The sequence below is a fragment of the Mariniflexile sp. genome, assembly GCF_052728615.1.
This window is the reverse complement of the sequence record NZ_JBFVFE010000005.1, coordinates 57,672-115,342: the sequence shown is the minus strand read 5'-3', so window position 1 is coordinate 115,342 and position 57,671 is coordinate 57,672. Positions and strand designations below refer to the sequence as shown.

Here is a 57,671-nt window from a genome sequence, read left to right as displayed (position 1 = left end):
ACTTTGTGTACAAATCATTACCAGAGCAATGACTGCCAATTTAAACTTCATCTTCATATTAAATAGTTTTAGTTATTAATTAGTTTGTTTATTGTGTTTGTTGATTATCTATTAATGCTATTTTTTTTGTTATTACGCCGCTTGTAGTGGTATCTGCAACGCCTTTAAAACCTGGTTGCTTACCGCCTATACTTATTGTTAATGCTCCTGGTTCTAATAAAGTATTCCCATCGGCACCTATTAAAGCATATTGTTTTGGGCTTATGCTATAGGTTAATATTTTTGTCTCGCCAGCATTCAAATGAATTCTTTCAAAACCTACCAAAGTTCGTGTGGCCACATCAACCTTTCCTACGTGCGACACATATAGCTGAACGACCTCGTCTCCTGCAAGTGCTCCCGTATTTTTAACCTCAACACTTATTTTAATATCATTGTTAATGGCTACTGCATCAGGGATATTCAAATTAGTATAGGTAAAATTGGTATAGCTTAAACCATGGCCAAAAGGAAAAAGCGGATCCCCTTTAAAGTATTTATAGGTTCTGTTTTCCATGTTATAGTTTTTAAAATCCGGTAAATCCTTTACCGATTTATAAAAGGTTATGGGGAGTCGTCCTGCTGGGTTATAATCGCCGAACAACACATCGGCAATGGCATTTCCTCCAAATTCGCCCGGATACCATGCTTCTAGGATGGCAGGGATATTATCGGCAGCCCAATTAACGGCCAGCGCACTTCCGTTCATTAAAACCAAAATGGTTGGCTTACCAAGAGCCTGGATTTTTTTCATTAACTCCATTTGGGTTTTTGGAAGGGTAATGTCTGAACGGTCTCCTTTATCAAAACCTTCTAACAATACGGGCATTTCTTCGCCTTCAATATCTGGAGACAATCCTAAGCATAGCACTACAACCTCCGATTTTTTTGCAGCCTCTAAAGCTGGAGTTATTAAATCTTGATCCATTTTCGCCCAAACAAATTGCGCTTGTGGATCGGAGTGGTAGTTAAAGTATTCAATTTTAATGTCATGGGACTTTCCTGCTTTTAAGTCCATATCGAAATATTTGGTTTTCGGCTCATGGTCGTCAGTAAATTCAAACTTAAGTTCGTTATCAAAATAAAATTTGACAGCGTTACTGGCCCTAAACCCTATTCTGTATATTCCGCTCTCATTTGGCACCAATTGTCCCGTCCATTTCACTGAAAATGTATCGGTTTTTAAATTTTTTATAGGTCTATCAATGGTCCAAATAAAATCTACAACACCATCATTTCTTGTAAATTCTGGCGTTCCTTCCCAATTTCTATTTTTAAAATATGCTCCCTTTAATCCATTATTATTACCATTTTTAAGCACGGAAGCTGGTATGGTGTTTAAAGTGGGCCAACCCATGGCAATATCACTTCCTAATGCATAATTTATAGTGGCATTGGGTAATTTATCTGTGATTGCTTTTAAAGGCGTGTTATAATTATTGGGCGTACCATGATAGTTACCCAATAGTGCCGGTTTAGAATCCGCATTCGGACCAATAATAGCAATAGACTTTATGTTTTTACTTAAAGGAAGCGTATGGTTTTCATTTTTCAACAACACCATTGATTCCCTGGCGATTTTTTTAGACAAATCGTAGTGCTCTTGACTTGCTACCACATCATAAGGTATTTTTGACCATTTTACATCCGCTTCTGGGTCGAACATGCCTAGTTTAAAACGCGCCGTCATCAATCTGGTGAGTGCCAAATCAATTTTTTCTTCATCAATCATTTTTTTAAGAACGGCCTCCTTTAAATATGGGTCGTAACAGTCTCCACAATTCAAATCTGTTCCTCTGGAAACCGCTAAGGCACTGGCCTCTTCCGGTGTTTTTACAAGTTCGTGTTTTCCGGGTTCCCAAAAATCATTGATCGCCCAACAATCGGAAACCACATAGCCATCAAAACCCCAATCGTCGCGAAGAATTTTATGTAACAACAAATTGCTTCCGCAGCAAGCTTCATCCCTAAAACGATTGTACGCACACATTACGGAGTGTACCTTTGCCTCTTTTACGGCCGCCTCAAAAGCTGGCAAATAGGTTTCGTATAAGTCTTTATTGGATGTTTGGTAATTGTCCTTGTGCCTTGATTTTTCTGGGCCACTATGCACAGCAAAGTGTTTTGCCGTGGCCACTACTTTTAAATATTTAGGATCGTTTCCTTGAAGCCCTTTTATATAATTAACGCCTATTCTACTGGTTAAATAGGGGTCTTCGCCATAGGTTTCCTGCCCTCTGCCCCAGCGTGGATCCCTAAAAATGTTGATGTTGGGTGTCCAAAACGTTAAGCCTTGGTAAATGCCTCTTTTACCTTCAGAAATAAATTTATGGTGTTTTGCCCTTGCTTCGTCTGATACTGCCGTGCCCATTTCAAAAATTAAAGGGGCGTTCCAAGTAGCACCCATACCAATGCCTTGTGGAAAAACAGTGGCTTCGCCTGCTCTGGCAACCCCATGCAAACTTTCGTTCCACCAATTGTATTCAGGAACGCCCAACCGTTCAATGGCTGGCGCATCATAACGCATTTGCGATACTTTTTCTTGCAGCGTCATTTGGCTTATTAAATCTTGAACCCGTTCTTCAACCGGCAAAGAAGTATCTTGGAATTTAAATGCGTAAGTTTTAATTTCCTTCTCGTTTGTTTTACATGAAGCAACCATGATAAGAATTATGGCAAGTATCAAACCTGATTTTGAAAACCTAATTAAAGATTGTGTTCTAATGTTTTTATTAAAATTCATTCAATGGCGTTTTTATAGTTGGGAAATCTTATATGATATGGTACATTACTAAGAGCAAAAAATACATTAACCCTATAATCAACATTTCTTTACATACTTTAATGAGGGAAGTTTTTTGGATCATTGCTAAGAATTATAAAATTAATAGACCAAATGTAGTTAGTGAAAAAAGCAAATAATAAGACTTATAAAGCAACTAATAGAAGAATTGTTGCAATTAGCTATGAGATATACAATATGCGACATAAGAAGCATAGGATGCTACATTTGTTGTAGTAATGAAAATTTGAAACGTAGTGAATTAGTTTTGAAAACTTTGCAACATGTGAAATAGGAGGAAATGATTTGTATTACAAAACCACTCATTTTAAAGAATTTGACCCCTCCGCCTAAAGGCACCTCCCCTTGAAGAAAGGGGAGGAATTAGGGTCAGATAAAAAAGTTGGGGAGTAAACTTATTCTTAAAATGAATGAATAATCTTGATTGAATTTTGATAAACAACCTTTCAATAAGAGATTTCGAAAATCCCTTTGTTTTCGGGGCATTGTTGAAATAGAATAATTCTCCTATAGTCGAATTATTTCCAGTTCAACAAGCCTTGAATCATCATCATTAATTTAAATTTCCTCCCCATAAAATGAATGTAACCCAGGAATTATTTCCGGTTAATAAGCAAACTGAAAATTAGGAACAGGTTTCCTCCTTGAAAAAAGGGGAGGGATTGACCCCTCCGCATAAAGGCCCCTCCGCTTGAAAAAAGGGAAGGAATTAAACTAGATAGATTTATTAAGTTTTTTTGAGTCCTTTAAGAATTCGATTCAACTTCAGTAGGCAAAACACCAAAATGCGCCTTGAAACATTTCGTAAAATAGGAAGGCGAAGAAAACCCTACTTTATAACAAACCTCACTTACATTGGCACTGCCGGTTTCCAGTAATTGCTTGGCGCGTTGTAATCGTATTTTTCTTAAAAACTCATTGACCGTTTGCCCTGTTAGGGTTTTTATTTTTCTGTAAAGCTGACTTCTGCTTAAGTTTAATTCCTCAGCTAACAATTCTACACTTAAATCTGAATCGCTCATGTTTTTGTTAATAAAACTCAACACTTTTTGAATGAATTCTTTATCAATAGATATTGCATTCTTATTTTCTTCAGCACCACTTATTGCCCCAAAATATTTGTCAAAAATTAATTTCCTACTAGTAATTAATTGCGATACACGAAGTTTTAACAATCGCATATCAAACGGTTTTACCATATAGGCGTCTGCACCGTATCCAATACCTTCAATTCGGTCATCTATTCTTGTTTTAGCAGTAAGCATCAATAAAGGAATATGGCTGGTTCTTATATCGGTTTTAATTATTTTACAAAACTCGAAACCGTCCATTTCTGGCATAATCACATCGGTGATAATAGCATCCGGTAATGCTTCCCTAGATATCTCTAAACCTTCTTTTCCATTATTTGCTACTAAAATTTTATAATCTTTTTTAAGTTCATCACGCAAATAATTCCGAAGCTCTGTGTTATCCTCAACGATTAAGACGGTATAAGGTTTGGAAGTTTTCTCATCTGTGGAAATATCTTCTTTTGCTGATTCCGTATTAACCCTTGGAACAAATCGTTCTTTTAAAGAAATTGCAGAAGTTACTTCCGTAAGAAGTTCCTGTTCAGAAAAATGGATTTTCCCTGCCGGCAATAAAATTCTAAACGTGGTGCCCTCTCCCAATTTGCTTTCAACTTCAATTTTTCCTTTATGCAATTGAACAAAATTCTGGACTACTTCAAGCCCAATACCTGTGCCTCCATAATAAGTTTTATTCAAATTTTCTACTTGATAAAAACGTTCGAATATTCTTTTTGTTTGTTCTTTTTCCAAACCGGGACCTGTATCGGAAATTATAATTTCGATCACTTTAATGGGCTCTGTTTCACTAACCAATGGTAGCACAAATAAATCGTCCCTAGACAAGAGGTCAATGTTTATGGCACCACCATCCGGCGTTACTTTCATGGCATTGGAAAGTATGTTGAAAATAATTTTTTCCAACATACTTTCGTCTGCCCAAAGCGGAATATTGGGCACATCGGCATCTACCGCAAGATGTATGTTTCTATTATAGGCTTCTTCTTTAAAATAACCAATAATATCTTTAGTGAAGCTAACAGCATTTAATTCTTGAGCCCGTATTCGCATTTTGTTTAGCTCCAGCTTCCTAAAATCCATTAATTCATTGATGAGCCTATAAAGTCTATCAGTGTTTTTGTAAATGACATTGTGTTTTTCCTTAACCCTTATGGGAAGGTTCAATTTATCATCACTCATAATATCCTGTAAAGGATTGATCATCAACGTTAAAGGGGTTCTAAATTCATGGGAAATATTGGTAAAGAACTGAAGTTTCTTTTCATTTAATTCATCTTCCTGAATTCTTTGATTTCTTTCATTTCTTAGCAACTCCTTTTCTTTAATTCGGCCGAGGACTATTTTATTAAGCATATAAGCCGCACCAAAAAACAGCAACGTATATATTAGTAAAGCCCAATTTGTTTTCCACCAGGGTGGCAGAATCGTTATTTTTAATTCCAATGGTGTTTCATTCCAAACGCCATCATTATTGGCCGCCTTTAATTTAAAAATATAGTTACCTCTATCTAAATTAGTATAGGTGGCGCTTCTTAAATTGCCAACATAATTCCACGATTTTTCCAATCCTTCCAGATAATAGGCATACTGATTTTTCTCTGGCCTTGTGTAGCTTACCCCAGAATACTCAATGGTAAATACAGATTGTGTGTGGTTAAGTTTTATTTCGTCTGTTTCGGCCAATACTTGCTTTAAAGGAGAATTTTCTTTACCAGGCAAAACTTCTTTATTGAATAATTTGAGTCCTGTAAAATATAATGAAGGCAATCTTTTATTTGTGGTAATTTCTTCTGGATTAAAAAAATCAACGCCTTTATAGTTGCCAAAATATAAGATGCCTTGTTGGTCCTTTAAAACAGCGTTGAAGTTAAATTCATTCGATAAAAGTCCGTCGTTGGATGTAAAGTTTGTTACCTCATTATTTTTTATATCTAATTTTGAAAGTCCGGAATTCCCACTTACCCATAAATTTCCATCTTTACTTTCAATGATACTGGACACACTTTCTTCTGTAAAATTGTAAAGTTCATTATACCATTCAAATTTATTCTTATTGGTATAACGGCACAATCCAGAGCCTCTGGTTCCAATCCAAATAGACCCATCGATGCCTTCATACAATGACAGAATATGATTTGCACTTGTTTTATTTCTATAGCCATTCGCCATTTTATCTGAAATGGATTCGACTATAAGATCATTAGTTCCATTTTTTTTGATTCTAAACAAACCTTCGGTCGTGCCAACCCAGATATCATTCTTGGAATCAACCAACACTTTTCTAACGTCATCCCCAATTATTTCTTTTTTGGGAAATGGAGACATCTTCTGATTTGTGAATTTTTCGGTTTTAGGGTTGTATGATAAAACCCCACTATGAAACGTTCCTATCCAAATGATGCCATCTGAATCTTCATCAAAACTCAATATACTATTAGAGTTGATATTAGGGGTATTCGAAGAATTATAATTAATAAACTTATTAGACCCATTTTTCAATAAAAACAACCCATTGTTCCAACTGCCTGCCCAAATATTTTTTTTGCTATCTATAAAAACGGTTTGAATATCTAAACTTGTTAAGCCAGAGTAACTGTTGCTATCTGTTTTATTAATATGTTCAAACTTGTTGGTTTGAGAATCATAAATATCGATACCTCCCCCATCCATACTAATCCAAAATTTACCATTGGCGTCTTGCTCAATAGCTGTAACGGAACCAAATTGAAGTGAATTGGAATTGCTTGGCAAACTTTCCAAACCATTAAACTTATCGTATAATTTATCATAAACCGCCACGCCACTATTATAATAACCCATCCATATTCTTTCGTTATTATCCACAAACAACGACCAAATGGAATTTGATCTTATGCCGTTTCTATCGGTTTTATCGAGTAAATAATTCTTGATTAAAGTGCCATTTTGATTCAGATGGATCAATCCATCATTTTCGGTACCAATCATTAGAGTGCCGTCGGGGATTTGAACCATTGATAAAATTCGTTTAGTGGTAATTTTGTAATGATTAAAACCCAGGGAATCGTCCTTCCCTGTACTTAAAATGGATGCTTTATACAGACCATTGGCGAGCGTACCCACCCAAATATTATTTGAATTATCCAATAAAATGGATTGAATGGGGTCGTCAATTGAAGTTATACCATTGCTTGAAGAAAAGAAACATTTTTTTAGCGTATTAGTGGTGCTGTCATATTCACGAAGCCCTATACTGGTGCCTGCATAAATTTTTCCTTTGTCACTAATTTGGAGGCTGTTAATATTTACATTACTTGTTTCCCTGTTAAAACCTTCAATGGGTATTTCCTCAATTTTTTGACTCTTGTTATTAAGTTTATAGAATCCGTTTTCAAAAGTACCAATGTAAATATTTCCAGATTCATCCGAAACCAAACTACTGACTGCTATAGAAAAGTTTCCATTATTTTCTGCTTGGCTAATTGGGATTCTTTTAAATTTATCAAACTTTCTATCGTACAGATTAAGGCCATCTTCAGTTCCAACCCATAACCTGTTTTTAGCATCTAGATAAGTGCAATAAATTAAATTACTGCTTAAAGATATTGAATCGTTTAAAATGTGTTTATGGGAAACAAAATCAATCCCATCAAATTTGTATAATCCGGCACCGTTAGTACCAATCCAAATAAACCCGTAACTATCTTGTGTAATACCAGATACGGCTACTTTAGAAATACCCTCTTTAATATTAACAAAATTGTATTCCTTTAGGTTTCCTTGTGCCCATAATTGTAAACTTGCCAGGAAATAAAAAATAAAAAATCTGTGAATGTGATTATTTAAAACCATAACGGTATAAAACTTTTATTTTGGACTAAAGTTACTGTTTTTTGTTATTATCTATCAATTTTGAAACCTTTTAAAGCCGTGTTGTTGGCTATTTATGCACGCTACCATCTATGCAAATAATACTTTAATGAAGTAAATAGCATAACCGGACGAATTTTAAAAAACAGGTTTTTTCCAGTTTAAATTTGTTGAAAATATTCATCTGATTTTTCATCACAAGTTAAGTTTAAAGTGTGCTATTTATATTGATAAAATTTGCTATAAAATTACACACATAATGAAAATAGAATTGTAACAAATCAAGCATTTTGTATCACAAATGGTGTAAAAAATTTTCCTTCTACTGTATTATCATCTCTTAATTATTTTTTAGTTTTAAAACCAGATAAAATCCATGTAATTAAATGAAAATATAAATATGGGACCAATTAGAAATATAAACTTATGTATCTTAGATTTTCCATAAAATTAACGACTCCCCAATTTCTTTTCCTCCATACTATCATCAATAATTGCTTTACTCTTAACCTGCACACTACCATTATACCCACACAAAAACCATACAAAAACTCTTTGAGCGGTTATTTTTAGTAATTTAGTAACTTAACAACACTTATTTTGCTTTTGAAATTAGAAAACCCATTTTATTCATTTATATTTTTTATAATGTCTTTTTTCTTGATAGCTCAAGAACGCCCTACTATTGAAATATTTAGACCGATTGATTATGGTGCAGAAACTCAAAATTGGTCTATTTCGCAATCTAAAAACAAATTCATATATGTTGCTAACAATAAAGGCTTGCTAGAATTTAATGGTGCTGAATGGCAATTGTACAATTCACCAAATGAAACTATTATTAGATCTGTTAATGTTATTGATGAGTTAATATATACAGGATGTTATAGAGAATTTGGTTTTTGGAAGCGAAACGAATTTGGGCTGCTGGTTTATACCTCATTATCAAAGAAGCTCAAAATTAAATTTTTAGACGATGAAGAGTTTTGGAATATTATTAGGATAGATAATTATATTTTATTTCAATCGTTAAACAGAATCTATGTTTATAATCAAGACAGTAAGTCCTATACTTTTATAGAATCTAAAACAGGTATCTCCAAAATGTTTGAAGTAAATAAAACCATTTATTATCAAAAAAATAGAGATGGAATATACAAGATTGAGAACGGTGCATCAAAATTGGTTTCAGATAATCAAATTTTAAAAAATAATCTTCTCGTCAATATCTTTGATTTTCATGGGAAACTATTAATGGAAACGGAAGATTCAGGTTTTTTTGTGCTAGAAAACAATACACTAGCTAAATGGAACGTGCCCGCAAATCAAGTTCTATTAAAAGAAAATGTTTACCGAAGCATCCAATTAAAAGATAAAAACTTTATTCTGGGCACGCGCTCAAATGGGGTTTTGAATGTAACACAAGAGGGTGTTATTGATTATAAGATCAATACCATTAACGGATTGAGCAATAACACAATTCATTTTATTTATGAAGATGTAGAACATAACATTTGGCTCGCTTTAAATAACGGAATTAATTGCATAAACGTTGATTCTCCTTTTAATATTTTTAATGATGCCAAAGGAAAAATAGGCAGCGTTAATGCGTCTGCGGTATTTAACAATAATTTGTACCTAGGCAGTAACCAAGGGCTATTTGTTAAGCCTTTAAATGAAGAAACAGCCTTTAAATTTATTGAAGGCACGCAAGGCGCCGTATGGAGTTTGAATGACATTGATAATCAACTTTTTTGTGGCCATGACTCAGGGACATTTGTTGTTAACAATGGGGCTGTTACAAAAATTGCAGATATACAAGGAACATGGAATGTTTTACCTATAAACAATAACCTACTGCTTCAAGGTAACTACGATGGTTTATATGTTTTGGAAAAATTAAATGGAACATGGCGTTTAAAGAATAAAATTGAAGGCTTCAATCTGTCCAGCAGGTTTTTTGAAATTGCGAACAACAACAAAATATTGGTTAGCCATGAATACAGAGGTGTTTATAAAATTAAAGTTGATAAAGAATTAACCAAAACGTTGGAAATTATAAAAGACGCAACCATTGAAAATGAATTAAACACAAGTATTATAAAATATAATGACCAAATCTTATTTACATGCAATCAAGGTGTTTACAAATACAATGAGGCTAAAAACCTGTTCTTTAAAGATTCTATTTTAAGTAAATTGATTTTAAAGGATGATTATACTTCAGGACGCTTATTATTTAACAAAAGCACCAATACACTATTTAGCTTTTCCAAGAAAAATTTAAATTATATGAAACCGGAAAAATTAACTGGGGCACCAATAGTAAACCGGATATCATTTTCAAAAACGCTTCCAAGAGGGCAAACAGGTTATGAAAACATTACCAATATAAAGGACAATAAATACCTAATTGGAACCTCTTCAGGTTACGTTATTGTAGATTTGGACAAGATAGAAAAAAAGGTGTATACGGTAAACATTAGTTCCATTTCCATTAACGACCTAAAGTCTACCACCCACGTAAATAAAGATGTGGAAGGCACATTTAAAAATCAAGAAAACAATATAGAGTTCAGGTATAACGTGGCAGAATTCGATAAATATTTTGATACGGAATACCAATATCAGTTAGAAACAATGTACCCCGAATGGAGCAATTGGGATCCTAGCCCGGTTATTTCTTTTAAAAATTTACAATATGGGAACTATACCCTGAATGTTCGGGCTAAAGTTGGAAATACGCTAACTAAAAATGTGGCATCTTACAAATTCAGTATTGAAAGGCCGTGGCATCTTTCAAACTTAATGATTTTATTTTATGGCCTACTGCTGTTGTTTTTTTCATTATTTATGCACCATGTGTATAAGCGCCATTATAGAAAGCAACGTGAAAAATTATTGGAACGGACCATGCACGAGCTAGAGTTGAAGGAACTAGAGAATAAACAACAACTGATGCGCTTTAACAATGACAAGCTCAGACAGGATATTGATAACAAAAACAGAGAGTTGGGCATATCTACCATGAGCTTAATCAAAAAGAATGAGTTCCTCAATAATATTAAAAAAGAACTGAACAAAGTTGAAGACCCTAAACAGTTAAAACACGTAATTAAGATTATTGATCGAAATATAAATAATTCAGACGATTGGCATCTATTTGAAGAAGCGTTCAATAATGCCGATAAGGATTTCTTAAAAAAGATTAAACACGAACACCCATCCTTAACCCATAATGATTTAAGGTTATGCGCTTACCTTAGGCTAAACCTATCCTCAAAGGAAATAGCACCGTTGCTTAATATTTCTGCAAGAAGCGTTGAGGTAAAACGCTATCGACTGCGAAAAAAAATGGACTTGCCCCACGAATCGAGCTTAACAGACTATATTTTAGAAATATAATCCATAACAGGCATTTATTTTACCTATACATTGCCACAACATAGGCTATTTTTTTACGCCTTTCCCAAAGGTAAAAAATGTGCAGAGTCCGTTCAAACACCTTTGTTTGTTGCTGTCTGGCCCTCCCACATAGCCTTCGTGTTCCGCCCTATTGTTCCGTGGGCAGGTACCTTTCGATATTTTCTGCTTTCTGCCCTTCTTTTGGCAACGCTCATTTACCATCACTTCTTAAAGCTCGGCCCTTTCCGATGCGGTCGTGTAACGGATACTATGGCCTCGGCCGGCTTCTCACGGCAATTGTTATCATGTTCCATACTTTGTTTAAACATGTCCGTGAGACCTCCCGTGGTAAGGCCAAGAACCTTCGTTCCATAGCCCGTCCCGAACATCGGGATGCCCGCACAATTTACACCGCAACGCCCATGTAGCTTTTGGACTTCGTTTTGTTGTGCAAACTCGTCCACGTTGCAAATGCCTGATTGTATTCGTGTTCCTCGGGCCGGAACTTTGCCGCTGGCTTCCTTCATCCCGATAGATTCTATCGGGACACCTCGCAATGGGCACCCTTGCCCTAAGCTAATGGCAGGTAACCACAGACCTCCATAACGGACTTGCACCGTCTGGTTATTTGCCATGCACGGCACACCATAAAAAAACCACTCCAATAGAAGTGGTTTTAGTCCGTAAAAATAAGCTTTATCTAACTAATCGCGTTTTGCCTTTTTAGCAAGTTTTGCTGCTTTTTTCTCTTTTGGTGTTAAGAGTGGTTCTTTTTTAACATTCTTTTTTGCGTCTTGTGATTTTGCCATAATGAATACATTTAAGTGATACTATTTTATGCTTTTAATACTACTCTAAACCGTGCTTTACCATCTTCTAGGTGTTTCAATGCTTTGTTGACGTCTTCCATTTTAAATTCCTCTACGGTTGGGTAAATGTTGTGACGAACGCAAAATTCCAACATTTTTCTGGTTAATGCAATGCTTCCCAACGGACTTCCTCCTACCGATTTTTCGCCCATTATCAAGCTAAATGCAGGAATGGCCATGGGTTCCAATACGGCACCGACCGTATGCAGTTTGCCTTGGGGCGCTAAAGTAGTTAAAAACGAATTCCAATCAAGACTTACATTGGTGGTATTTAAAATGAAATTCAAGGTGCCTGCAATGCTTTCCAAATCTTGAGGTTTGGTGGAATCGATCACTTTATGCGCTCCCATTTTTAGAATGTCTTCTTTCTTTTTAGGGCTGGAACTAAATGCTATAACCTCACATCCCCAGGCTTTTAAAAATTTAATGGCCATGTGTCCCAATCCGCCAACGCCTATTACCCCTACTTTATCCGTGGGTTGGACCCCCGATAAAACAATCGGGTTAAAAACGGTAATGCCGCCACAAAACAACGGGCCTGCTTTTGCCATATCCAAACCTTTTGGCAAGGGCGTAACCCAGGACCAATGCCCTCTAACGGCATCAGCGAATCCACCATGACGCCCCACTATGGTGCTTTCCACACTTCCACATAAATGTTGTTTTCCGTCCATACATTGGTTGCAGTGCATACACGAAGCAGAATACCAACCCATGCCTACTTTATCGCCTATTTTTAGGCCTTTTACCTCTTTTCCCAAAGCGGTAACCTCACCAACTATTTCATGCCCAGGAATCAATGGATATTGCGTCATTCCCCAATCATTGTTTATCATACTCAAATCAGAATGGCAAATACCGCAATAATGCACCTTAATATCTACTTCTTCATTACCTATTGCTGGTAATTCGTATTGAAATTTCTCTAGTTTTCCGCCTGCTTCCTTAGAAGCATAGGCATTGATTTTCTTCATAATGTTACGATTGAATTATTTGCATGAATTTAAGCATTCCATTTCTAATAGTCCAACAGAATAAGTTAAAATTAAAATAATTTTTAGTCCTATATTTATTAGTATATGACAATAAATAGTTAGTTACGCGAATCAAGAGTGAAAATATTATAATTATTCAGCCGAGTGAAAATTGGAATGCGCACTTATCTTAGGGGCGTTAGCCTTGTAGGCTTAGTAGTAGCAAAATGAGCCATGATGATGAATTAGGGGCTTTGGCCCTGACATCTTTAATAAAATAATTATGTACGTGTTTGCCATGTTTATTGAATTTCAGGATTATCTGTTTTTTGTTCATTATCGTGTTAATTTATTAAGATAACAGGGCTACGCCCCTTTTTATTTAATTAACGTTTGTATGTATCTACTACGATTTTAGGGCTAACGCCCCTAATATTGTCTTATAAATCGTAATGGATTTTAATCTTTTCAACACTTGATTCGCATTAGTTATTATTTAGGCAGATTATATCATTGACCCATCCGCCTATCGGCATACCGAAAATTCGGCACAAGCCATCCCCTTAAAAAAAAGAATTTTTAGGGCATTGATATTTAATGGTTTTAAATTATTGTTTTAAATTTTGTCATGTACTTAACCTGTATTTATTAAATTTACATCTTAATCATTTAACTAAATTAAATACTATGAAAATTATTGGCATTGGCAAAAACTATGTGAGCAAAAAAGAAGATATTAAAGCCCTTAAAAATGGAGATCAGACTATATTTTTAAAGGCCGAAAGCACCTTGGTTACCAATAATGAAGATGTGGTGTACCCATCCATTACAAACGAATTGGCTTATGAAGTTGAATTGGTTGCAAAAATTGGTAAAAAAGGAAAGGATATTTCTTTGGAAAATGCGCCTTCCTTTATTTCTGAAATCGCTGTGGGAATTGATTATACGGCCAAAGATGTGCTTGCTGCCAGTAGAGAAAACAAAGGGCCTTGGGCATTGGCAAAGGGTTTTGATGGTGCGTCACCTATATCTAACTTTAAACCCATTTCTGATTTTCTTGATTTAAGCTATATTAATTTTAATTTGGTTATTAACGGTGAAGAAAAACAAACAGGAAACACCGATTTTATGATTTATAGTTTTGCTGAGATTATTGCCTTTGTGTCCAAATACATGACTTTGGAACCCGGCGATCTTATATTTACGGGAACACCCGCTTTGGGCGCTGGATTGAATGTTAAAGGAGACCACCTGCAAGCCTTTATTGAAGGTGAATTGCTTTTGGATTTTAAAATAGTTTAGGTTTCATTGTACATTCTTGTGCGATAAGGAATCAAGACCGCTTCGCTGTTAGTCCCGATAGCTATCGGGAAAAGAACAAAGACTTAATTGTAACTAATTGATAAACAGTTTAAATGTTGGATAAAATTTTTATAAATCCTAAATTCTTAGTAGGATTTTAAAACTAGATGAAAGTCTAATAATAGAGCGAAATGCCCTAGAACTAATGACTGTATCTAAACATTTTTATCGGACAACAATGTTTATTTTAATAAAAAATCAAGAATTAAAGAATGAAGAATGAAAAATTCTATTGCTGAACGCGTTTTCGATTTTTTAAAACTGTACCCTCCTTTTAATATTGTTAATAATGATGGCTTATTTGAAATTTCAAAAGAAGTTTCCATTATCTATTTGGAAAAGGGCGATACGCTATTTAAAAAAGGGGACGCGTTCCATGAGCATTTTTATTTGGTGCGAAACGGTGCCATCACCATATTTCATACGAATCCTGATAATACACAGGAAATCATCAATATTTGCGATGCGGGCGATATTTTTGGTGTACGCCCGCTTATAGCCAAAGAAAACTACAAACTAACGGCTTCGGCTAATGAAGAGTCCATTGTTTATGCCATTCCTATTGCCAAATTCCAGTCCGTAACACATGATAATGCCAGTGTTTATAAATTTTTGATCACGGCATTTGCAACCAATGCCTACGACCCCTACACTGCAGAAGAAACCGGAAAAATATTTGCCGATTATCTTCCCAGTACCTCACAGGATATCGTTAGCTTTCAAACAGCAAATTACACAAAAAACCCCATTACCTGCGATTTTAAATCCTCGTTAAAAGATGCCGCCATTAAAATGAGTGCCCATAAAATTGGGTGTATGATTGTTATTGACGACGACAAAAAACCAGTGGGCATTATTACCAACAGCGATATTAAAAATAAAATTGCCACGGGTTTATTCCCTATTGATACACCGGTTACCAATATTATGAGTTCGCCCGTTATTACCAATAAAAATGATTTAACGGTCGCTGAAGGCCAGCTTCAAATGATAAAACACCATATTGGGCATTTATGCATTACAAAAGATGGCACCATAAATTCCAAACTTATTGGGGTATTGACACACCATGATGTTTTGGTTACTTTGGGCAATAATCCATCCGTCATATTAAAAGAAATCGAACGGGCAAAACGCACAAAAAAAATAAGGGCCGCCAGGTTAAAGGCCAATACCCTTTTAAAAAGTTATCTGGAACAGAACATTCCCATCTCTCACATCATAAAAGTGATTTCGCAAATTAACGATGCGGTTACCATTCGTGCCATAGAAATTGCCTTAAAAAAAATGCCCACACCGCCGCCTGTACCATTTTCGTGGATTGCTTTGGGAAGCCAAGGCAGAAAAGAACAATTACTTTTTACCGACCAAGATAATGGCCTTATTTTTCAAGATGTTCCCGAAGAGAACTATCCGGAAACGCAAGCCTATTTTTTGGAATTGACAAAATTGGTTACCAAATCCTTAAACAAAATCGGGTTTGAATATTGTGAAGCCGATATGATGGCAAGCAATGTGGAATGGTGCAAATCCATCAGCGCATGGACATTGCAATTTGAAAATTGGATCTTACATCCCGACGAAAAGGCCGTTTTGCTTTCCTCCATTTTTTTCGATTACAACCATGTATATGGCGATAAAAGTCTTGTTGATGCTTTATCAGATTCTATCTATGACTCTTTAAACAAAACCTCGTTGTTCTTTAAGTTTTTAGGAAGTGACGCCGTTAAAAGTCCGCCACCCCTCGGTTTTTTCAAACAATTTTTAGTGGAAGAAAATGGCGAGCAAAAAGATCTTTTCAACATAAAAAGCAGAGCTTTAATGCCATTGATTGATGCTGCCCGTATACTGGTTTTAAACCATAACATTAAGGATGTAAACAATACTTCCGAACGTTTTGAGAAATTAGCGGAAATAGAACCCAATAACAAAGAGCTTTTCGAATCGTGTTCGTATGCATTTAAAGCGTTGCTGAAATTCAAGACCAAACAAGGATTATTGCACAATACTTCCGGAAAATTTATTGCCTTGGAAACCCTGACCAAAGAAGAAAAACTTAAGTTGAAACGCTGCTTTAAACCCATCCATGAAGTGCAGGATGCCTTGAAGATGAGGTTCGATCTAAAAAACTTTTTATAATGGATTTTGATTGGTTGTTTAAGAAAAAACAAACGTTTCCAGATTTTTGGAACGATTATCTTAATTACTTTGACAAGAAAAAAAACAGTGAAGCTGTTGCCAATGCACGGTTTATAGCCTTTGATACCGAAACCACGGGGTTCGACAAAAAAGAAGATAGAATTCTATCGATAGGCGCGGTGGCTTTTATTGGAAAAAAAATTGAAGTAAGCAACACCTTGGAACTGTATTTGGAACAAGCTGTTTTTAAAGCCGAAACGGTTGAAATACATGGGTTGATGAAAAAGGGGGCTTTTGAAAAAGTAACGGAATTGGAAGCCATCAAAATATTTTTAGCATACATAAAAAACGATGTTTTAATTGCGCACCATGCCAATTTTGATAAAAATATGATAAACGAAATGCTTTTGCGCCATGGTTTGGGCAAATTGAAAAACAAGTTTATAGATACCGGCTATTTATATAAAAAATCAAAGCATATTATTTATCGGGAAAACCTGAAATCGTATTCTTTAGACGATTTATGTAAAGAACTTAACGTGCCCACCGTTGATAGGCACACCGCTACTGGAGATGCCTTAATAACCGCTTTGGTGTTTTTAAAAATTCTGGCGCGTTTAGATAAGCGCAAACATTTAAATTGGGGGTATTTGTTGGGTGGGTGATGATGGTTTATCTGTCGGTCTCTAGGAGTTCACTGTAAACATTGTACTTATTATTATGTATTGGATATGATTACTGGATTGGTTTTTTTGAAAACCTGCTTGCTACCGGTAATGCAGCAATAATAGATTAAACCCGTAAAAATTTCAATTATATAAACCTTGATTAATTTGAAGATTCCAATCTTAATCAGAGCTAAAACCCAAACCTTTTGTATATCCTTTATTTACAAAGTTATTTTTATAAAGACTATTTTCTAAAAATTGATTCAATGCTTTTTGGACTTCAACAATATGGGGCCTGTTCTCTCTAATTTTAGCATAAGTGGAACGATCGCTTTTGGCATATTCAGTAATTAAATGATAGTTTTCGGGCTCATTAAAATTCATGATCCCACGAGGGTTGTTCATTTTTTTATATGGCCAAAAACACCAATTAACTTGATGTTTATCCAACAATACTCTAAACTCCTTTATCCATTCGTCCGTGTTCTCACCAGTTTCACCAATATAAATAGGCACTTGGTTTTTATCTCTAAAATCTAAATAGGTTTGTATGGCTTCTTGATTGACATCGAACCAATATTTATGGAATTCGTACACAACGTTCGTATCTACCAATGCTTCAAAAACGTCGAAATTACCACTCCAATTAGAACCATTTAGGAAAATGGTATGTGCTTGGTCAACCTGCCTGATTTCTTCAATTATTCGGCTATATAATAAAAACAACTGGTGGTTCAAATCTTCCAACTCATCATTAAAATAATGCGCAATAGGTTCGTTTACAATATCATAACCTATTATTACAGGTTCATTTTTATATTTTTTAGCGATGCTTACCCAAATTTTAGTCATTAAATCTTGCGACGATTTGCTTTTAAAAAGATACGGATACCCATAACTGTCGTCAATATTATCACCTGTTTGACCTCCCGGAGCACTATGCATATCCAACAAAACATACATTTTTTCTTCTCTACACCAGGTAATCAATCGATCAAAATACTTAAAACCTGCATTCCGTTCTCCCATATACAAATCATCGGTAAACATTTTATAGTGGAACGGCAACCTTAAATGGTTGGCGCCTATTTTTTTCAAGTATTTAATATCCTCATGCGTTATGTAGTTATTTAAAAAACCATTCCAAAAAACCTTTAAACTATCTGGACCTACCAATTCATAAAGTAGCTCATCGATCTTACGAGGTGAGTTAACTTGTTCCATTTTAAACATATAACCTTCTGGCACAAACCAGTTGCCTAAATTTGTTCCTTTTAAAATAATGGAATTTCCCTTATCATCGACCAATTGAGTTCCGTTGGTCTTTATAAAACTTAAGGTGTTTTCTACAGCTTTTTTAGAGGTTTCTGGTGTTTTTACTTTACAGGAAAAACATACTGTAATCAATACGATTGTGCAAAAAACAACGAGTTTCATATTTTTTATTTTATAATGACATTGAAGTACAATAAACTCATTTAAATAAATGTTGGGCCCTACCAGTGGCCCAACACTTAAAACTAAAACAAACTAAACATAATTTTTATGTGCATGACAAAAAATGGTTGGATACTATTCAAATAGTCGTTATCATTGACCCCTCCACCTATCGGCATACCGAAAATTCGGCACAAACTCTCCCCTTGAAAAAAGGGGAGGAATTATCAAGTGGCTTATTTTTAATGTTTTGAACTTCTCATTTTCATTTTTGTCATGTACTTAATTAAGTACTTAACATAATTCTTAACTAAAAAATTAACTTTTGAAGTTTTCATTTGTCATATTAAAAAGACCATCTTTAATCTTGTATTTTATTTTTTTACAGTGCATAGACCCGCACCCAATCAATATACACATCGGATGGAAATTGTGCCTCTGGAACAATGGATCCACCATACGTATAATCCTTTCCGCCAACCCCAGCACTTAAAATAGCATACATTTTATGTTCAAACGGATGCCATTCTTCAAAATGATTGGAATATTCGGACACATTAACACGACGCCCATCTATAATTTTTACCGAAATTTTATCTTGTCCATCAACCGTGTATGCACCACCGTCATTCAAATAATGGATATGGTACACATGGTTATCCACAAAAAACTCTATTCTATCATTGTACCAATCAATACCATATTGATGAAATGCTGCGCTTCCAGCATTTAAATTACCTTCTGCTGGCGGGTAATTACCATAGCCGGGTTCGGCGGGGTTTGGAGTTTGTTGGGTTTCATAATTATAATAGCCTCCTAAATACCCATGGTTCCAATCAAAGTATTCGTTATTTTTCCATTCCCAAGCATAGTGTACCGTGCCTAAATTATTAAAAGGGATGGCACCTACATATTCCATGATATCAATTTCACCCCCTTGTGGCCACATGATAAAGTCGCGATTAGCTGGTTTTTCTTGGGGCATCATCCAAAAGGCAAATCCTTGCCCCTTATGTTTAACGCCCTTGGCATAAACCCGCGCCACGATACGATGCCCTGGGCCCCAGGAAGCTTTACCGGCGGTATTAATTCTACCACTGGTATAATTTCTATCTATATATGATTCTTTTCGGGTTGAAATAACCAAACAGCCACCATCAGCACCTGCAACACCGTTTTTAAAGCTAATGTTTTCTGCTCTTTCCGTCGCTCTATCCAATTGTCCGGTGCCCCAATCACCATTAACACCTGTGCCCGTTTCAATGCTCCAATTCGTTAAATTCAAACTACCACTGTTAAACTCATCAGACCATATTAAGTTTCCACCTGTTCCCAACACAGTTCCAACAAAGACCGTTAAAGTAATCGTGCCACTAATAAATTGATCTCTATTATATGCTGAGACAATCACCGTATAATTTTTGGTCCCCGATGACGTAAAAGTATATGAGAAAGCATTGGCAGTTATTTCTTTTGTTTCACCATTTATAAGTACTTTATATGATGTGGCATTGGTTGCGTTTATTGTAAAATTTACCACACCAGTACCATCGCCATTTGGATTTTCGGTAGAGGCACCAACAATTTCTGCGTTAATAGTTAGGTTAGATGGTACAACAGTTTCTGTGGCACCATTACCATCACCACTACAGGATTGAAGGATAAACAAAAAACTTAAAAACAGTAAACTCAATTTGGACATGTTGTTATAATTATTTTATTTACATTCAAAATAACCTTCTAAAACCGTTTTGGAACTTCCTCCAATAAAAACTTTAAAATCGCCGGGTTCCGTTTCCCATTTTTCATTGGCAGAATAAAACTCAAGCATTTTTCTATCAATTCTAAATGAAACCTGCTTGGATTCATTTGGTTTTAAAGACAGCATTTCAAATCCTTTCAATTCTTTTACAGGTCTGGCCAAACTTGCATACAAGTCTCTAATATATAATTGCGCTACCTCTTTTCCTTCAAAATTACCGGTATTAGTGAGGGTAAAAGACACTTCAATATCGTTATTTTCAGTTAGGCTATTGGTTGACAGTTTTAAGTTTTCATATTTAAATGTTGTATAACTTAAACCATAACCAAACTCATATAAAGGGTCGTTACTTTCATCAATATAATGTGACCAAAACACTGAATTACCTCCTGGATAAGTTGGTCTGCCTGTGTTTTTATGGTTGTAGTAAATGGGCACTTGACCAATATTTCTAGGAAAAGTCATTGTTAATTTTCCGCTCGGGTTATAGTCGCCATATAATACTTGTGCTATGGCATTACCACTTTCAGTTCCTAAATGCCAAGCTTCTACAATGGCTGGAATATTTTTATCGGCCCATTCAATGGCCAATGGCCTGCCGTTCATTAAAACCAACACGATGTTTTTATTTACTTTATAAACAGCCTCCAATAATTCCTGTTGCAGACCTGGTAAGCTCAATGAGGTTCTGCTTCGTCCTTCACCGGATTGAAATCCGTGTTCTCCTAAAACCATGATAACGACATCCTTGTTTTTGGCAGCGGCCACAGCCTCCGTTATACCTGTTCTATCCGTAGTATTGATTATGGTTTCTGTTGTAAAATTAGGTAAGCCCTCTGTTAGTTTAACTCCCATTTGATGGGTTATTGAATTACCGGTATATAATTGCAAACCTTCCATTAAAGAAACCGCAGAATTATCTGCCGCTTCACCTCTCCAACTTCCAAGCGGGCTATGTTTGTCGTTGCCTAAAGGCCCCATTACCGCTATATTTAAGCCTTCTTTTTTAAGAGGTAATAATTGGTTTTCATTTTTTAAAAGCACTATTGATTTTTTGGCTACATCCAATACCGCTTCATGAATTTTTTTGTTCCCTGTAATTTCCTTTTCTCTTGCTGAATTGCAGTATTTGTAAGGATCATCAAATAAACCCAGTTCAAATTTCACGGTAAGTATTCGTTTTACGGCATCATCAATCAATGCAATGTCAACCAATCCATCATTTACTAATTTTTCTAAATATTTTACATATAAATAAGATTCCATATCCATATCAGAACCTGCATTTACTGCCATTTTTGCTGCTTCTTCCCCATCTTTTGCATACCCATGCGTAACCATTTCGCCCATGGAACCCCAATCGGAAACTACAAATCCTTTAAAACCCCAGGCACCTTTTAAAATATCCCGTTGTAAAAATCTGTTTCCTGTGGCAGGAACACCATTTAATATATTAAAAGCATTCATGAATGTTTTAACATCGGCTTCAACAGCGGCTTTAAAGGGAGGTAATATGGTATTGTACAACGTAGAAATGCTTACATCTACGGTATTGTAATCTCTCCCAGCTTCTGCAAAACCATAGCCTGCAAAATGTTTTGCACACGCTGCAATGGTGTATGGTAATGATAGATTGTTTCCTTGAAAACCTTTAACACGTGCTTTTGCTATCAAGCTTCCCAAATAGGGGTCTTCGCCGGCACCTTCCATAACACGTCCCCAACGGGCGTCTCTTGAAATATCTACCATAGGAGCAAATGTCCAGTTAATCCCTGCCGAAGCGGCTTCCTCGGCTGCCATTTTTGCTGAGTTTTCAATGGCTTCCAAGTCCCAACTGGCGCTTTCGGCCAATGGGATAGGGCTTAATGTTTTATATCCATGGATAACATCGAAACCAATAATTAAAGGGATGCCCAATCTGGTTTCCTCTACGGCTATTTTCTGTACTTTTCTAACTTCATCAGCTCCCAAAACATTGAGCATGGAACCTACCAATCCTTTTTTTAAATGATCGTACTTATTGGCGGCATCACCTTCATTTGGTACGGGCCCCGTAACATCCCAAAACCCATTATATTGATTCATCTGACCAATTTTTTCTGACAGCGTCATCAATCCCATTAAAGAATCTACTTTTTTTGAAATCATCGAACTTTCAGAAGCATCCATTTTACTGATATTTTTGCTACAACTTGCCAAAACCACTATTAAAAAGAGTACTAATATGTTTTTTAATGTATTCATGACGGATTTATTTTAAAATGATGGTTTGAATGGCGTGTGGGGGCATCATTTGTTCTACATTTTTTAAATTTAAACTTAGGTTATAAGGCATTTCATTATCCGATTTATTCAGTATGACAACAACAATACTTTGATCTTCATTAATAAATGCCGTAGAAAGCAGGTTTACACTATTTGAAATACTTGCTATTCTTTTGGCGCCTGGACGAATGAATTTAGAAAAATGCCCTATGTAATAATAGGCGTTTGTGAAAGTTAGAGCGCCTGTTTTTGTATTGCCAAGTACGGGCGAAAAGCAAAAGTTACCCACGTGGTTTGGGCCTCCTGTTTCATCCAATAGTATATTCCAATCGGTCCATGCCACTGTGCCGTTATTAAAATCATTGATCATGGATATGCCATATCTTTCGGCTAATATGGGATCGTTGGATTCGGCTCTGGCTAAATCAAACTTATCATTACAACCTTCGGTAAAAATTAAATTTTTATCTGGATATGCCTTATGTACATCTTCTACGGCACTAAACAATGGGACGCCACTTCTCCAATCTTCATACCAATGAAAACCAATGCCCCAAACATATTTGGCAGCTTCTGGGTCGTTCAAAATAGTGCTGGCTCTTTGGTAAAGCAAATCGCGATTATGATCCCAAACTATAAGTTTTTTATCACCTAAACCTTCTTTTTCTAAAGTAGGACCTAAATTGTTTTTAACAAAATCACGTTCATCTTCCGCAGAATAAATACAAGATTCCCAAGTTTGTTTCGCCATGGGCTCATTTTGAACCGTTAATCCCCAAATTGGAACCCCTTCTTTTTCATAGGCCTTTATGAATTTAACAAAATAATTAGCCCAGGGCTGGTAATACGCTGGCAAAAGCTTGCCTCCTTCTAGCATATTATTATTTGTTTTCATAAAAGCCGGTGGGCTCCAAGGACTTGCATACATTGTTAATTTACCTCCTGCTGCCTTAATGGCCAGTTTTGTAAAAGGTAAACGGTATTTTTTATCATGATCTATATTAAAGGTTTTTAAATCTGTATCGCCTTCGTCAATATAGGTATAACTGCCGCTTGAGAAATCGCTGCTATGTATGGTTGTTCTTGCCAAGGTGTAGCCAATACCTTTATCGACACTGTAATAAGCATCCATAAACTTATCTTGATTTTCTTTAGTCAGTTTAAAATAGGTTTCGGCCGATGCATCTGTTAAGGCCGCACCAATGCCCAAGAATGTCTGGAATGTCTTAGTTGGATCTACCACTATGGAAACTTCAGATTCCAAAGGTTGCTTGAAATTGCCAAATGCTAAGGTATCGGCGGTAAGCGACAACTTTATATCGGTCCCTTGAACCGTAGCATAGATTTTGGATGTATTGTAGCTGTAGCTGGTTTTAACGGGTTGGCTTATAGCTACATTTTTTTTCTGTACACAACTAGAAAAAGAGATGGCTAAAATCAAGGCTATTATTAATTTATTCATTTTTGTCTTTATTAAAATCTTTTATTGCCAAATAAATGTTCCAACGGAGCCTGCTTCCAAAGAAGCTATTACCCAATTGCCATTATATTCTATGTTAAACAATTCGTTGGCAGTTCCATCATTTACAACCACTAAAACTTTTTTACCGTTGGGCGTTTTAAAAGCTGCATTGTACAAATTTCCTGCTATACCACTTGAAATCCTTACAGAGCCTGCTGGAACAAATTTGGAAGCATGCCCTATAATATAGTACCCAACATTTTGAGTGTAAGATGAACTGCTGGTAATTGTTATAGCTCCTTTACACGTGGTACAACCACCTTCTGTGTGTGGGCCAAAAGAGGCGTTGTTTGCTAAATTCCATTCAAGTGCCGTTTTACTCCAATTACGCATAGAACCGATGATCACATTTTTTAAATGCCACTTTAAGTCGCCACCAAAATCGCCATCGCTTGGGGTGTATTGCTCGGTAAAATACAGGTCTTTATCAGGATGTGCATTTTTAACCGTTGTTAAGGCACTGATATCCCCGTTATACAAATGAAATGCAGAACCCGCAATATATTTTTTAGCTCCAGCGTCATTCAAAACCGAAATAGGATACTGTGGGTTATCACTATTATGATCCCAAATAATAATTTTTGTAGCTATGTTTGCTGCTTGAAAAGCAGGTCCTAAATAATTTTTAATAAAATCGGTTTGTTGTGGCGCAAACATTAACAAACTAGGGTTATTGCCCGCATTTAATGGCTCATTTTGCGGCGTTATGGCATCAATTGTAATGCCTTGTGCCTTCATTGCTTGAATATACTTTACAAAATATTGAGCATAAACTCCATAATATTGGGGTTGCAAACTACCGCCAATAGTACTACCATTATCTTTCATCCAAACAGGAGGCGACCAGGGGCTTCCCAATATTTTTATATTTGGATTGATGGCTAAAATTTCTTTTAAAAGTGGAATTAAATTAACCATATCCGGAGCCAAACTAAATTGGCTTAGATTAACATCAGTTTGACCAGAAGGCATATCGTTATATGAAAACGTTGAACTATCTAAATCTGAAGACCCAATGCTTAACCTTAAATAACTTATTGAAATGGAGTTTTCGTTTGAACCGAACAGCTTTTGCAATAATTCCTGTTTTTTTGATGCTGACAATTGGTTAATAACTTCGGCACTTCCGCCTGTTAACGTAAAACCAAAACCGTCTATAGTTTGAAAAGTTTGGGAATCATCTACTTGAATGGTTGCATAGGTGTTAAATGTACTGCCAAATGCTAAAATCAGATTTTGCTTTTCAAGTTTTGTTGACCCATTGGATTTTGTCAACCAAAAATCGACTTCATTTTCAAGTTTTGGAGGTATATCTATGGGTTCGTCTTGATTAGATGATTTACTACAATCAATAAAGGTTATTATCAAAGCTATAACAACTATAAACTTCATTTTATTTAGATTTTTGGGATTCATATCGTATTGCAACCAGTGTCAATTTATACTTATTATTGATATACTCTAACATAATCAACTTCCATTGTCGATTGGGTAAAATTAGGGTCGATAGCGCCTCCAAGACCGCCGCCCATGGCTACATTCAATATGATGAACTGTTTGGCATCAAAAGGCCATGTAGCACTGTTTCTTGTAGCTGGCTTGTACCTATAATGCTCGATGCCATCTACTGAAAAAATCAATTCGGTAGTTGTCCATTCCAGGCCATACACATGAAATGCTGTTGACACATTGGCCACATTTTGGGATCCATAGTTTTGGGTATTACCAAAGCTGGAGGGTGTATGTACGGCACTTTGAACTTTTCCTTGGTTATTTCCAACATGTTCCATTACATCAATTTCACCACTAGCGGGCCACCCTAAAGTGCCCACACTGGAACCTAACATCCAAATGGCGGGCCAGGTGCCCCCACCGGTTGGGAGTTTTGCCCTTACCTCAAGTCTTCCGTAGGTAAAATCAAATTTACCTTGGGTAAGCAGTCGTGCCGAAGTAAACTCAGTACCTTCATAATTTTCTCTTTTTGCCGTGATTTTCAAAAACCCACCTTCAACCTTCACATTATCAGACCGACTGGTGTAATATTGGGATTCTCCATTTCCCCAACCATTATCACCTCTTCCAATATTATAGCCCCATTTGCTGGTATCTGGACTTCCCGGATTATCAAACTCGTCTGACCATAAAAGGCCTGAGTTAATTTTTACGGTAATTGAAATACCTTTGGAAACTTGCTTATCTGCATTGTAAGCCGAAATATATATTTGATAGGTTTTAACCCCAGAGCCTGCATACGTATAGGCCAGCGTGTTTGAGGAGGTTTCAATTATTTCATTATTGCCTAAATTAATTTTAAAACTGGTGGCATCTTCGGCAGAAAAATTAAAAATAACTTTACCGCTCCCGTCGCCATTCGGATTTGAAGCATCAGAACCTACAAGGATTGCTTCTATTGTTAAATTGGAAGGCGTTGCAGTAATCTCTTCATCAGAGGAAGACCCCCCGCAAGAAATTAAAAGAAAGATTAGCAAGCCGCTAAAAACAGTCATTTTAAAGTGATTTATGAAATTAAACATAGAACTTATATTCATTATTTTGATTATTATAGATAATTTACATGGACCTGGTTTAAACTTTTTTAATTGAAGCGAAATCCCGATAGCTATCGGGAAGAGGTTTTTTGCTCAATTGAAGGCTTTTTTGAACAGCATAGCATCGTTACGGAGTTATAAAAAGACGAAAAGTGAGGGAAAAATATCATTTTGCAGCCAATTGAAAAAAGTTTAAACCAGTTCATGGATAAAAAAGGGAGTGGTAACGACTCCCTTTTTATTAAACAAACTAAAAAAATTACGATATTTAAATTATGTGCTATTAATATTATTGCAAATCAAACACAAGTGCCATTAATTTGCTTTTTAACTTTTGCTTTTTATGGTGCCGGTTTTAACTTTAAATACCAACTATTACCGGTTTCAGTTCCTTGAACCCTTAAATACATATAATTTTCAGTGATTTCTAAAATTTCATATTCATCAAGTGTTGCCCCATAACCTATAACCGTATTACGGTCTGCCAGTTTTATACTGGTTTGGGTTGAAGGCTGGCTGGCCGGAATCCCTGTACTTGCTGGCACAAAATTAAAACCAGAGGTTCCTCCTGTATATTCTGAATAACACCCTTCATCGCCACTGGCTGGTATTCCTGGAAGGTTTGTTAAAGCACCTGTTTTGGTAAAAACACCATCAGGAGCATTCACATTTAAGCTAAAAGTTCCATTTGCATTTTTAGTAAATGTAAATTTGGTTGAATAGAAACAACCACAACATGCCAGTTTTTCATCTACACCTGCTGTCCACCAAATAGGAGCAAAATTTTCCCAAGGTCCCACACCTAAATGGCCCGTTACACTTTTGTCAACTATCCACGCTTTAGAGCTGCCATTTGTTAAATTGGTTACAATGGATGCAGCTGGAACAAAGTCACTTCTTACCATAATATCCTTTGTTAAATTGGAAGAAACACCTCCTTTACCGTAAGCTACAACCGTAATTCTATAAGTGTTAGTGCCAGGGTCCGTAAATTTTTTGTTCACTGTACCTCCTTTTAAAACAGCTAAATTTACATCGCCATAATCATCCAATTTATTATAGCCAATATGGTAGGTTATGGCATTGTCTGCAGTTACAGCAATGATCACTTCCCCTGATCCATCTCCATTTGGAGTTGCATCGCTCTGCCCAACAATTTCCGTATTTATTACCATATTGGAAGGTGCACTTAAATCTCCAAACTGGTAGCTTTCCTCTCCGCAACCAACAAAAAGGGCCAACAGAAAAAATCCTATTATATATTTTATATTTTTCATGTGTTTATATTTATTGTTTTTATCCCGATAGCTATCGGGAGCCACATGCTACTTCCATATAATCATTTCCTTGGGTATCGAAAACTCGTTATGGAAGTTTCATGTTTTATTATTTTTTTAAATTACTTAACCAGTTTAAAAGTCCAGTACCCTACTCCATAATAAAGCACCAATGTCATTGTATTGTTGTTATTAGAAAACGCAACATCGTAGGTAATGGAGCCTGGAGCATTGGTTGGTGTTGAAAGTTCACCACCATTATATGGTTTTGGAAGTCCTAAATAAGCGCCCGTTCCAGTAACTGTAACAGTACCAGCACTTTTATTGTAAACATAGGTGGCTATTGCCGACCCATTATGAGGTGCTACAGGAGTTCCACACCCTTCAGTACCTTGCCAAGTTTCAATCCAGGTACTACCTCCTAATATATTTTTGAATGACCCATTTGCAGAAAAAACATATTCATCGTCAAAAAGACAAGCTCTTGTTGCAACATCACCTGCACTATTTCCCCACCAATTGCCAGAGCCATAGGTGTCTCCCACCTTTAGTGCATTGGCTTCTGGAGCCAGTTTCCAGTTTCCTACAATAGGAGACACCTCTCTTACAAGTTTGAAAGTCCAATAACCCACTCCATAAGCAAGAACTAAAGTCATGGTGTTATCATTATCTGAAAGTACCACATCATAGGTAATGGAATCCGGGGCATTGGCTGGATTGGAAAGTTCGCCGCCGTTATATGGTTTTGGAAGCCCTAAATAAGCACCTTTTCCTGTAATGGTGATTTTGTTCAAAACCTCATCATAGAAAAATGATGCTGAAGCTGAACCATTATGTGGTGCTACTGGAGTTCCGCAACCTTCGGTTCCTTGCCAAGTTTCAATCCAAGTACTGCCACCCATCATATTTTTAAAGGATCCATCATTGGCAAAAACATACTCATCATCAAAAAGGCACGCTCTTGTTGTAACATCACCCGCACTATTTCCCCACCAATTGCCAGAGCCATAAGTGTCTCCCACTTTTAGTGCATTAGCCTCTGGAGCCAGTTTCCAAGTTCCCGCTAATTTTGACGGTGCGGACGGTGCTTTATAAAAATAAATGTTATCTGCAAAAAAGCTTCCAGTACCAGTAAATTTAAATTGGTGAATGTTATCCAACGCCAATCCTTGATCTGTAAAATAGGATAATGGAATATCAAAACTATTCCACTGATCTGCCAACAAGTTCAATGTATAAAACTTTTCGTCTGCCGCAGCTATTCCAACAGGAAGGGGATAAAAATTTATTGCATTTGCAGTTGCGGACCAAACGTCTATGTGCAAGGTTTTCATGGAAGTTACGTTTTGTGGGGTACCAATTTGTATGCCCTGATAATTTAGATTGCCATATTGCAACATGGCATCCCCATTCAAATTAAAAGCATTATAAATAGTAGTTTGCCCCCAATTTGGGTTAAAATCACTTCCTGCAATATTGGCGTAAGCATTGCTGAACACTGAAATATAATCTGTGGGAACTCTTCCTGGTTGCGCTGGTGCCGATTTTATGGGTTGCAAAATTTCGGTTACTTCAAAATCGGTTGCAATAAATTCCGTAGTTTCTATGGCCCCACCTTTCAATACAATTTTAATAGTGTACGTACCTGCATTGGCATATACATAAGAAACCGTGTCTCCTACATTTCCGGAACGAATGGTTTCAACACCGTTTTCAATAAAATACACATCGAAAAACATGGCATATTTAGTATCATTAGGCACAGTAACATTTACCTGTTTCGATTTTGTGGCATCATTGGCAACAATTGGCATGGCGCCAAATTCCGGGGCTTTAAAAGAAACTACAATATCTTTTGTAGCTTCGGATTTCAATCCGGTAATTCCATAAGCCGTTATAGTAACTGTATAATTGCCCTCTGCATAGTTATGGTTTGCAACCTTACCTGGTTTCACTTTAGCAGGTGTTGTAGTGGCGTCGCCATATTTAATATCAAATGATGCGACCCCTTCTGCACTAGGCGCTATGGAAACAAGACCGGTGTTATCTTGAGTGATCTTAAACAACGCCGAAACGTTTGTTGGAGCCACAGCAGTACCTACAAAATCTGTACTACCAAACTCATCCTGGGTACAACTCCAAAAAGCTGCAATTAAGAGTATGGTGCTTAAAAAATATTTTAATGCTTTCATATATATCAATAATTAATTGTAGTTAGGATTTTGTATTATTTTCGTGTTTTCCAGTTCTTTATAAGGAATGGGGAAAATTTCGTTTTTACCGGCAACAAAGCCTCTACTGGCCAATACGGTGGCTGCTTTTCCTGTTCTCACTAAATCGAACCAACGATGGCCTTCGCCTGCTAATTCCAATCTGCGTTCCGCCATAATAGCGTTTAGTGACACCGGAACGGAAGCCAAACCAACTCTTGCCCGTACGGCATCCAATAATGCTTGCGCTCTGGCGCCTGTACCCCCTAAAGCTTCCGCTTCCATTAAATACGTATCCGCCAATCTGATGACATAAGAATTTTGTCTGTAATTTAAAACAGCATCACCAGCAAGCGTGGTTACATCGGCATTTGTTGGCATAAATTTTCTTAGAAAATACCCTGTATCTTGGTTGCCAGGAATATAGTCTGCATCGCCAGCAGCTTTTAAGGCTTTCATATCCAGTACGGTTGCATTAAATCTTGGGTCTGTTTTCAATAAATCATACAAATCTTGGGTAATGGGATTAAAACTCCAACCCGCAGCAATATCCGGTGCCGATGGATTATTTCTTGAATAGGTTCTTGGGCCCACCATAACGTTATACGAATTTCCTTCGTCGGTACCACTGCCCCAGTTGCCCCATCCTGCAAGACTTTGGTTGGTATGTGCCACTTCTAAAATAGACTCCGAATTAAATTTATTGCTAACGCCCCATAATTCACCAAAATTGGCCAATAAGGAATATCCATATTGGCTTGTTGCACCTGGGGTACCGTTAACTTGTGCAAATTGGGCAGCTGCCAAGGCATTTTTGCCTTCATACAAATACACCTTTCCTAGTAAGGCTTGTGCAGCTCCTTTAGTAAATCTACCCGCTTCGGTGGCTTTATCAATAGTTCCCGGCAAAGCAGGGATGGCTTCCAAAAGATCTTTTTCTATTTGTGCATAGACGTCTTCTGGATTTGCTTGGGTAACTGAATACATTTCAGAAGGGTCCACAGGTGCTGTTAGTAACGGAATGTTTTTAAACATTCTTACCAAGTTAAAATAGTAGTTTGCCCTTAAAGCTTTGGTTTCGGCAGTATATCTACTAATTAAACTGGCATCCATGGGCACATCAGGTAATTTTAAGAGTAGAATATTAGCCCTAAAAATTCCTTGGTAATGATCGCTCCAATAACTATTTGGCATAGAGATTGAATTCATTTTATAACCTGAAAAATCCTGTAAACCTTGACCATCGCTGGCATTTCCTCCACCTGCGTAATGGTCGTCAGAACCCGAGTTCATCATGGCCAACATATTGTCAAAACCTCCTGAATTTTTACGCATCACGTCATAAACTGCCACAAGTCCAGAAAATGCTTGACTTTGGTTTGCATAATAGGTGCTGGAAAGGAATTGCCCTTTAGCTTCAACGTCTAGATAGTCGTTAGAACACGATAAGAATGTACCTGTAATCAATGCGCCTGCAACAACTAAGTACTTGTATTTTTTTAGTTTCATAATTCCTGGTTTTTATTAAAATTGTAAGTTAATACCAAACATAAAAGATCTTGCTTGCGGATAATACCCTCTATCAATGCCTAAAATGTTTCCACCAATTTCCGGGTCGTACCCAGTATATTTGGTAAGCGTTGCTAAATTTTCGCCAGTAACATACAGTCTTAGTTTTTCAGCACCAATGGTGCTGGTTACCGATGAAGGCAACGTATAGCCGATTTGAACTGTTTTAAGTCTTAAAAAATCGCCATTTTCCAAATAGAAATCTGAAGCTTTGCTAAAGTTACCATTGGGATCTGAATCTACTAACCGTGGAAAGTCGTTTGAAGTGCCTTCCCCTTGTCCATCTACTTAAGGCCACAGATGAATAATTGGCTGTTGGAATGTCCAATCTGCGTAGGCCTTGGAAAATTTTGTTTCCTGAAACACCTTGTGCAAATACCAGTATATCGAACCCCTTGTAATCTGCATTTAATGTTAAACCGAATGTTAATTTCGGTATGGGGCTACCAATAAAGGTTTTATCATCATCGGTTATGCTTCCATCGCCGTTAGTATCTACCCATCTAAAATCGCCAGGGCTTGCATTTGGTTGGATTATTTTTCCTTCAGCATTCGTATAAGCCGCTACATCGGCAGCATTTTGGAAAATGCCATTGGTTCTAAACCCATAAAAGGAATTGTAGGCTTCCCCAACTTGCGTTCTGGTAATGGGCCCCATGGACTGAAACGATCCAATTCCGGTCGTAATGAATTCTTTATCATTACCTAAAAAAGTAACCTCATTTTTTAATGATGAAATATTGCCATTAGCCGAAAAATTCAAATTACCAATAGTTTTACGATACCCCAATTCCAATTCAAGACCTGAATTTTCCATATCTGCCACATTTGCCAATGGGCTTCCGGTAGCACCAACATAACCTGGTATATCATTATACTGCAAAATACCAGATGTTGTTTTTTTGTAATAATCAAAGGTAACGCTTAAATCATTAAACAATTTGGCCTCAAAACCAATGTTTACTTGCGCTGTTTCTTCCCAACGCAAATCTGGGTTATCCGGCGCATTTGGGCTGTAACCGGTTTCAATATTAATTCCATCTTGGCCAAATGTATAATTTCTACCACCACTAATAAGCGCTAAATATCCAAAATCCGGAATCCCATCATTACCAACAATACCATAGCCCCCTCTAATTTTCAGTTGATCTACAACAGCGTTTTCCTTCCAGAAGTCTTCTTTAAACATATTCCATCCTAAAGAAAAAGAGGGGAAAATACCATATCTATTGTTCAGTCCAAATCTTGATGAACCATCTCGACGGATAATACCCGTAAAAATGTATTTTTCATCGTAATTATAATTTAGCCTGGAAAATAAAGAAACCACTTTACGCTCAGTTCCTGTATATGAACCAGCCGTTTTTTGATCTGCTGGAATATCAAAATTAAATGAAGCATCCTTACGATAGGTAACAGGTAAATCGGTGTACGATACACTTACACCACTAGAAATATTATCAACGTAAACCCCTTGTCCTAACATGACCGTAAAGTCGTGTTTTTCAATTTGTTTACTGTAAGAAACCGTGTTTTCCAAATTCCAACCAAAACCTTTATCCCTGTTTCTACTTAATCCATTCAATAACCTGGAATTATTGGCATTTAAATAAAATTCCGGTGTATAACTTTCACTGCCCCAATATGACAATTTAACCCCAACTGAGGATTTAACTACCAAACCTTCCATAGGCTTAACTTCTAAAAAGGCATTTCCAACAATATCATCAGACCAACCATAGTTTCCTAGTCTAGTTTGGATATATGCCAATGGATTGGTCATTTCTTGGGCAACCACAGAAGAAATCCCATAAGGATTTCCGTTTGGATCCCTAAACACAGGATTTGTGCTATATGGAGGCGAATTTGCAATTACAGGATCGGTTACCACTGCCGGTGTTAAGGGATCTAGATTTATAGCTGAGCTTAAAGGCCCTCCAAACTCACTGTTTGTATTTCCTAAACCTACCTCCGTTTTATGGGCATAACCCAATGTTTGCCCAAACGTAAATATTTTTGATATTTTGTGGGTAGAGTTCAATCTGAAATTCTTTCTGTTAAAATTTGAGATTTCCGTTGAAACGATCCCCTCTTCATCCCATAAACCAAAGGAAGCATAGAAAGTCGAGACCTCATTACCTGCGCTCAAACTAATTTCATGCGAAGAACGCATAGCCGAGTTGTTAAAAATCAAATCTTGCCAGTCTGTTCCTCGTCCTAAAGCCGTTAAATTTGGATAAAGAACCGACCCGCCTGCCGCAACAGATTTCTCGTTCATTAAACCGCCATATTCCGAAGCATTTAATAAAGACAACCTTTTGGCAGGTGCCGAAATACCTGTAAATCCGGTGTAATTTATCTTTACTTTTCCTGATCGACCGCTTTTGGTAGTAACCAAAAGCACCCCAGAAGCTGCACGTGCCCCATAAATTGCCAAGGAAGCTGCATCTTTCAATACTTCAATGGACTGAATATCAGACTGATTCAAATATCCAATACCGCCACCATCTACAATAACGCCATCTACTACCCAAAGTGGACTGTTACCCCCATAAGTATCAAAAGTGGTAATACCACGCACCCTTACCGTTGATGAAGATCCTGGTTGACCAGAATTTGATGCAATTACTACACCCGATACTCTACCTTGAAGGGACTGTTCTATCCTTTGGATGGGCAAGCTTTCAAGATCGCTTGCCTTTACACTCGAAATGGCGCCAGTAACAACACTCTTCTTTTGAGTACCATAACCAACTACTACAATTTCGTCCAAAGCCTCTTGGCTTGGTTGCAAAGTAACGGTAATTTCTTTTCTCCCATTTATAAGCTCCTGAACGGTTGTATAACCAATATAACTAATTACTAGTGTACCACCGGAAGGAGCTTCTAATTCAAATTTACCATCAAAATCTGTACTCGCTCCTTTGGAAGTGTCCTTTAATATAACAGAAGCCCCTGGAACAGGCAAACCACTTTCATCCAATACCGTTCCTCTTACTACAAGGTTTTGAGCCTCCATATATATGGAGAACAGTAGGGACAAAAAACATAAAACATAGAGTTTTTTTAATTTCATTTTTTATTAATTTAAGTTAGTTTAAGTTGAATGAATTGTTAATTCGATATAAAATTACATCAAATAATGTGAATTTAAAATTTAAAATTTATTACAAAAACACATCATGTTAATATTTTAATTATATAAAAACACATCATATAATTTTTATTTAATTGATTATTAGTATTTTAAAATTATAATTATATTATTAATATTTTGTTAATTTTACATTATAACACTACATTGGCTAATATTTACAATTTGTAGCCAAAAAACAACTTAACAACACGCTATGCCATTCAAAAAAAATATTAAGAAATTAATTCTATCCCATTTTTTAATAATTGGCTTTTTATTGGTCTCGGCGTTATTTAATGGCCAGAACAAAAACATGGGATTACCTAACATTAAGAATTATCAAAAAACAGATTACCAAAGTGGCACGCAAAATTGGTGTATAGACCAAGACAACAATGGGAATGTTTATTTTGCCAACAACAATGGGCTTTTGCAATTTGACGGCACCACTTGGCGCAATTACAATATACCCAACACAGCCAATATAAGGAGTGTGAAAATTGATGATAGTACAGGTAGGATTTATGTTGGTGGATATAGCGAATTTGGATACTTTAAATCGGATGATAATGGTAATTTAACTTATGTTTCGTTGTCAAAGTTAATTAGCAGCGTAGATTCTAAATTAGCCGATTTTATTTGGAAAATACATATTTTTAATGATGAAGTTATTTTCCAATCTTTTCAAATGGCCTATGTTTTTAAAAACGATACATTAAAAATATTGCAAGCCCCTAACCGTTTCCAATTTTCTTTTCAAGTAGAAAACAAACTTTACTTTCAAGACATAGCATCAGGAATATTTCAATACGAGAACGGAATTCTAGCTCCCGTAAAAGGCACAACTTTTTTTAACAATTCTGAGATATGGGGCATTTTTGCTATTCCGAAAAACAGATTACTGATTGCTACTTTAGAAAAGGGTCTTTTTGTTTATGAAAATGGAGAAGTATCCGTTTGGAAAACCGAGGCCAATGTGTTTATTAAAAAAAACAGTGGCTTAGGAGGAACCATCAATGGGCAATCCGTAATATTGAATTCTGTATTGGATGGCATGATTATTTGTGATTTTGAAGGTAAAATAATCCAGCACATCAATCTTAAAAAAGGGCTTCAAAACAATACGATCCTCAGTTCGTTTATTGACAACAAAAACAACCTTTGGCTGGGTCTTGACAATGGTATATCGTATATCAACATTAACTCGCCCTTCACTTATTTTGGTTCTAGCCATAATTTAAGCACCGTATATGCTTCGGTAGTCCATCAGGATTTTTTGTATGTAGCAACCAATCAGGGTGTATTTTACCACAGTTTAAACCGTTCATTTTTGGATGACACTTTTACATTGGTTGAAGGTACCACAGCACAATCATGGAACATTCAGGTAATAGACAATGAGCTAATCTGTTCCAACAATAGAGGTGCATTGATTATTGATAACAACAGGGTCATTAAAATTTTGGATCCTATTGGCTATTTTGGGTTTAAAGAAGTGCCTAACCGCCCAAATATTGTAATTGGCTCAAACTATGGAGGGTTTGCCATTTTTGAAAAAACAAAAAATGGATTGGTTTATAAAAATCAAATTGCAGGATTTAACCAATCGTCAAACTCTTTTGAATTGGATGATACTTACCTATGGCTCCATAGGGACCAAATACTTTATAAGATGGAAATTTCTGATGATTTAAAGACTTTCAACTCTATAAAAGCCATCTCAAACTTAACAAAAACCGACCGCCAAATAAATAGTTTACAAAAAATAAACGGTGAAGTTTATTTTCAATCAAACAATAAATTTTACACCTACTCTCGGGGGCAAGATTTGTTTTTTGAAGATAAAAAAATAAGTTCCCTATTTAAAAACACGCCTGTAATCAATTCAATGACAGAAGACCCCAAAGGTAATTTATGGTACACTTTTGATGAGTCTTTAGGCTTGTTAATGAAAAACAAAAACAGGGATTATACAAATATCATTGAGCCATTTGCAAATTTAACCGGGAATATGGTTATTAATTATCTGTCCGTAAATACTATTGGTTCAAAAAGTTTTTTTATTGGGTTAATTAATGGGTTGGCACTCTATGATTCAGAGTTTTTGCCTATGGATGCTGATAAGCCAAATGTATTTATAAGGAGCTTTTCTTATGGGGGCCATACTTTTGTTCAAGGTAATCCGCAAGAAAAATCAAGAGCACTAAGCATTCCTTATAAATCCAATAATGTAAAGTTTACATTTTCTTCTCCCGAATTTGAAAATTCTGAAAGCATACAGTATTCATATCAGTTATACCCTTTTGATAAACAATGGAGCAACTGGTCTACATTGGCTGTTAAAGAATACACCAATCTTAGAGAAAACGACTATAAAATGAATGTTAAGGTAAAAAACAGTTATGGTATTGAATCTGATGCAGCCGTTTTTACGTTTAGCATTTTACCGCCTTGGTACAGACATTTTTTAGCTTATATTTTTTATTTGTTGCTCTTTTTATTAAGTTTTTATATCCTTTCTGTGGTTCAAAAAAGGATTTTGAGAAAAAAGCAATACTACAAGACCATTGAACAAAGAAAACTTTATTTAGAAAAGGAAACAAAAATTAGAAAAGAACAATATGAATTGGAAAAGGAAATAGAGAAATTAAACAGAAAGCAGCTCCAAACAAAAATTCTTGCCAAGGACAAAGAGCTTGTAAGCAATTCATTGCAAGTGGTTAAAAAAAATAAAGTTTTAAATGGAATTATAAATAAGTTGAAGGATATGGATGTGGAGACCTTAAATGAGGACAACAAATTTCAATTAAGCAAGTTAAAAAAGAGCATCATAAAGGAAGTGAATACAGATAAAAGCTGGAAACATTTAGAAAAACATATAAAAAATGTGCATTTTGATTTTTTAAAACGGTTACAGGAAAAATATCCCGATATATCACCTCGAGAGCTTGATTTGTCAACTTATTTATTACTCAACATGTCTACCAAAGAAATTGCAGAAATCATGAATATTTCGAACGGAGGGGTTGAATTGGCCCGCTATAGACTGCGTAAAAAACTAAAGCTAAAAAGAAGTGAGAATTTAACTGGGTTTTTAATGACTATTTAAAAATCATTGTTGTCCGGGGAAGAATCAAGACCGCTTCGCTGACAGTCGCGATAGCCATGCGGGTACAAATATTTTATTACTGTTTGATTTCAGTATTGTTCGATTAAAAATCACATTTCCTTTCCCAATTAAAGGTAAAGACAAATGTGCCAGTGGTACTAAGTCGCCCGAAGCACCTAGCGACCCTTGGGTAAAAACAATGGGCAAAATACTGTTGTTGTAAAAATCGATCAGTCGAAGTACGGTTTCCAACTGAATGCCACTATGCCCGTAACCCAATGCCTGTATTTTAAAAAGGAGCATGAGTTTTACAATGGAGTTGGGCACACGTTTACCTGTTCCGCAGGCATGCGACCTCACTAAATTCTCTTGAAGCACCGTTAAGTCTTCCTTTAAAATCTTCACGTTGTACAACGCACCAAACCCCGTGTTGATGCCATATAAAGGCTTGCTTCTGGTTTTCAGCTTCTCATCTAAATAACGTCTGCAATCCACGATTCTTTTAGATGAATCACCGGAAAGTTGGAACTTTTTGCGTTCAGACACCATACTATTTATAGTGTTTAAATCCAAGACCTTATGGGATATGATGTGGTATTCAGCGGACATTCAAATTTAGTTTCATTCAAAAAAAAACAAATATTTATTACAAATTACTCAAACAAATGTTAATATTTAACAAAATTTGAGGGTTAAAATTATTAAATCTCTATTTTTGGGTTCACAAAAAAAAACATACATGAAACGAGCATGTTAAAAGCATTATCACCCAAGGGAATGATTAATGGCGAACAGTCCCGATAGCTATCGGGATAAAAAACAATAAGCATAAACACATGAAAAAACTACTTTTATTAACTGCCGCTATTGCTATACTAGCTTGCAAAGAAGAACCTAAAAACTATGTTACCTTATCTGGAAAAATTACCGATCAAAATAGTGATTCCCTTGTGGTTAGATCGCGCACTTACTCCAAAACGATTAAAGTAAATGCGGACGGTACTTTTAAGGACACTTTGAATGTAGAAGCCGGTGTTTACAACTTATATGATGGTAACGAATCGGGTTCCATTTTTTTAAGAAACGGATTCGATATCAATCTTACTTTAGATATCAAGCAGTTTGATGAAACCATTGCGTATTCTGGAACTGGTTCTGAACACAGCAATTTTTTAGCCAAAAATGGATTAATGCAGGAAAAATTATTCGATTTAAAGGCTTTAAGCGATTTAGATATGAATGGTTTAGAGGCTAAATTTGTTGAATACAAGAAGACGCTTACCGATTTTTACGATTCAAACAAAAATGTGGATACCTTAATAACCAATGGCTTGAAAAAAGATTTAGAGCCGATGCTGAATTTCTACAAAGGGTATTTGGCTGAATCCATTGATTTAAAAACCCAATTACCCAAAGGTGCAGCATCTCCGGTATTTGAAAGCTATGAAAATTATAAAGGAGGCAAAACATCGTTGTCCGATTTAAAAGGAAAATATGTGTATATTGATGTTTGGGCAACTTGGTGCGGGCCATGTAAAGCGGAAATTCCATCTTTAAAAGCTTTAGAAAAACAATACCATGGAAAAAACATACAGTTTGTAAGTTTATCTATTGATGACGATAGAAGCCACGGAGGTTCTTGGGATAAAGCCCGCGAAGATTGGAAGGCGATGGTTGCCGATAAAGAATTAAGTGGCATTCAATTATTTGCGCCCAACGGGTGGCAATCGCAATTTGTTTTGGATTATAAAATAAAAGGGATTCCTCGTTTTATACTCATAGACCCCAATGGAAATATTGTAACGCCAGATGCACCAAGACCTTCTAGTGCTGACTTAACAGAATTGTTTACTTCATTGAACATTTAAATTTTGCCACGGATACACGAATGATTTTATATCATATCCCTGGCTAGTTTTTTAAAGCAGCGCAGCCTATTTTTTTCCCTCTTCCACTTGAGCCGGCGATTGCTCTGGCTGTTTAAACAAATCTTTATAAGCTTCGCCTAAATAGTCAATAACATGACTTGCTATCAAGCTTTGGTAACCGTAATCCTCAACTGCAATATCTGCCGATTTTCCATGTAAATACACCCCAAAAATACCGGCGTTTAATGGGCTGTAGCCTTGTGAAATTAAACCTGTAATAATTCCTGTTAATACATCGCCACTTCCTGCGGTTGCCAATCCTGGGTTTCCTGTGGAATTTACATAAAGTTTCTGTTGATATACCGTAATGGTATTGGCACCTTTTATCACAACAATTAAGTTATGCTTTTTTGAGAAATTTTTTACTTTCTTTAGCTTATCAAAATCGTCTTTCCATTTGCCTATCAATCGCTCTAATTCCTTTGGATGTGGGGTTAATATGGTTTCTTTTGGCAATAATTTCAATAAAGTATTCTTATGTGCCAATATATTAATACCATCGGCATCAATAACGAGCGGCGTTTTGTTTTTCTTTAAAAATTCTTCAAAGGCTTTGATGGTTTTAGCATCGGTCCCTACTCCTATTCCAAATCCAATTACAGTTGGCGCTATATTGAAATCCATTTTGGTTATTTTTTCTTCATCAGAATCCGTAATCACCATAGCCTCGGGGAATGAAGACTGTAAAGGGACATACCCACATTTTGGAACATACGCAGAAACCAAACCCGCACCAGAAGACAAAGCGGCTCTGCTCGATAAAATAACCGCGCCAATTTTGCCGTAACTACCTCCCATAATCAAGCTATGGCCAAATTGTCCTTTATGCGAAAATTTATCTCTTGGCTTATATAGAGACAATACTTCGTGCTTTCCAATTAACTCTGCTTCTGTTGTAGTTTCCGATAAATAATTGATGTCCAAACCAATATCCAAAACTTCCCATTGTACGCTATACTTTGCGGTTCCAGGTAAAAAGAATACCAATTTAGGGGTAACAAAAGTTAAAGTATAACCTGCCCAAACCACCGCATCTTCATCGGTTGGTACTTTATCTGTACTCAAGCCAGAAGGAATATCAATGGATAATGTAAAGGCCTTCGTTTCCTTAAAATGAACAAACAAATCTTTTAACCAACCATCAACAGGCCGGTTTAACCCAATGCCAAAAATGGCATCCACAATAATATCTTCCGGGTTTATTTCCGGAAAATCTTCTTTACAACTTAAAAGTATGGGCCACTGTTTTGTAGAATTTTTAATACGGTCGTAATTGACCAAAAAATCCTTGGAACGCTTGTCGCTGCAATTTACGACATACGTTTTTACGTTATATCCGTCTAAAATTAAATATCGTGCCAATACCAAGCCATCGCCACCGTTATTGCCAATGCCGCAAAATATATGAATGGGCACTTGGGCTCCTTGCAAACGTGCATGCATCCAATTAAAAATTTGCGCTCCGGCACGCTCCATTAAATCGGTTGATGAAATATTTTGACGTTCTACCGTTACCTGGTCGCCTTCATAAATTTGTTCTTTGGAAAATATTTTCATCTGTTTATATTATTTGTTTTTTATTGTTCATCCCGCTATCGGGACTGTTCGCCATTAATCATTCCCTTGGGTGATAATGCTTTTAACATGCTCGTTTCATATAAAAATGGTATTTCTATTTAACACTAATATTACGCATTTTAATAGTTTATTGGTCTCATTAGTTAGTAAAAATTATGGACTTTATTTCATTTCGATTTGGCTTCTAAAAAATTTTAACCGCAAATTGCTTCGCCTATTCGCTATCGCTCGGGTCGCAAATTAATTATAAAAGTTTTATGTGTTTTACGCAAATTTCACGAATCAGACTTTCAGTCTGCGAACCAAACGATAACTTAACATAAAAAAATCCTTAACTCATATAGTCAAGGATTGATTTTGGGTTTTAGATTTTGGAATTTAAATACGGTTATTCCTTTATAAACTTAATTATTTCAAAGTCTTCTAATTTTAAAAGGTACAAACCGTTGTTTAAAAACCGTACATCGATTTTGTTGTTATAAGATATGCTCCCTCTCATCAATTCTTTACCTGTCATGTTGTAAATAATGTAATTTTTTGTTTCCATTAAACCCGAAAGACTAATATAACTGGTTGATGGGTTGGGATAGGTTTTAATTCTGGCCTTTAAGTCGATTTTGATATTGGACAATGTACTGGTATCGATGGTACTCAGGTTGCCATAAGAGGTACCGTTAACGCTCGTAGCATAAGGCCGCACATAATAAATAGTGTTGTTCAATAAATTTCCTAAGGCATTACTAAATGTTTCGTTACCCATTTCAACAGTAATTTTAGTATCGGAAATGGTTGGAAGCTCTACAGATGTACTGTAAACAAACCCCATTTCTATAACAGCGGACTCTTTAGTATCTATAATCTCGCCGGTCATATCAATTTCATTGGTCGTGTTGTTCAAACCAGCACTACCAGTCACATTTGGCAGTTCAATTCCTTTTATTTTTGAAGTTAATTGACCGACAACCGGAATGTTGGTTTGAGCCTGAATAAGGACTGTGAAAAATAAGAATGGAAACGCAAAATTTCTTTTAAAGCCTATTTGGGGTGTCATCTTGAAGGATTTTATATGAATTAACATTGCAAATATATGAAAATAACTATACAAATTACATTTTATCGTATAAATATGTATTTAAACGATATTTTTAATTATTATTGTGGGAGTTGATCTGGTTTCAGTTCAAAAAAAAAACCATAAAATCACTCTTGATTATTAAAGATTTTTCAATTCCTATTTTAAAAAGCTAATAATATTAAAGGAAAGTTCTAGGAATATAAGAATACCGTAAAAAAGAAATTTTAGTTTTTTTATAAGGGGAAATGTAATACTTTTGGATTCTACTACATAAGGTACAATGAATCATTCAAACCAAAATACCAGTACTACCCTTATTTTTTCTGTAAAAAGGAATGCTAACATTTTTGGAACCACTACTATTATTACCACCCTTTGGGGTTGCTAATTATATATTCTTTGGGCTATCTTTGTGATTTTTACAATTACAACATCTTTAATATTTCATTTAAATCATCAATTCATTAAAACACATGAAGGTTTTAAAATTTGGAGGAACGTCGGTAGGTTCTTCAAAAAACATAAATAACGTTATTGGCATTTTAGAGAATTATGCTAAAAAAAATAAAGTGGTCTGCGTCGTGTCGGCAGTTGGCGGTATTACCGATAAATTGCTTGTAGCGGGTAAACAAGCACAAAATAAGGACACGGCATATATTGATACGTTTAATTTAATAAAAGATATCCATTTTAATATTGTTAATGAGCTTAATCTTGAAAAAAGTTCTCCCATTATAGCTTTTATAGATGAAAAATTAAACGAACTTAAAAGTCTGTTGGATGGTATCTTTTTAATCAATGAATTATCCCCCAAAACATCCGATAAATTGGTGAGTTTTGGCGAATTATTATCGTCTTACATCATAGCTGAAACCATGAAAAACCGTGGTCTGTCTGCTGAAAGCAAGAATTCGCAGGAACTCATGGTTACAAATTCTAACTTTACCAAAGCGGAAGTTGATTATGCCATTACCAATAAAAACTTGCAGGCATATTTTAATACGGCATCCCAACAAATCACCATACTTCCCGGGTTTATATCAAAATCAAAAATAGAAGAGCAAACCACTTTGGGCCGTGGCGGGTCGGATTTTACTGCGGCCATAGTTGCTGCGGCTTTAAAAGTGGAGCAATTGGAAATTTGGACCGATGTTAGCGGTATGTTCACAACCAACCCGAAATTGGTAAAACAAGCCTACCCTATCGAGAAAATCTCCTATCAAGAGGCTATGGAATTATCGCATTTTGGCGCTAAAGTGCTGTATCCGCCAACGGTACAACCGGTTTTGGACTTGAATATTCCCATTCACATTAAAAACACTTTAGAACCCGAAGCTGCTGGCACCATTATTTCCAATGAAGAAACTATTTCTACATCGCCTGTAAAAGGCATCAGTAACATTGGGAATATTGCTCTATTAACGCTCCAAGGAAGTGGTATGATTGGCATTCCCGGGTTTTCCAAACGTTTGTTTGAAACACTTTCGCAGGAAAAGATTAATGTTATTTTAATTACGCAAGCTTCTTCTGAGCATTCCATTTGTTTGGGAATTGATGAAAATGATGCCGAGGTAGCCAAATCAGCTATTGATGCTACCTTTGATAATGAAATCGCTTTACATAAAATAGACCCGATTATTGTTGAAAAAGACTTGTCTATCATCGCTTTAGTGGGCGATAACATGAAAAACCACCAAGGTATTAGCGGTAAAATGTTCAGCACGTTGGGTAAAAACAATATTAATATCAGAGCGATTGCCCAGGGAGCTTCCGAGAAAAACATTTCGGCAGTTATTCTCCAAAGCGATGTTAAAAAAGCCTTGAACACCTTGCACGAACAGTTTTTTGAAAGCAAAACCAAACAACTTAATGTATTTATTACGGGCGTTGGCAATGTGGGCGAAAAACTGGTAGAGCAAATAAAACAACAACGCAAATACTTAAAAGAAAACCTAAAAATCAACTTACGCGTTGCGGGATTATCAAACTCCAGAAAAATGGTTTTTAGTGAAGAAGGTATCGATTTAACCCATTGGAAAGAGCAATTGGAAAACGGTGAGCAAGCAACTTTGGATGGCTTTTTCGAGAACACAAAAGCCTTAAACCTTCGCAACAGTATTTTTGTGGATGTTACTGCTAATAAATATGTTGCAGGTTTGTACGAAAAATATTTACGCCAAAGTATTGGTGTGGTGGCGTGTAATAAAATTGCATGTTCCAGCGATTATGGAAATTATAAATTATTGAAGCGTTTATCGCTAAAATACAATGCGCCCTATTTGTTTGAAACCAATGTGGGCGCTGGTTTACCTATTATCGATACGTTAAATAATTTGATAGCTTCAGGCGATAAAATCACGTCAATCCATGCGGTGTTATCAGGTAGTTTAAATTTTGTATTCAACAATTTTAACGATTCAACCAAGTTTTACGATGTGGTTAAACAAGCGGCTGCCGAAGGTTACACGGAGCCAGACCCAAGAATCGATTTAAGTGGCGTAGATGTGGCTAGGAAAATACTGATTCTTGCACGGGAAAGCGGTGTGGAGATGAATTTAGAGGATATTGAAAACACACCTTTCTTATCAGATTCTGGTATGAAAAGTGATTCGGTGGACGATTTTTACCAAACCCTTATTAAAGACGAAGCCCATTACCAGGGGTTATATGCTTCCGCAAAAGCGAACCATTGCCAATTAAAATATGTGGCACAATTTAACGATGGCAAAGCAAGTGTTGGTTTACAGGAAATACCTAACGACCACCCGTTTTATAACCTAAAAGGAAAAGATAATATCGTGATGTTCTACACGCAACGCTACCCAGAACAGCCTATGATCATTAAAGGTGCTGGAGCGGGTGCCGATGTAACCGCCTCTGGTTTGTTCGCCGATATTATTAGAGTTGGAAATGATTAAAAAAGACATGAGAATTTAGAAAAGAGAATAAAGATGAGAGCGTAAAGATTAGAGAATGAAGAATTGGGAAATAAGACACCGCAATAAAGTCCATTTTCCTTTTTCTCTTTTCTTTTCTATATTTTCTCTTTTCTTTCCTCTTTTCTCTATTTTCTTTTTTCTATAGAAAATGAACGAAATAAAAATATTTTCACCAGCCACTGTAGCCAACGTCGCTTGTGGGTTTGACGTGCTAGGTTTTTGCTTGGACAGTATTGGAGACGACATGGTAATTAGAAAAATCGATAAAAAAGGGATTTATATCACTAAAATTGAAGGATTCGATTTGCCTTATGAAGCAGAACTAAATGTAGCCGGTGTTTCAGCATTAGCGATGTACGAAGCTTTTAAGCCCGATTGCGGATTTGAAATTGAAATCCATAAAAACATAAAACCTGGTAGTGGTATTGGAAGCAGTGCCGCCAGTGCGGTTGGCAGTGTTTTTGGAATGAACGAACTTTTGGGAAGACCATACAACAAAACCCAATTGACCGAATTTGCCATAAAAGGCGAGGCATTGGCCAGCAAATGCGAGCATGCCGACAACCTTGCCCCTGCCCTATTTGGTGGTTTCACCTTGGTTAAAAGCATTTCTCCTTTACACGTATTGGAAATTCCATCACCAGATGATTTGTACACCACTATCATTCACCCACAAATTGAAATAAAAACATCCGAAGCTAGAGCCATTCTTCCTAAAGAGGTGTTGTTAAGCAACGCGATAACACAATGGGCGAATTTTGGAAGTTTAATCCATGCGTTGCACACCGACGATTATGGTTTGATTCAAAAATCACTGCACGATGTGATTGTAGAGCCTTATAGAAGCCAGCTCATCCCACATTACAACGAAGTAAAAACCGAAGCTTTAAAAGCCGGTGCCTTGGGTGCGGGCATTTCAGGTTCAGGACCTTCAATATTTACTTTAAGTAAGGGTATTGAATCTGCTAAAAGAGTAGCCGATAGCATGAAATCCGTTTACTCTAAAACAGGAATTGAGTTCGATATTCATATTTCTAAAATTAACAACGAAGGAGTAAAAATATTATAAAAATAGTCATTGCGAGGCAACAGACAAAAAAAAAATATCAAGCGATATTGTTGACAATTAAATTGAATTTGAAACTGAAAATTTGAAAGTATGGATTGTCCCCTGAAGGAGACTTTAGGGGTGTTTTTAAAATTTGAGTGATATTTAAATAATTGAAAATCAAATATATAAAATACTTGTCAATGGTAGGAGGCACGTCCCGATAGCTATCGGGAGAAGCAAGCTGTTCAATGAAAAACTTTAAATTAAAAATATAATTACGAATTACTAATAACAGATTCCTGCCTTCTCAGGAATAAACGAAACATGAACTACTATTCACTAAACCATAAAGCTCCAAACGCTACTTTCAAAAACGCTGTTATAAAAGGTATTGCGCCGGATAAAGGCTTGTATTTCCCTGAGACCATTACGCCACTTCCCAAAACCTTTTTTGGAAATATTGATAACTTATCGCATTCAGAAATCGCTTTTGAAGCCATCAAACAATTCGTATCTCCTGACATCCCGGAAGCTATTTTAAAAACGATTGTTGAAGAAACATTATCGTTCGATTTTCCCGTTGTAAAACTCACCGATACCATTTCTACCTTAGAATTGTTTCACGGACCCACCATGGCGTTTAAAGATGTTGGTGCGCGTTTCATGGCGCGCAGTTTAGGCTATTTTAACCAAAATAACGACAGGGAAGTCACTGTATTAGTGGCAACTTCTGGTGATACCGGTGGTGCCGTAGCCAATGGGTTTTTGGGCGTTAAAGGTGTAAACGTTGTGATACTCTACCCTAGCGGTAAAGTGAGCGCTATTCAAGAAATGCAACTTACCACCCTTGGACAAAACATAAAAGCCTTGGAAGTTCATGGCACGTTCGATGATTGCCAAAACATGGTAAAAACCGCTTTTTTAGATGAAGATTTAACAAACAACATGCAGTTAACTTCTGCCAATTCTATAAATGTAGCACGTTGGTTACCACAATTGTTCTACTTTATGTTTGCTTATAAACAGTTGCATAAAGAGCACAAAGACATTGTTTTTTCGGTACCAAGCGGCAATTTCGGAAATGTGTGCGCGGGCATGATGGCACAACAATTAGGCTTGCCCATTAGCCATTTTGTAGCTTCAAACAATGCGAACAATGTGGTAACCCGTTATTTAATATCGCAGCTATACGAACCAAAACCTTCGGTACAGACCATTAGCAATGCCATGGATGTGGGAGCGCCAAGTAACTTTATCCGTATTCAGGAAATCTACAAAAACAATTTCAGGAGTTTGAAAGAAAACATGTCGTCTTACAGTTTTTCAGATAAAGAAACCAAAGCCGCCATGTTAGAAATATTTGATAATTACAACTACGTAGCCGACCCACACGGAGCTGTTGGGTACTTAGGGTGCAAAGCCTATTTAAAAGAAAAACCAAACGCACACTGCGTGTTTTTAGAAACCGCACATCCTACAAAATTTTTAGATGTGGTTGAAGCAGTGGTTAAAGTAAAACAAGCGTTACCAGAGCAAATTCAATCGGTTATGGGGAAAGAAAAAGAAGCGGTGGTTATCTCTAGTTATGAAGATTTAAAAAATTATTTATTGAAATAAATATTGTTTATCAAATTATTTTGTTCAAATATTATATGAACTTATCTTGCCTTTTTGTTTTTAACCGAAAACGAGATAAAATTTGTTCAGATGAGGCACTTTTTGAAAGGCATAGCATCGCTACGCATAAAAAGGTAACGAAATATGGACGAATTTTAGCCATTTTTTAGGAAATAGAAAAAGTCGAGATGAGTTCTATATGCAATTTAAACCAGTCCTTATTTAAACACATGATCTAGTAACATGCACTTACGAATTATATTTTTTCTGTTCTTAATTTCATGGCCCTTCACATTGATGAGCCAAAACGAAACACCTTCAAAATTACAGTTTAATGCGGATTTCAGATTTCGAGTTGAAGAAGATTGGAATTCAAAAAAATCGGATGGCAGTTTTAGGGATGACCGAACACGCTGGCGCTACAAAGCAAGGGCAGGATTTCAATATGATTACAACCATTGGGCCTCTTTTGGTGCCAGGATCAGAACAGGAAACCCTATGAAGCAACAAGACCCACAACTTACTTTAGGTGATGATTTTAGTGAGTTCAACATCCTACCTATTGGGTTTGAAAAAATCTACTTTAAAGCCGAACAAGACGGTTATGCCTTTTGGATTGGAAAAAACACCTTTCCGTTTGAGAAACAAAACGAACTGTTTTGGAGCGACAACGTATATCCGGAAGGGGTTTTCTTGAAAAAGAAATTTAAAATGCAAACAGGTGTTTTGAACAACCTAGACCTAAGTGGCGGGCATTTTATATTAAGAACCAACGGAACGTCTTTAGATAAAGACAGTTATTTCCAGGGGCTACAAATCGCAACATCATTATTGGACAAAAAAGCTAAATTATACGGAGGGATGTATCAATTTAAAAACATTCCCAATATTCCCGACGGTGCCGAAACCTTTGTTTTTGACTATTCTATTCTTAATATAGGCACAAATATTAGCTTACTGAAAAGCCATGATTTGAATCTTGAACTGGATTATTACAACAACTTGAAAAATTATGGAAGTAATGATTCCATTGCACCAAATTTAAAAAACCAAAAGAGGGGCTTCGTTACCGGCTTAAATATTGGACATTTAAGTAAAAAATCTGATTATGCCTTTAAAGTGACTTATAGCTATTTGGAAAAGTATGCCGCTGTTGATTTTCTTGCACAAAATGACTGGGCAAGATGGGACTACTCCTCTTTTAATTCTCCAGATGGGCGTTTAACAAATCTTAAAGGTGTTGAATTGGTTGGAAGCTATTTACTTGATAAAAACATCAAATTAACCCTAAAATACTATAAAGTTAATCAGCTTATAACTTCTGGAACTGCAAAAGAAACTGGCGACCGAATAAGACTGGATTTGGACGTTAAATTTTAGAATCGTTTTATTGGGAACCACTTGACTTTGCCAGAAAAAAAAGAGCATAAATTTGCTTAATAGTCGATTTAGTTAATTTTATACTGTAATGTCCGTGCGTTGGGGATTACCCATGCATGTTATTTTGATAAATTCGAAATCGTGAATGCTTTGCATTTGCAGCGGTATCCTTTTTTGAGGCACGAAAAAAAGATATAGCGAAAAGCCCGACCCACAGGGCCAAATGACCAATAATTTGCATCACGGGATCGCTTCAGGCGTACCTCTTTCGCAACAACGTTTCCATCATTATTTATCCGCGTCCATTTCCATAATCAAATTGGCTATTAAAGCAGTCCAACCTGTTTGGTGCGATGCGCCTAGACCTTTACCGTTGTCGCCATCAAAAAACTCATAAAACAAATGCAGGTTTTTAAAGTGTTCGGATTTTGTAAAATGCTTGCCGGCATTATCGGAATGGTATTGGAATTTACCCTCATTATCGACTTCAAAAAGTTTTACCAATCGCTTGGTAAGTTCGTTGGCAATTTGCTTTAGGTTGAGTTTGTTGCCAGAACCCGTGGGGAATTCGTATTGATATTGGTCGCCGTAAAAGGTGTAATACTTGCGCAACGACTGAATGATCATATAATTTAAAGGCATCCAGATAGGACCGCGCCAATTGGAGTTGCCACCAAACATATTGGAACGGCTCTCACCGGGTTCGTATTGAATTTGATGCTGCCCATGGTGCTGGAACACAAATGGATGTTTTTCGTGGTACTTGGAAAGCGAACGAATACCGTAATCGGACAGAAACTCGTCCTCGTCCAACAAGCGTTTAAGGAGGTGTTCCAGCCTAAAACCACGCATGATGGCGAACAGATAATTGCCATCGGCATTGGTTTCGTCCAAATTGGTTATTAAGGAGGCTAGGTCTGGACGGGTTCTAATGATTTCGTTGGCCCGCATCCTAAATTCCTTTAATTCCTCAAACAGGTCTTTATGCATGATCTCGACAGCAAACATAGGGATAACGCCCACCAAAGAGCGCACCTTTAAACGATCGGTAGCACCTGTGGCCATTTCAACCACATCATAATAGAAGTTATCTTCGTCGTCCCAAAGCGAAATATCCTTTTTCCCAATGTGGTGCATCGCCCATGCTATGTTTAAAAAATGCCTGAAAAACTTGGCTGCCGCTTCTTCGTATATTTTATTGGTTTTAGCAAGTTCGAGCGACATGCGCAGCATATTGAGTGCGAACATGGCCATCCAACTGGTGGCATCGGCTTGTTGCATTCTGGTAATTCCAGGTGGCATGTGGTTGCGGTCGAACACCCCAATATTATCCAACCCTAAAAAGCCTCCTTCAAACAAGTCGGTGCCACTTTTATCCTTTTGGTTTACCCACCACGTAAAATTGATAAGTAGTTTTTGGAAAGCTTTTTCTAAAAATGCGGTATCACCTTTGCCTGTATAGTTTTTATCTTTTTCGTAAACGTTCCAAACGGCATACGAATGTACGGGTGGGTTTACATCGCTAAAATTCCATTCATACGCCGGAATCTGCCCGTTAGGATGCATGTAGTTTTCTTTTAGCACCAACAAGAGCTGCTCTTTTGCAAAATAGGGATCTATTTCCACAAAGGACGCCATGTGAAAAGCCAAATCCCAAGCGGCGTACCACGGATATTCCCATTTATCGGGCATGGAAATAACGTGCCGGTTGGTAAGGTGCTGCCAATTATAATTCCGAAGGTTGGAACGGTTTGGTGTGGCTTCGCCAGGGCCCCCAAAAAGCCACTTAAACACATCGTTGTAATAGAATTGTTTGGTCCAAAGCAAGCCTGAAAAAGCACTTTTGGCTATGGCTTGGTGGGTTTCTGGAATTTCGGCATTAATGGTTTCATTATAAAACGCTTCACATTCGGTAATGCGTTGATGGAATACTCCTTCAAAATTGGTCCAAGGGTTTTCTAATTTATTTTTGCTCAGGCGTACTTTTACTGTTTTTTCTTCGCCTGCATCTAGTTTTAATTGATGCCAAATAGCCAATTTTGAGCCGTTCTTTTGTGGGTTTACGGTGGGTTTACCATTCACCACATGGTTGTTGATGCCATCTTTAACATAATCGACATCGTTTTTAAAATTGTATATGCGTTTATTGTTGGTCTCGTTTTCACAAAATAGCTGTTCGCCATCTTTATGATAAAAATAGTACCTCCCATTCCGTGCGCTTCTGGATTGCACGGAAGTATGTGAAACGGACTTCATGTTGGGACGCGCATGACGTTTGTTGTGTTTCCAAAAATTACGAAACCAAAGATGCGGTAGCACATGGATATCGGCCGTTTCAGTGCCTCTATTAATTACGGTAACTTTCATAAGAATATCATCTACATCGGCTTTGGCATATTCAATATAACAATCAAAATAGGCGTTGTTTTTAAAGGCCGAGGTGTCTAGCAATTCATATTCAGATTCGGCTCTGCTTCGCTGATTTCGATGCACCAGGTCGGCATAAGGAAATTCATTTTGCGGATATTTATAGAGGTACTTGCAATATGAATGCGTGGGCGAAGATACCTGATGGAAATAGAGCTCTTTCACGTCCTCGCCATGGTTTCCCTGATTGTTGGTAAGCCCAAATAAGCGTTCTTTCAAAATGGGGTCCTTGCCATTCCAAAAGGCAGGTGCTAAACACAATATTTCCTTTGAGTCGCAAAAACCACCGATGCCTTCTTCTCCCCAACGGTAGGCATTGCTCCGGGCTTTTTCATGGTCAACAAATTCCCAAGAGGTGCCATGCTCGCTATAATCTTCGCGAACCGTGCCCCATTGCCTTTCTGCTAAGTAAGGGCCCCATTTTTTCCAGTGTTTATAATTATCGGATATTGCCAGTCGTTCTGCTTCTATACCTTTTTGAACCATATATTTTGAATATATAAATATTATATTTTAAGAATGAATTTAGTTGGTTGAAAACAACATTTTTTTGCTATTTGTATGCGGTTGGTTATTCCCATGAGGGGATTATAGGGATGTAATCCATATTAAATAACGTGAATAATGGACAACCATATTGAGCCGAAAATGTCCCTTCCCCAACCTTAAAGGATGATACATTTTCTACATTTCAGGAATTTTTCCACCCTTTAGGGAGGGAAAAAAGAAAAATTCAATCTTAATTTTCTTATCCGTTATCCACGTTAAATAACACCTCCCTAACTTTCCTCAAGAAAACCAACGCTCCTAATAATGATCTCGAACCCATGCTGTTTTAATTGGGGGCTCTAAAATAAAAATAAGCCTTTTTTTTTTGAAGTAGCTGTGTTGATAAAAAGTAGTGCCTAATTACTGTTTTTGTTAGGTTTCTTTTTATATTCCCAGAAAAAATCCTTCATAAATTAACGAACCCTCAAGTCCGTAAAAAAGTATAAAAGCTTATGCACTACCACTCCCGTAATTTGTTAAGAGCTTCTTGGGCCTCTACCTCTTCTTGCGAAATGACCTTTAAAAAGGATGGGTGTTGTTCTATGGCAAATTCTATGCGCTCTACTATATCATCGTAAGATTCCTTATCATAATCTATAACCAAGGGTTCTTTTATTTCGATGGTTTGAAGAATGTTTTTCTTTTTAACACGCAAACCTTTTTTATCGAACGACCTCCTAAAGCCATCAATTACAATAGGCACTACCACAGGTTTGTAACGTTTTATAATATGAGCGGTCCCTTTTCTAATGGGTTTGAAAGGGGTTGTGGTACCTTGCGGAAAGGTAATAACCCAACCATCATCCAAAGCCTTTCCAATACTGGAAATGTCGCTCATTTTTACTTGTCGGTTTACGTCTTGCCCCTCGGCTCTCCAGGTTCTTTCAATGCTAATAGAGCCTACATACGCTAAAATTTTAGGCAACAAACCATCTTTCATGGTTTCTTTGGCAGCCACATAGTAGATATTGAGCTTAGGGTTCCATAAATACCCCACGTTTTTAATAGAGTCCACGCGTCCGCTCAAGCTAGCATTGAACACATGGAACATGGCCACCACATCGGCAAAATACGTTTGGTGGTTAGAAATAAACAGAACATTTTTATCAGGTAAGTTTTTAATGATTTCAGAGCCCTCTATTTGCAGTTCGTTAAATCCACGAAAACGTCTATGGGTCAGGGTCCCCAAAATTCTAATGAGCCACTTTTTTATAAATAAAATATGTCCGAATGGATTTCGTTTAAACAATGCCATAAATCACACGTCAAATTAGTTAGTTGGTACAAATGTAATAAATCTATAAACTACATGAGTTGTTTTAACAAGTCTTTAATCTCACTCAGCATCATGGCGGTGGCCCCCCAAACCACGTAGTTGTTAAGTTTAAACGCAGGCACCTCAACATCAATGCTGTAGGACGTTTGCACTTTTTGAGTAATGATGTTGGCATCATCCAAAAAATGTTGCACCGGTACTTCTATAATGGCTTCAACCTCGTTATCTTCCTTTATAAAGCGTGGTGTATTTTTTGAAATGCCTAAAAACGGATGTACATAAAAATTGCTTGGTGGGATGTAAACTTCCGATAATCTGCAAATTACTTCTATGTCCTTTATTGGCACCCCTATTTCTTCAAAAGTTTCTCTTACCGCAGCATCTTGAAGTGATGCATCCTGTTTTTCCAATTTACCTCCCGGAAACCCTATTTGAGCGGAATGCACCCCTTTGTAGGTGTTCCTTAAAATGAGAACCATGTGGGTTTGGTGGTTTGTATCTGGGTAAAACAAAGCTAAAACCCCGGCCTGTTTCGCCTTTTTTATGGCTTCTTTTTGGCGTTCCAACAGCTCCTGCCGAAAAGGTGGCACCATTTTATAGTGGGATACTAAGGCTGGTAATGGTATATTTTTTATTTTTGAAATTGAAATTGAAAACTCATCAAAATTCATTGGTATGCGCGTTATTCTAGTTTTATGTATTTTTTGTTTGTTTCTGAACTGTGAAGATAAACAATCTAAAAAGAAAAAAACAAGTGATGTTACCAAAACAGAAGCGACAAAAAAAGAATTTGTTGAAGACCCTGAAGACACTACCGATACCGCCGAAAGGCAGTACCCAAAACTGGATTCTAAAAAAGCGATGTACTTTTTTTTGGAATATGACAAACATCACAAAGAAAACAAAGTACGCATTACCACCGATTTTGGTACCATTGATATTTTATTGTTTGATGAAACGAAATACCACCGGTCGAACTTTATTTTTTTAACCAAACAACACTATTTTGATGGGACACAGTTTTATAGAGTGATTGACAATTTTATGGTACAGGCAGGAAATAGCGACGACAAAAAAACAGCCAGAAAACGTGGGCATATTGGGAAATACTTGTTGCCTGCAGACACCAAACGTGGGTTTAAACACGACCGAGGTGCGGTTTCCATGCCCAGTAGCGAGATTGATAACCCCCATAAATTGGCATCACCTTATGAGTTTTTTATTGTGCAGCAAAAAGGTGGCGCCCACTTTTTAGATGGCGATTATACCATTTTTGGGAAAGTTATAAACGGCATGGATGTAATCGATAAAATTGCTGCCGTTGAAACCGATGCCGCCGACTGGCCGCTTAAGAATATTTATATCAGGAAGGTGGAGATTATTCAATAAAAGTTCCAAGTTCAGAGTTCAGAGTTCAAAAATCCAAAAATCGTTAGTCGTTAATCGTTGGTTTTTTCTCTCGCAAACAAAGGCGCGAAGACGCAAAGGTTTAAAAGCTTAAATCAATACCATAACAATCTATATCGATTTTTTTTTTAATAATTTCGACATACATATAATGAATGTCGATTGAATCGACATTGGTATATAAAAAAAAACAATAACTAATATATGAAAACGGTCTATAATAAAGATTTGCCTTCACTACTATCCGAAAGTTGAAAAATAAAAGTGTCTGAGAATCCCTTATTTTTGTTTTGAGAAAAAAAATAATCAATGGGACTCTTCAGACGCATCAAAAACAACAAAAAACCAGTACTTCGCCAAATCATAGATTTAGTTCCACGTTGGATGCTTGATTCCTGTACCAAACAATTTAAAACTGATAAAGGGTGCAGTAAATACAGGACTTATGACCAATTTGTAGCTTTAACTTTCGGACAGCTCAATAAATGCTATTCTTTGAGCGATATATCTACTGGAATCGGGGTTTGTGAGACCTTCATTGGTGATTTGGGATTAACTCAAAGTCCAGCCCGTTCAACGATGAGCGATGGCAATAAAAAACGCAACTGGCGAGTCTATGGAACCTTGTATAACAAGCTTCTAAGGCATTATGATAGACTGTTGAAACAAGACAACCATCGCACCATTATTGAAGAAATCAAAGACCACAGCATCAAATTGATAGACAGCACCTTAATCAGCCTGTGCTTATCCATGTTTGACTGGGCAATCCCGATAGCTATCGGGACGGACAGCAAAAGGCGGTTTGAAAATACACACTTGCTGGGATGGTGCTTTGCAGATACCGGACTTGGTAAATATTACAGAAACCAAAACACACGACAGGCATGGTTTAGGGCAAACCATTTTTGCCAAGATCACCATAATTGTTGAGGACAGGGCCTATTTTGATTTTGCCTTGATGCTCAACCGGATACTTGCAGAAAACATTTTTGTAATTAGTTTTAAGTTAATCTAGATATGATGTATTTATTTTATATTTTTTCTAAAAAAGCAAATGGTACACTACACAATAAAACTGAAAAAGGAGGAGGTAGAAGAGCTAAGCAAGATAATAAGTAAAGGGAGCCACACCTCGCAGGCCTTTCGCGCAGCGTATATTTTATTGAATTGCGACAAAGGCGAATTTTCCGCAAATACCGATATCAAGAATGCGGAGATCTGTAAAGTCCTCAAGCTGGGCGAAAGGACAATAGACAGGGTAAAAAAGAAGTTCATTGAAGAAGGGTTCGAGGGCGTACTGGAAGGGCGGCCTTCGGCCCAAGTCTACACTAAAAAGGTAGATGGGGATATTGAGGCAAAACTGGTTTCACTTTGCTGCAGTGAGCCGCCAGAAGGGTTTGCAAAGTGGTCCCTCAGGCTATTGGCGGACAAGATGGTCGAGCTGGAATATATAGATTACATTTCGCACGTAACGGTTGGCGAGGTGTTAAAAAAAACGAACTTAAACCTTGGAAAGTAAAAGGCTGGGGTATCCCGCCGGGGCAAAGCAGTGCCTTTGTGGCCAATATGGAACAGGTGTTCGACACCTATAAGTTGGCGTATGACGAGGATTTTCCGTTTATATGTATGGATGAACCACCCAAACAGTTGATCGAGGAGATTGCATCGGCCCCGATAAGACCTGGACAGGGAGCCAGGGTTGATTATGAGTATTCAGGCACGGAATGGTCAATGTTTTCATGGTAAACGAACCCTTGAAGGGCAAAAGAATGGTTGAGGCCACAGAATTCAAGACAAAAAAAAGATTGGGCAAGGTTTATGAAGCGGATAGCTGACCCAGATGTGCCCAAAGGCAAAAAAGATAAGGTTGGTAATGGATAATTTCAAGACCCATGACGCATCCGCTTTTTATGAAACATCCCCGCCAGAGGAGGCAAAAAGGATCAGGGGCAGGTTTGAGTTCGTTTTCACGCCCAAGCATGGGAATTGGTTGAACATGGCAGAAATAGAACTCCACGTACTCAACGGACAGTGCCTCAACCGCCATATCGATACCATTGAAAAGATAACATCAGAAATAGAAGCATGGCAAAACCACAGGAACAACAAGGATGCTAAAATAAATTGGCAGTTTACAAACGATAAGGCAAGGATAAAACTTAAAAGACTTTACCCGTCAATTTCAAGTTAACACAACACTAGATAAATTACCATATTAAGCGTAATAAATACATTTAACATAGGCTGTGTTTAAAATTCACTCCATATATTTGCAATATGACAGTATCCACTAAATATAAAAGCCATTGTACACTATTAATCACGTAGAAAACAGTTCAAATCAATTGGAATTGATTGAAATTGAAAGTCAAGATAAATCTTCTTATGCCAAAATACATGTAAACT

At 36.7% G+C, this 57,671-nt stretch carries 33 protein-coding genes and 2 pseudogenes (2 of these 35 cut by a window edge); 14 read left to right on the top strand and 21 right to left on the bottom strand.

The window, feature by feature from the left end:
• The 3 genes from ACU1LP_RS03735 to ACU1LP_RS03725 all read right to left on the bottom strand — a co-directional run.
• On the bottom strand, positions 1 to 57 hold the beginning of the coding sequence (locus ACU1LP_RS03735) for a SusC/RagA family TonB-linked outer membrane protein (protein WP_445734209.1). Its footprint begins 3,099 nt before the window's first position; only the first 57 of its 3,156 coding nucleotides appear in the window; it begins with the start codon at positions 55 to 57; its stop codon lies beyond the left edge, outside the window.
• A 31-nt stretch (positions 58 to 88) separates the two neighbouring features.
• Positions 89 to 2,782: a glycoside hydrolase family 3 C-terminal domain-containing protein gene (locus ACU1LP_RS03730; protein WP_445734208.1), complete on the bottom strand. Its 2,694-nt coding sequence runs from the start codon at positions 2,780 to 2,782 to the stop codon at positions 89 to 91.
• Between the two features lie 806 nt (positions 2,783 to 3,588).
• Positions 3,589 to 7,764: a two-component regulator propeller domain-containing protein gene (locus ACU1LP_RS03725; RefSeq protein ID WP_445735604.1), complete on the bottom strand. Its 4,176-nt coding sequence runs from the start codon at positions 7,762 to 7,764 to the stop codon at positions 3,589 to 3,591.
• Between the two features lie 666 nt (positions 7,765 to 8,430).
• Between ACU1LP_RS03725 and ACU1LP_RS03720 the strand changes: the two genes are divergently transcribed.
• Positions 8,431 to 11,187: a triple tyrosine motif-containing protein gene (locus ACU1LP_RS03720; protein WP_445735603.1), complete on the top strand. Its 2,757-nt coding sequence runs from the start codon at positions 8,431 to 8,433 to the stop codon at positions 11,185 to 11,187.
• 835 nt (positions 11,188 to 12,022) lie between these two features.
• On the opposite strand, the gene ahr is transcribed toward ACU1LP_RS03720, so the two are convergent.
• Complete coding sequence (gene ahr / locus ACU1LP_RS03715) at positions 12,023 to 13,030, bottom strand: NADPH-dependent aldehyde reductase Ahr (protein WP_445731770.1); 1,008 nt, start codon at positions 13,028 to 13,030, stop codon at positions 12,023 to 12,025.
• Between the two features lie 687 nt (positions 13,031 to 13,717).
• Between ahr and ACU1LP_RS03710 the strand changes: the two genes are divergently transcribed.
• The 3 genes from ACU1LP_RS03710 (at position 13,718) to ACU1LP_RS03700 (ending at position 17,196) form a co-directional block, all read left to right on the top strand.
• A complete protein-coding gene (locus ACU1LP_RS03710) occupies positions 13,718 to 14,332 on the top strand; it encodes a fumarylacetoacetate hydrolase family protein (RefSeq protein WP_445735005.1) in 615 nt (204 codons plus the stop codon).
• A 279-nt stretch (positions 14,333 to 14,611) separates the two neighbouring features.
• Complete coding sequence (locus tag ACU1LP_RS03705) at positions 14,612 to 16,531, top strand: DUF294 nucleotidyltransferase-like domain-containing protein (RefSeq protein WP_445735602.1); 1,920 nt, start codon at positions 14,612 to 14,614, stop codon at positions 16,529 to 16,531.
• Positions 16,531 to 17,196: a 3'-5' exonuclease gene (locus tag ACU1LP_RS03700; protein WP_445735601.1), complete on the top strand. Its 666-nt coding sequence runs from the start codon at positions 16,531 to 16,533 to the stop codon at positions 17,194 to 17,196. The genes ACU1LP_RS03705 and ACU1LP_RS03700 overlap by 1 nt, the downstream gene beginning before the upstream one ends.
• A gap of 183 nt (positions 17,197 to 17,379) precedes the next feature.
• Here the strand turns inward: ACU1LP_RS03700 and ACU1LP_RS03695 are convergent, their stop codons facing one another.
• The 11 genes from ACU1LP_RS03695 to ACU1LP_RS03645 form a co-directional block, all read right to left on the bottom strand.
• The gene (locus tag ACU1LP_RS03695; RefSeq protein WP_445735600.1) at positions 17,380 to 18,636 is read right to left on the bottom strand and encodes a glycoside hydrolase family 5 protein; all 1,257 of its coding nucleotides are present in this window, start codon (positions 18,634 to 18,636) and stop codon (positions 17,380 to 17,382) included.
• 382 nt (positions 18,637 to 19,018) lie between these two features.
• Positions 19,019 to 20,338 carry a glycoside hydrolase family 16 protein gene (locus ACU1LP_RS03690; RefSeq protein ID WP_445735599.1) on the bottom strand — a complete coding sequence of 440 codons (1,320 nt, stop codon included), beginning with the start codon at positions 20,336 to 20,338 and terminating at the stop codon, positions 19,019 to 19,021.
• A gap of 15 nt (positions 20,339 to 20,353) precedes the next feature.
• On the bottom strand, positions 20,354 to 22,642 hold the full coding sequence (gene bglX, locus ACU1LP_RS03685) for a beta-glucosidase BglX (protein ID WP_445735598.1): 2,289 nt from the start codon (positions 22,640 to 22,642) through the stop codon (positions 20,354 to 20,356).
• A 7-nt stretch (positions 22,643 to 22,649) separates the two neighbouring features.
• The gene (locus tag ACU1LP_RS03680; RefSeq protein ID WP_445735597.1) at positions 22,650 to 24,125 is read right to left on the bottom strand and encodes a glycoside hydrolase family 30 protein; all 1,476 of its coding nucleotides are present in this window, start codon (positions 24,123 to 24,125) and stop codon (positions 22,650 to 22,652) included.
• Between the two features lie 21 nt (positions 24,126 to 24,146).
• Positions 24,147 to 25,577 (bottom strand): glycoside hydrolase family 30 protein, encoded by a 1,431-nt coding sequence (locus tag ACU1LP_RS03675; RefSeq protein WP_445732813.1) that lies wholly within the window; start codon positions 25,575 to 25,577, stop codon positions 24,147 to 24,149.
• A 56-nt stretch (positions 25,578 to 25,633) separates the two neighbouring features.
• On the bottom strand, positions 25,634 to 26,692 hold the full coding sequence (locus tag ACU1LP_RS03670) for a glycoside hydrolase family 16 protein (RefSeq protein ID WP_445735596.1): 1,059 nt from the start codon (positions 26,690 to 26,692) through the stop codon (positions 25,634 to 25,636).
• Between the two features lie 383 nt (positions 26,693 to 27,075).
• Positions 27,076 to 28,011: a hypothetical protein gene (locus ACU1LP_RS03665; RefSeq protein WP_445735595.1), complete on the bottom strand. Its 936-nt coding sequence runs from the start codon at positions 28,009 to 28,011 to the stop codon at positions 27,076 to 27,078.
• Positions 28,012 to 28,133: 122 nt separating this feature from the next.
• Positions 28,134 to 30,203, bottom strand: coding sequence for a hypothetical protein (locus ACU1LP_RS03660; RefSeq protein ID WP_445730786.1), 2,070 nt, complete (start codon positions 30,201 to 30,203; stop codon positions 28,134 to 28,136).
• A gap of 12 nt (positions 30,204 to 30,215) precedes the next feature.
• Positions 30,216 to 31,730 (bottom strand): RagB/SusD family nutrient uptake outer membrane protein, encoded by a 1,515-nt coding sequence (locus ACU1LP_RS03655; RefSeq protein ID WP_445735594.1) that lies wholly within the window; start codon positions 31,728 to 31,730, stop codon positions 30,216 to 30,218.
• 15 nt (positions 31,731 to 31,745) lie between these two features.
• Positions 31,746 to 31,985, bottom strand: a complete 240-nt coding sequence (locus ACU1LP_RS03650; RefSeq protein ID WP_445735593.1) for a hypothetical protein — start codon at positions 31,983 to 31,985, stop codon at positions 31,746 to 31,748.
• A 25-nt stretch (positions 31,986 to 32,010) separates the two neighbouring features.
• Positions 32,011 to 34,866: a SusC/RagA family TonB-linked outer membrane protein gene (locus ACU1LP_RS03645; RefSeq protein WP_445735592.1), complete on the bottom strand. Its 2,856-nt coding sequence runs from the start codon at positions 34,864 to 34,866 to the stop codon at positions 32,011 to 32,013.
• A 373-nt stretch (positions 34,867 to 35,239) separates the two neighbouring features.
• Between ACU1LP_RS03645 and ACU1LP_RS03640 the strand changes: the two genes are divergently transcribed.
• Positions 35,240 to 38,035 carry a triple tyrosine motif-containing protein gene (locus ACU1LP_RS03640; RefSeq protein ID WP_445735591.1) on the top strand — a complete coding sequence of 932 codons (2,796 nt, stop codon included), beginning with the start codon at positions 35,240 to 35,242 and terminating at the stop codon, positions 38,033 to 38,035.
• Positions 38,036 to 38,059: 24 nt separating this feature from the next.
• On the opposite strand, the gene ACU1LP_RS03635 is transcribed toward ACU1LP_RS03640, so the two are convergent.
• A complete protein-coding gene (locus tag ACU1LP_RS03635; RefSeq protein WP_445735590.1) occupies positions 38,060 to 38,644 on the bottom strand; it encodes an aromatic amino acid lyase in 585 nt (194 codons plus the stop codon).
• Positions 38,645 to 38,871: 227 nt separating this feature from the next.
• On the opposite strand from ACU1LP_RS03635, the gene ACU1LP_RS03630 reads away from it, so the two are divergent.
• The gene (locus ACU1LP_RS03630) at positions 38,872 to 39,903 is read left to right on the top strand and encodes a TlpA family protein disulfide reductase (RefSeq protein ID WP_445735589.1); all 1,032 of its coding nucleotides are present in this window, start codon (positions 38,872 to 38,874) and stop codon (positions 39,901 to 39,903) included.
• Positions 39,904 to 39,969: 66 nt separating this feature from the next.
• On the opposite strand, the gene ACU1LP_RS03625 is transcribed toward ACU1LP_RS03630, so the two are convergent.
• Positions 39,970 to 41,520 (bottom strand): NAD(P)H-hydrate dehydratase, encoded by a 1,551-nt coding sequence (locus ACU1LP_RS03625; RefSeq protein WP_445735588.1) that lies wholly within the window; start codon positions 41,518 to 41,520, stop codon positions 39,970 to 39,972.
• A 409-nt stretch (positions 41,521 to 41,929) separates the two neighbouring features.
• Positions 41,930 to 42,592, bottom strand: a complete 663-nt coding sequence (locus ACU1LP_RS03620; RefSeq protein ID WP_445735587.1) for a T9SS type A sorting domain-containing protein — start codon at positions 42,590 to 42,592, stop codon at positions 41,930 to 41,932.
• A gap of 497 nt (positions 42,593 to 43,089) precedes the next feature.
• On the opposite strand from ACU1LP_RS03620, the gene thrA reads away from it, so the two are divergent.
• From thrA to ACU1LP_RS03600, 4 genes are all read left to right on the top strand, one after another.
• Positions 43,090 to 45,534, top strand: a complete 2,445-nt coding sequence (thrA, locus tag ACU1LP_RS03615) for a bifunctional aspartate kinase/homoserine dehydrogenase I (RefSeq protein WP_445735586.1) — start codon at positions 43,090 to 43,092, stop codon at positions 45,532 to 45,534.
• A gap of 169 nt (positions 45,535 to 45,703) precedes the next feature.
• On the top strand, positions 45,704 to 46,624 hold the full coding sequence (locus ACU1LP_RS03610; protein ID WP_445735585.1) for a homoserine kinase: 921 nt from the start codon (positions 45,704 to 45,706) through the stop codon (positions 46,622 to 46,624).
• A 306-nt stretch (positions 46,625 to 46,930) separates the two neighbouring features.
• Positions 46,931 to 48,223 carry a threonine synthase gene (gene thrC, locus ACU1LP_RS03605; RefSeq protein WP_445735584.1) on the top strand — a complete coding sequence of 431 codons (1,293 nt, stop codon included), beginning with the start codon at positions 46,931 to 46,933 and terminating at the stop codon, positions 48,221 to 48,223.
• A 243-nt stretch (positions 48,224 to 48,466) separates the two neighbouring features.
• Positions 48,467 to 49,603 carry a putative porin gene (locus ACU1LP_RS03600; RefSeq protein ID WP_445735583.1) on the top strand — a complete coding sequence of 379 codons (1,137 nt, stop codon included), beginning with the start codon at positions 48,467 to 48,469 and terminating at the stop codon, positions 49,601 to 49,603.
• 288 nt (positions 49,604 to 49,891) lie between these two features.
• Here ACU1LP_RS03600 and ACU1LP_RS03595 read toward each other — a convergent pair whose 3' ends face one another.
• From ACU1LP_RS03595 to ACU1LP_RS03585, 3 genes are all read right to left on the bottom strand, one after another.
• Positions 49,892 to 52,516 (bottom strand): MGH1-like glycoside hydrolase domain-containing protein, encoded by a 2,625-nt coding sequence (locus ACU1LP_RS03595; RefSeq protein ID WP_445734637.1) that lies wholly within the window; start codon positions 52,514 to 52,516, stop codon positions 49,892 to 49,894.
• A 520-nt stretch (positions 52,517 to 53,036) separates the two neighbouring features.
• Entirely contained in the window at positions 53,037 to 53,834 is a 798-nt protein-coding gene (locus tag ACU1LP_RS03590; protein WP_445730799.1) for a lysophospholipid acyltransferase family protein, read from the bottom strand.
• 50 nt (positions 53,835 to 53,884) lie between these two features.
• Positions 53,885 to 54,526, bottom strand: a complete 642-nt coding sequence (locus tag ACU1LP_RS03585; RefSeq protein WP_445730800.1) for an NUDIX hydrolase — start codon at positions 54,524 to 54,526, stop codon at positions 53,885 to 53,887.
• A 4-nt stretch (positions 54,527 to 54,530) separates the two neighbouring features.
• Here ACU1LP_RS03585 and ACU1LP_RS03580 point away from each other — a divergent pair, with 4 nt between their 5' ends.
• The 4 genes and pseudogenes from ACU1LP_RS03580 to ACU1LP_RS03565 all read left to right on the top strand — a co-directional run.
• Positions 54,531 to 55,244 carry a peptidylprolyl isomerase gene (locus tag ACU1LP_RS03580; protein ID WP_445730801.1) on the top strand — a complete coding sequence of 238 codons (714 nt, stop codon included), beginning with the start codon at positions 54,531 to 54,533 and terminating at the stop codon, positions 55,242 to 55,244.
• A 327-nt stretch (positions 55,245 to 55,571) separates the two neighbouring features.
• Positions 55,572 to 56,271: pseudogene (locus ACU1LP_RS03575) on the top strand (DUF4372 domain-containing protein); the annotation flags it as partial.
• Positions 56,272 to 56,319: 48 nt separating this feature from the next.
• Positions 56,320 to 57,456 (top strand): annotated as a pseudogene (locus ACU1LP_RS03570) (IS630 family transposase).
• A gap of 115 nt (positions 57,457 to 57,571) precedes the next feature.
• A protein-coding gene (locus ACU1LP_RS03565) for an aldose 1-epimerase (RefSeq protein WP_445735582.1) crosses the window boundary here: on the top strand, positions 57,572 to 57,671 show its start. It continues 800 nt past the right edge of the window; 100 of the gene's 900 nt are visible here — the first part of the coding sequence; it begins with the start codon at positions 57,572 to 57,574; its stop codon lies off the right edge, out of view.

Coding starts and splice junctions, on each gene's coding strand:
- ACU1LP_RS03730 (WP_445734208.1), bottom strand. CDS start 2,782: ATGAATTTTAATAAAAACATTAGAACACAATCTTTAATTAGGTTTTCA.
- ACU1LP_RS03725 (WP_445735604.1), bottom strand. CDS start 7,764: ATGGTTTTAAATAATCACATTCACAGATTTTTTATTTTTTATTTCCTG.
- ACU1LP_RS03720 (WP_445735603.1), top strand. CDS start 8,431: ATGTCTTTTTTCTTGATAGCTCAAGAACGCCCTACTATTGAAATATTT.
- ahr (WP_445731770.1), bottom strand. CDS start 13,030: ATGAAGAAAATCAATGCCTATGCTTCTAAGGAAGCAGGCGGAAAACTA.
- ACU1LP_RS03710 (WP_445735005.1), top strand. CDS start 13,718: ATGAAAATTATTGGCATTGGCAAAAACTATGTGAGCAAAAAAGAAGAT.
- ACU1LP_RS03705 (WP_445735602.1), top strand. CDS start 14,612: ATGAAAAATTCTATTGCTGAACGCGTTTTCGATTTTTTAAAACTGTAC.
- ACU1LP_RS03700 (WP_445735601.1), top strand. CDS start 16,531: ATGGATTTTGATTGGTTGTTTAAGAAAAAACAAACGTTTCCAGATTTT.
- ACU1LP_RS03695 (WP_445735600.1), bottom strand. CDS start 18,636: ATGAAACTCGTTGTTTTTTGCACAATCGTATTGATTACAGTATGTTTT.
- ACU1LP_RS03690 (WP_445735599.1), bottom strand. CDS start 20,338: ATGTCCAAATTGAGTTTACTGTTTTTAAGTTTTTTGTTTATCCTTCAA.
- bglX (WP_445735598.1), bottom strand. CDS start 22,642: ATGAATACATTAAAAAACATATTAGTACTCTTTTTAATAGTGGTTTTG.
- ACU1LP_RS03680 (WP_445735597.1), bottom strand. CDS start 24,125: ATGAATAAATTAATAATAGCCTTGATTTTAGCCATCTCTTTTTCTAGT.
- ACU1LP_RS03675 (WP_445732813.1), bottom strand. CDS start 25,577: ATGAAGTTTATAGTTGTTATAGCTTTGATAATAACCTTTATTGATTGT.
- ACU1LP_RS03670 (WP_445735596.1), bottom strand. CDS start 26,692: ATGACTGTTTTTAGCGGCTTGCTAATCTTTCTTTTAATTTCTTGCGGG.
- ACU1LP_RS03665 (WP_445735595.1), bottom strand. CDS start 28,011: ATGAAAAATATAAAATATATAATAGGATTTTTTCTGTTGGCCCTTTTT.
- ACU1LP_RS03660 (WP_445730786.1), bottom strand. CDS start 30,203: ATGAAAGCATTAAAATATTTTTTAAGCACCATACTCTTAATTGCAGCT.
- ACU1LP_RS03655 (WP_445735594.1), bottom strand. CDS start 31,730: ATGAAACTAAAAAAATACAAGTACTTAGTTGTTGCAGGCGCATTGATT.
- ACU1LP_RS03645 (WP_445735592.1), bottom strand. CDS start 34,866: ATGAAATTAAAAAAACTCTATGTTTTATGTTTTTTGTCCCTACTGTTC.
- ACU1LP_RS03640 (WP_445735591.1), top strand. CDS start 35,240: ATGGGATTACCTAACATTAAGAATTATCAAAAAACAGATTACCAAAGT.
- ACU1LP_RS03635 (WP_445735590.1), bottom strand. CDS start 38,644: ATGTCCGCTGAATACCACATCATATCCCATAAGGTCTTGGATTTAAAC.
- ACU1LP_RS03630 (WP_445735589.1), top strand. CDS start 38,872: ATGAAAAAACTACTTTTATTAACTGCCGCTATTGCTATACTAGCTTGC.
- ACU1LP_RS03625 (WP_445735588.1), bottom strand. CDS start 41,520: ATGAAAATATTTTCCAAAGAACAAATTTATGAAGGCGACCAGGTAACG.
- ACU1LP_RS03620 (WP_445735587.1), bottom strand. CDS start 42,592: ATGACACCCCAAATAGGCTTTAAAAGAAATTTTGCGTTTCCATTCTTA.
- thrA (WP_445735586.1), top strand. CDS start 43,090: ATGAAGGTTTTAAAATTTGGAGGAACGTCGGTAGGTTCTTCAAAAAAC.
- ACU1LP_RS03610 (WP_445735585.1), top strand. CDS start 45,704: ATGAACGAAATAAAAATATTTTCACCAGCCACTGTAGCCAACGTCGCT.
- thrC (WP_445735584.1), top strand. CDS start 46,931: ATGAACTACTATTCACTAAACCATAAAGCTCCAAACGCTACTTTCAAA.
- ACU1LP_RS03600 (WP_445735583.1), top strand. CDS start 48,467: ATGCACTTACGAATTATATTTTTTCTGTTCTTAATTTCATGGCCCTTC.
- ACU1LP_RS03595 (WP_445734637.1), bottom strand. CDS start 52,516: ATGGTTCAAAAAGGTATAGAAGCAGAACGACTGGCAATATCCGATAAT.
- ACU1LP_RS03590 (WP_445730799.1), bottom strand. CDS start 53,834: ATGGCATTGTTTAAACGAAATCCATTCGGACATATTTTATTTATAAAA.
- ACU1LP_RS03585 (WP_445730800.1), bottom strand. CDS start 54,526: ATGAATTTTGATGAGTTTTCAATTTCAATTTCAAAAATAAAAAATATA.
- ACU1LP_RS03580 (WP_445730801.1), top strand. CDS start 54,531: ATGCGCGTTATTCTAGTTTTATGTATTTTTTGTTTGTTTCTGAACTGT.